16 protein-coding genes are annotated in these 42,637 nt (G+C 76.3%); 8 read left to right on the top strand and 8 right to left on the bottom strand.

The features are described 5' to 3' along the window. Window positions 1–110 precede the first annotated feature (110 nt). The 3 genes from ACWGKU_RS21825 to ACWGKU_RS21815 all read right to left on the bottom strand — a co-directional run bounded on the left by ACWGKU_RS21825 (window position 111) and on the right by ACWGKU_RS21815 (window position 3,125). Complete coding sequence (locus ACWGKU_RS21825; protein WP_452191532.1) at window positions 111–302, bottom strand: hypothetical protein; 192 nt, start codon at window positions 300–302, stop codon at window positions 111–113. A 67-nt stretch (window positions 303–369) separates the two neighbouring features. Further along, window positions 370–552, bottom strand: a complete 183-nt coding sequence (locus ACWGKU_RS21820) for a hypothetical protein (RefSeq protein WP_452181070.1) — start codon at window positions 550–552, stop codon at window positions 370–372. Between the two features lie 68 nt (window positions 553–620). Beyond that, a complete protein-coding gene (locus ACWGKU_RS21815) occupies window positions 621–3,125 on the bottom strand; it encodes a cyanobactin maturation protease PatG family protein (protein ID WP_452191530.1) in 2,505 nt (834 codons plus the stop codon). Window positions 3,126–3,629: 504 nt separating this feature from the next. Between ACWGKU_RS21815 and ACWGKU_RS21810 the strand changes: the two genes are divergently transcribed. Further along, window positions 3,630–4,340 (top strand): AfsR/SARP family transcriptional regulator, encoded by a 711-nt coding sequence (locus ACWGKU_RS21810; RefSeq protein ID WP_359915540.1) that lies wholly within the window; start codon window positions 3,630–3,632, stop codon window positions 4,338–4,340. 74 nt (window positions 4,341–4,414) lie between these two features. Here ACWGKU_RS21810 and ACWGKU_RS21805 read toward each other — a convergent pair whose 3' ends face one another. The 4 genes from ACWGKU_RS21805 to ACWGKU_RS21790 all read right to left on the bottom strand — a co-directional run bounded on the left by ACWGKU_RS21805 (window position 4,415) and on the right by ACWGKU_RS21790 (window position 9,494). Next, the gene (locus tag ACWGKU_RS21805; RefSeq protein ID WP_401049456.1) at window positions 4,415–5,605 is read right to left on the bottom strand and encodes an aminotransferase class V-fold PLP-dependent enzyme; all 1,191 of its coding nucleotides are present in this window, start codon (window positions 5,603–5,605) and stop codon (window positions 4,415–4,417) included. Between the two features lie 12 nt (window positions 5,606–5,617). Then, entirely contained in the window at window positions 5,618–6,952 is a 1,335-nt protein-coding gene (locus ACWGKU_RS21800; protein ID WP_401049455.1) for a pyridoxal-phosphate dependent enzyme, read from the bottom strand. Next, entirely contained in the window at window positions 6,949–8,442 is a 1,494-nt protein-coding gene (locus ACWGKU_RS21795) for a Y4yA family PLP-dependent enzyme (RefSeq protein ID WP_401049453.1), read from the bottom strand. Before ACWGKU_RS21795 ends, ACWGKU_RS21800 begins: the two co-directional genes overlap by 4 nt. A 293-nt stretch (window positions 8,443–8,735) precedes the next feature. Continuing rightward, the gene (locus tag ACWGKU_RS21790; RefSeq protein WP_452177557.1) at window positions 8,736–9,494 is read right to left on the bottom strand and encodes a class I SAM-dependent methyltransferase; all 759 of its coding nucleotides are present in this window, start codon (window positions 9,492–9,494) and stop codon (window positions 8,736–8,738) included. Between the two features lie 118 nt (window positions 9,495–9,612). Here ACWGKU_RS21790 and ACWGKU_RS21785 point away from each other — a divergent pair, with 118 nt between their 5' ends. Then, window positions 9,613–10,092, top strand: a complete 480-nt coding sequence (locus tag ACWGKU_RS21785; protein WP_452177558.1) for a universal stress protein — start codon at window positions 9,613–9,615, stop codon at window positions 10,090–10,092. Window positions 10,093–10,128: 36 nt separating this feature from the next. Here the strand turns inward: ACWGKU_RS21785 and ACWGKU_RS21780 are convergent, their stop codons facing one another. Continuing rightward, entirely contained in the window at window positions 10,129–11,175 is a 1,047-nt protein-coding gene (locus tag ACWGKU_RS21780; RefSeq protein ID WP_452177559.1) for a lactonase family protein, read from the bottom strand. 279 nt (window positions 11,176–11,454) lie between these two features. Here ACWGKU_RS21780 and ACWGKU_RS21775 point away from each other — a divergent pair, with 279 nt between their 5' ends. The 6 genes from ACWGKU_RS21775 to ACWGKU_RS21750 form a co-directional block, all read left to right on the top strand. Further along, a complete protein-coding gene (locus tag ACWGKU_RS21775) occupies window positions 11,455–13,284 on the top strand; it encodes a glycoside hydrolase family 15 protein (protein ID WP_452177560.1) in 1,830 nt (609 codons plus the stop codon). Next, a complete protein-coding gene (locus ACWGKU_RS21770; protein ID WP_452177561.1) occupies window positions 13,281–14,651 on the top strand; it encodes a glucose-6-phosphate dehydrogenase in 1,371 nt (456 codons plus the stop codon). Before ACWGKU_RS21775 ends, ACWGKU_RS21770 begins: the two co-directional genes overlap by 4 nt. Before the next feature lie 8 nt (window positions 14,652–14,659). Further along, entirely contained in the window at window positions 14,660–15,211 is a 552-nt protein-coding gene (locus ACWGKU_RS21765) for a gluconokinase (RefSeq protein WP_452177562.1), read from the top strand. A gap of 798 nt (window positions 15,212–16,009) precedes the next feature. Next, window positions 16,010–17,377, top strand: coding sequence for a serine hydrolase domain-containing protein (locus ACWGKU_RS21760; RefSeq protein WP_452177563.1), 1,368 nt, complete (start codon window positions 16,010–16,012; stop codon window positions 17,375–17,377). 159 nt (window positions 17,378–17,536) lie between these two features. Continuing rightward, window positions 17,537–35,200, top strand: coding sequence for a non-ribosomal peptide synthase/polyketide synthase (locus ACWGKU_RS21755; RefSeq protein ID WP_452177564.1), 17,664 nt, complete (start codon window positions 17,537–17,539; stop codon window positions 35,198–35,200). 10 nt (window positions 35,201–35,210) lie between these two features. Then, the coding region (locus tag ACWGKU_RS21750) for an amino acid adenylation domain-containing protein (protein ID WP_452191528.1) at window positions 35,211–42,637 on the top strand (7,427 nt) is incomplete at its 3' end.

Genomic DNA, 42,637 nt, shown 5'->3' with positions numbered 1-42,637 from the left:
CCCCACACACCCGGGTGGGGTGCCCGGGTGGGCGCCCCTCGGGGGGGGCGCCCCGGGGGGGGGGCCCGGCCCCGCCCCCTCGGGCCCGGCCCCCGGCGCGGGGTGCCTCATCAGAAGATGCTGGAGGCCACGTTCGCCAGGGTGCCTGCGAGCCTGCCCCAGTCGAAGTCGGCTTCGACGCCGGGGGTATTGCCCAGGGCGCCGCCGGTGCGGCGGGTGCGGTCCACCGGCTCCGCCAGCTTCGGGAGCTGCGGCGTGGGGGTCCACGTCCGGCGCTCCTCACGGAATTCTTCGTTGGTCATTTCTGCTCATCCCTTCTCGTCGTGCTGGTTGCACTCCGTCCTCGGCGGGGCCCGTCGGGGCGGGGCGTCAGAGGGCCGCGTAGCACATGCCCCGGGCCGGGCCGGTGAGGCCGGCGCAGGCCGACCGGGCCGGTACGACGCCCGGGCTGCCGGACAGCGTTCCGGCCTCGTCCCGGCCGTCCCGGCGGACCGGTGGTGCGAGGACCGGCAGTCTCGGCGTGGGCTTGGGGAGCCCTGCGGGGGTTTTCATGATCCGTCTCCTCCTGACGGGTGGTGTGGGGGCGTGCGGTCGGCGTGGACACCGACGGTGCCGGGTGCTCAGGACTCCAGGAACTGGTGGGCCGGCGCCAGGGTGACGGGGAACTCGTCGCTGACGTCGATCGTGAACAGCATGGAGACCCGCGCGTGCCGGTCGTCCTCGGGGTCGAAGAAGGTCACCTTCACGTCCTGGCAGTCCGATCCCATGCGGCAGTACGGGCTCTTCGCGACGGAGATGGTGTCGATGCAGTACAGGGAGATCGGCTTGCCGGACTCCGTCACGGTGCTGGGGACGCTCTGGCCCAGCAGCATGGCCTTGCTGATCGGGCCGGCGATCGAGAACGCGTTCGTCCCGGCGGAGTTCAGCGCCCGGTCGGCGGAGGTCTGCCCGAGGTTGCGGAACTGGTAGTAGACCTTGTCGAGGAACGCGTCCATGGTCTTGCGGACGTAGGTCTCGTCGACCGTCAGCGAATCGTGGTGCGCCTGGTGCATGACGGCCTTCACCACGGCGTCCACCAACTGCTTCTGGTACCAGATGTAGACGCCACGGCTCTTGACCTCGACGACCGGTACGACCTGTCCGGAGAACAGCCGTACGGTCCGGTCGGTCAGCCGGCCGGGTATCGAGATCCGGGAGATGTAGCCGTCCTCGTCCTGGGTGAACTTGTGCTGGCCGAGGTACGCGTCCCGGAAGGACCGGTAGATCGTGGACACCGGGGCGGCGGGCGCGGCGAGTGCCAGCAGGGCGTCCGCGAGCTTTCTGCGGTCGTTGACGATCGCCTCCACCTCCGCCCTCGACCCGAGCTGCACCAGGGGGTTGCTGGTCCAGTCCATGCCCGCCGCGGGTTCGGCCTCCATCGCGTAGACGGGTGTGCTCTCCAGGTTCAGCGTCCAGGTGACCTTGTCGGAGGCCCACGGGTTGGCGGTCAGGTACCTGTGCAGCTGGTCGGCGTCGTAGGGATTGGCGGGCAGTTCCTTCGTCACATCGGGCTTGCCTTCGACCGGCACCTCGACGGGGTCCATCAGCTGGCGGAAGCTGTCCCGGCGGGCCTCGGTCAGGAAGTCCACGCCGACCTGGCCGATCGCGAACACCAGCGGGCGGTTGTTGGTGGAGGCACAGGAGGGCCGGACGCCGCCGCCCGAGGGTGCGCCACCCGACGGCACGGATCCCGACGGCACGGCCCCTGGCAGCACGGCCCCCGAGGGCCCGCCGCCCTGGCACGCGCAGGGGGCCGCCGGGGCCTGGCCGGACACCGTCGCGCCGGTGGACGGCGGGGGCGCGGCCACGGTGGGCGCGGTCAGTGGCATGGGCGGCGGGACGGCGGGAGCGCCCGCGGGCTGGGCGCCCGAGGCGGTGGCGCCCGTCACCCCGGCGGCTGCGGCCGGGGAGAGGGCTTCGTACGGTGCGGTCTGCGCGGCGGGTGCGGCCTGGAAGGCCTGGACGGCCTCCGGGCCCGGTACGGCCTGCGCGGCCGGTGCGACCTGGGGGGCTTGAACGGCCTCGGCGGTGGCGACGGGAACGCTCTGGGTGTCCATGGTGCTGGCTCCCTCGTGCGAGTCGTAAGGGGAGGCCCCGAGCAGCGAGGGTGCGCCGGCCGCGGCGGCCCCGACCTCGGGGGGGAGGGTGGTGCGGCGGGTGCCGTCCGCCGTGGTCCCGGCAGTGGCCGGCCGGTCCGTCAGGTCTCCTCGGGTGATCAGCTCGTAGGCCCGGGCCGCGTCCAGGTGGCCGACCAGCCGGCGCCGGCACTCCGGTGCGTCGGCGGGTGCGCAGGGCACGGACCGCGCGCCCCGCAACAGGGCCCGGCGGGCCGCCCGCGGGTCGGGCGGGCGCCCCGCGCGTACCTGCGCGGCGACCAGCAGGGCGGCGACCCCGGCCACCAGCGGTGTGGCGAAGCTGCGGCCGGTCAGGGCGGCGCCGCCCCCGCCCGGGGCGGCGCCCTCGATGTCGCTCCCGGGGGCGAGCACGCCGTGGGTGGCGTACGCGGAGCCCCAGTTGCTGATGTCCAGCGGCTCGCCGTCGGGTCCGGCCGCGCCGACGGCGAGCACCGTCGGGACGGAGGCCGGCACCTGGGCGCAGTCGCAGCCGTCGTTGCCGACGGCCGCGACCACCAGGACCCCGTTCTCGTCGCACAGCCGCAGCGCCCGCTCCAGCATGGGGTCCGGCTGGGCGTCCGTGCCGGCTTCGCCGCCGCTGATGTTGATGATGTGCGCCCCCTCCTGCACGGCGCGTTCGACGGCCCGGGCCAGGTCGAGCTGCGGCACCCGGCCTTCGCCCGCGTCCGTGAAGACCGGCAGGACCAGTCCGCGGCAGCGCGGGGCGATCCCGGCGTACGGACCGTCGGGCCGGCCGAAGAGCAGGCTCGCGACGTGGGTGCCGTGCAGCGACATCGGGCCGTTGCCGGCCGGTTCGGCGACGAGCGTGTCCAGCCGGGTGAGGTCCGCGCCCTCGAAACAGGGGTGCGACAGGTCGACGGGACCGTCCAGGACGGCGATGCACACGGCCGGGTCGCCGAGGAGTCCGTCCTCGGGGGTGCGGACGTCGTGCAGCACCGATCTGGCTTTCATGGGAATCGCCTTCCGGTGTCGGGCGGGGCTTCGGGTGCGCTCCGCCGGGCAGCAGGTGGTGCCAGTCAACGGGGCGGCCGTCGCACGGGTGTGCCCGGGAGCGTCACGGCCGGCGCGGGAGCGCCGTCACGGACGCGTCGCGTCCTCGTGACGGATCCGCCGCGGCCGTTCGCCGCGTCACGGCCCGGTCGGTGCACGCGCCGTGACCGCCGGCGGTCCCGCGGACCGGGCCGGGTGCCCACGGCGGAGCGGCGGCTTCTCCAACACCCGTTCGGGGGCGGCCCATTAGGGTGTCGGCCGGTCGACTGCGGAGCGTCGCCGTCACGGTCGGCGACGACGGCCGTGACGCCCGGGCGGCGTCACCGTGACGCCGTCACAACGTCCGTGCGACGCACGCGCGACGGTGGTCCGGGGCCGGACGGACACGGCCGTGACGGGCCTCGGCCGCAACCGGGGCATGTCCGAACGGGTGCGGGCGACGGACTGTCGGGACAGAGTGGGGGTGTGTTGTGGGACGGTCCGGGCATCGAGCTGCTGCGGGGCTTCGAGGCCACCGACGCGGGACGCTGTGTCTCCCTTCCGGTGAGTGCTCAGCACCTGCTGGCGTTCCTCGCCCTGCACGACGGCGGCGTCCAGCGCGGGGCGGTCGCCGAACGGCTCTGGCCGGACTGCACCCAGCACCGCTCGGCCGCGAACCTGCGCACCGCCCTCTACCACGTGCGGCGCGGCCGGGCCATACCGGTCGAGAGCCCGGGGCAGTGGCTGCGCCTCGCCCCGGCGGTCCGGGTGGACCTGCGGTCGGCGCGCTGCTCCGCACGGCAGGTCGTGTCCGGGCTCGACCGGTTGCCGGTCAGCTGCGACGACATCGTGGACGACCTCGCCGCCGAGCTGCTGCCGGGCTGGGAGGAGGAGTGGCTGACGCTGGAGCGGGAGCGGTGGGACCAGCTGCGGCTGTACGCCCTGGAGGGTCTGGCGCACCAACTGTGCGACGCGGAGCGCTATCTGTCGGCGCTGCAGACCGCGTTGGCGGCGATCGCCATCGACCCGGTCCGTGAGACGGCCCACCGGATCGTGGTCGAGGTGCACCTCGCCGAGGGCAACCTCGCCAGCGCGCTGCGCTCGTACCAGCACTACCGCTCGTTCCTGCAGCGGGAGCTGAACGTCGCCCCCTCGCCGAAGATGACCGGACTGGTGCGGAACCTCCAGCGGATGTGACGGCCCGCCGGCGGCGCCCGACTCCACGCCGGCGAAGCGGCCCGGGCGCGGAACGCCGCGCCCGGGCCGGGCCGCTACCGCAGCCCGCGCAGCACGGAGAGCAGCCGGTCGATCTCCTCCGGGCCGTTGTACACGTGCAGGCTCACCCGCACCGAGCTCTCGCGCTCCCCGGCCCTCGCCTGGCAGTGGCCGTCGGCGCGCACCATCAGGCCGTGGCTGTCGAGGACGAAGCCCAGGTCGTTGGAGCCGATCCCGCGGTGCCGGAAGGTGACGATGCCCTCGCGCTGCTGGACCGCGGAATCGGCGGCCAGGCTCGACCGGCAGCCGAGGACCTCGTACGGGGCCAGGGTGCGCAGCCCGTCGGTGAGCCGGGCGGCCAGGGCGGTGTTCCACCGCCGGACGCGGTCCGGCCCGGCGGCGTCGAGCCAGTCCAGGGCGGCCTCCAGAGCGGCGATCCCGCAGGTGTTGGGCGTGCCGTTCCAGCCGCCGGGGGTGAAGACCGGGCCCCGGGTGTTGCGGGCCCACACCGCGCCGGTGCCGGGCAGGGCCATGGCCTTGTGTCCGGAGAAGACCACGAAGTCGACGTCCAGCGTGCCGACGTCCACCGGCAGGTGGCCGACGCTCTGCGCGGCGTCCAGGCAGATCGGCACGTGCGGGCCGACCGCGGCCCGGATGCGGTGGACGTTCATGTCGCCGCCGTACACGTGGTGCACATGGGTGGCGGCGACGAACGCCGTGCGGTCGGTGACGAGTCCGGCCAGCGCGCGGTGGTCGTAGTCGTGCGAGGCCGGGTCGTACGGCAGTTCGCGCACCGTGATGCGCACGCCCTGGCCGGCCAGCAGCCGCTGGGCCTCCAGCCAGGGCAGCGCGTTCGCCTGGTGGTCGGCGAACGGCACGATGATCTCGTCGCCGTCCCGCAGGTGGTGGGGGAGCCAGTCCCGGGCCACCGTGCGCAGCCCCTCGGTCGTGCCGCTGACGAAGTGGACGCCGGAGTGCTGCTGCGGTGCCGGGTCGCCGAGGAAGCGGGCGACCCGGGTGCGGGTGCGGTCGACCAGCGCGGTGGTGGCGTTGGCCCAGGTGTAGGTGCCGCGGCCGGCGTTGGCGTTGGCGGTGGTCAGGTAGCGCTGGACGGCGTCGAGCACCGCCCGGGGCTTCTGCGAGGTGGCCGCGCTGTCCAGGTAGGCCCGGTCCGGGTTGCCGGTGACGATGGGGAACTGTGCCCGCAGGTCGCGGTGCCAGTCGTGGAGCTCGGTGAGGGTGGTCATGGCCGGCTCCGCTCAGTCCCGGACCAGTGGGGCGCCCGCGTCGCGCCAGGCGATGATGCCGCCGGTGAGGCTGCGCGCGTCCCGGTGTCCCATCCGGCCGAGCAGCGCGGCGTACCGGGCGGACTTCTCGCCGACCGGGCAGGCCAGCAGCACCGGCTGGTGGGTTCCGAACGGCAGTCCGCCGTGCAGGAGTTCGTCGAACAGCTCGTCGACGATGTTGATCGAGCCCTCGATGTGCAGGGCCGCGAAGGCGAACGGACCGCGCAGGTCGACCACGAGCGGCCGGTCCTCGGCGATCCACTTCCGGGCGGCGTCGACCTCGACGGTCCGGGCGGCGGCCAGTTCGGCCGGGGTCACGGCCTCCACCGGGTTCGGCCGGGCGGGCTGGTTGAACAGCTCGGGCCGGCGGCGGCGGACGTAGCTGAGGTAGCTCTCGACCCGGTCGCAGACGATGAAGACGGCGGTGTGCCGTTCGCCGCTCGCCCGTCGCGCCAACTCGGCGTCCACGGTGCGCAGGTGGCGCAGGGCGCCGAAGAGGGCGCCGCCGCCGGTCGGGCCGGCCGGCAGGCCGCAGCGGCGCAGCAGGGTGAGCATGCCCTCGATGGCCTGGTCGGAGGTGACCGACGCGATGGCGTCGTAGGTGGCGGGGTCGAACAGCCCGACCTCGTGCACCTCGTCGATGGTGCGGATGCCGGGGATGAAGTCGGACTTGTGGGCGACCAGTCCGAGCACCTCGACGGCCGGGTTGTGGGCGCGCAGCACGGCCGCGACGCCGGTGGACGAACCGGCGGTGCCGACGCAGGCGATGAAGTGGTCGGGGGCGCGGCCGTCGAGGTCCCGGACGATCTCCGGCCCGGTGCCGGTGAGGTGGGCGTCGAGGTTGAGCGGGCTGTAGTACTGGTCGGTGTGCAGGTAGCCGGAGTCCGCCTCGGAGAGCATCCGGTGGATGCGGGTGAGCGGGTCGTCGGTGTCGGTCGGGTCGAGGCACTCGGTGCGGCCGGGCAGTTCCTCGATCTCCGCGCCCAGCAGCAGGAGGAGGTCCTTGACCTCGGGGACCCTCATCCGGTTGGTGACGCTCTTGAAGGGCAGTCCGTGCAGGCCGGCGATCAGTGCGAGCGCCTTGGCGGTGTTGCCGCTCGACAGTTCCACGACGGTGTCGCCGCGTTCGACGGCGCCGGGCAGGGCCTCGCGGGTCATGTTCCAGGCGGCGCGGTCCTTGACGGATCCGAACGGGTTGAGCATCTCCAGCTTGGCGTACAGGTCGATGTGCGTCAGGCCGGTGACCGCCGGGTCGATCCGGACCAGCGGGGTGTTGCCGATCGCGTCGGTGATGCTGTCGTACCTCATGCCTGTCCGTCCCCCCGGTGTCCTGCGGCGGCCGTCACGTCGACGGGCCAGTACTGCTCGTCCAGGCGCCAGCGCCAGGCGCCGTCCTGCCGGTACGCGGCGACCTTGCGCGCCACGGGCTGGCGCAGCGCGCGGCCGGCGCTGAAGTCCATGAGGTAGCCCGCGGTGTTGGCGAAGGCGAGCAGGTCGCCGGGGGCGGGGAGGCGGGGCAGGAAGACCGTCCGGCGGGTGATCAGGTCGGTCTCCAGGCAGAGGTTGCCGATCAGGTGGACGCCGACCGGTTCGTCCGGCGGGTGGGGAGTGGCCGGCGCACCGGGCCGGGGGATCAGCAGAGGGTCCATCAGCACCCCGTGCTCCTCCAGGCCGACGTCCCGCGCGTTCATCTCCAGCCGCACCAGGTGCTCGCCGGCCGCCGTGTGCCGGACCTCCAGGACGCGGGCGAGGGTGGCCCCGCACTGGTCGGCCAGCGCCCGGCCGGGCTCCACCGCCAGGTCGTACAGGTTCTCCAGCAGCAGGGTGCCGAGCGGCCGTCCGAGCGTGGGCGCCGGGTAGGAGAGCAGTTCGTCCAGGTAGGCCTCGGCGGCCACCGGGCGGTGCGCCGGGTACAGTCCGAGGGTGCCGCGCAGTCTGCCGGACTCGTTGCGCAGCCCGTAGCCGTGGCCCTGCCAGGTCAGCGCGGGCCGCTTGCCCAGGACGGCACGGGTCAGTTCGGTGGTGTACCGCTCCCACTGGCCGGCGTCGGCGAGGTAGTCGACCCCGAACCCGCCGCCGATGTCGACGGTGCGGGGCCGCAGCCCCCGGCGCCGGCACTCGTTCAGCACCGTGATGCAGGTTTCCAGGGCGACGGCCTTCTCCGGTACGCCGGTGGTGTCCAGGTGGTAGGCGACGCCGGTCGTCTCCACGGCGTCCCGGTGGCGTTCGAGCGCGTCGAGCAGCTCCGTCAGCTCGCCGACGTCGGTGCCGAACCGGCTCGGCCGGGTGAGCACGGTGGTCCCCGGTGCCCGGAAGCCCGACAGCCGGGGCATGACGCGCACCGGGGGCAGGGCCTGCTTGCGCACCAGGTCGGCCAGGTCGTCGAGTTCGGCGCGGGAGTCCAGGTGGACGGTGACGCCGGTGCGGGCCGCCAGCCAGAGGTACTCGCGGTTCTTCGGCCCGGTCGCCATGATCCGCTCGGGCGGGCAGCCGGCTCCGAGCACGTGCTGGAGCTCGGCGAGCGAGGCGACGTCCAGTCCGGCCTCGGTGGCGGCGAGCCGGCGGACGAGGGCGCTGGAGCGGTTCGCCTTGTGGGCGAAGTGGATCCGGCCGGTGAGGTGGTGCTTGCGGTAGACGGCCTGGAAGCGTGCCAGGTTCTCGGCGATCTGTTCGGGCAGGAGCAGGTTGAGGGGCGATCCCAGGGCGTCGGTGAGGGTGTGGAGGAGGTCGCGTTCCTCCAGGAGGGATCGGAGCGGGGGCTCCAGCCGTGGTTCGAGATACAGCGGTAAGGGCCGCATGCGAAACCAGCTCTCCGTGAGAAGTCGGCGGAGGGGGCCGCAGCCGCCGACAGGCTGCCCCGTGTCGGCCCGCGTCCCCCGGCGGTCCGCGCGTCGGCGTGGCGCGCGCGGTCGGACGCCGCGTGCGGCTCCCACCGCGGCGGGCGTCGGCGACCGAGGGAAACGCTAACCGTTTCCCTGGGTGATCAACAGGGCGCGTGTGTCACGCGCTCGCAAAGACTGTGCCGGTACGGAAGTCGGCGCTCCGGATCGTTTCCCGGACGGGTCGCTCCGGATCGCTTTCCGGGCCGGGGTCAGCGCAGGGCGACGAGGACGGAGCTGGTGCCGTACTGCCACACCGGTCCGGCCTGCCGGAAGCCGGCCTCCCGCAGCAGTTCGCCGTGCCGGGCGGCCGACAGGCCGTTGCCGGCGCCGTCCGTCGGGGGCAGCTGCCGCTCGCGGGCCGTCAGCAGGTCGGCGAACTCGGGGACCCGCCCGGCCGCGGCCCACCACTGGGACCAGTCCTCGGCGGCGTCGGCGCCCCGGCGCCGGGCGCGGCGCCGGCCGATCGCGAGGGCGAGCTCGGCGAGCGGCCGGTCCTCGGGGATCAGGTGGTCGCCGTTGACCAGGACGCCGCCGGGCCGCAGCACGCCCGCGAGGTCGCGGTAGATCCCGAGCAGCGCGTCCGGCGGTGGGTAGTGCAGCGCGGTGGTGGACACCACGGCGTCCAGCGGACGGTCGAGCCCGAGGTCCCCGACCCAGCCCGGGCGGCCGATCAGGGTCTCGATCCAGCGGGCGACCTCGGGGTGCCGGGCGCGGCCGAGGGCGAGCAGCAGCGGGTCGATGTCGACGGCGAGGATCTCGGCGTGCGGCAGGCGGGCGGCGACGCGCGCCGACAGCGAGCCGGGGCCGCTGCCGAGATCGGCGACGAGCGGCCGCTCGCGGTGTCCGACGGTCTGTTCCAGTACGTCGGCGATGACGGTGAAGCGCTCCTCACGCTCCACCGCGTACCGCTCCTGCTGGCGCTCCCAGCGGTCCACCCAGGTCCCGGCCAGCGCGGCGTCCACTCGCATTCCGACTCCCGCCGTGTCCGTGCGCATTCGAGGCTTCGCCTTCTGCCAGTGTTGTCATGTTCATATGGCCCCGCAACCGGTCCGGCACGGGGGATCCGGCGAAACGATATCCGTTTTCATGTGCAGGTTTCCACTCGGTCCGCCCGCGCCGCCGACCCGGGGCCCGCCCGTCGTCGGCCGCGGCCCACCCACCCGCCCGGACCAGCCGCGCTGCGCGCCCGGTGCGGTCGGTACCAGGCTGGACACCGAGCCCGGTGACGGGGACCACCGACCGGAGTACCCGACGTACCACGGCGCGCGCGGCTGGTTCCCCCCGGGGATCACCGACGAGGCGGCGCTGGAGGGCCGGGCGCGGCAGGAGGCCGACCGGGCCGTCCGGCAGGCCGTGGGGGAGCGGCCGCCGGTCGAGGTGCGCACCGAGGCGCGCCACGGCACCCCGGCGGGGGCGCTGGTCGAGGCGGCCCGGGGGGCGGACCTGCTGGTGGTGGGCAGCCGCGGCCTCGGCGGCTTCACCGGGATGCTGCTGGGATCGGTGGCGCAGCACTGCACCCGGCACGCCACCGTCCCGGTCGTGGTGGTCCGCGCCGAGGACGCGTGACCGGCCGGGCGCCCGGAGGCGGGCCGGGCGCCGCGGTCAGCCGAAGAGCACGGTGGACGCCGACGGGACGGCCAGCGAGCCCGCCCGGCGGGGGACGCCCGTCGCGCCGTCCACCTCGAACCAGGTGACGTCGCCGGAATGCTCGTTCGCCGCGTACAGGCGGGTGCCCGTGGGGCCCAGCACCAGGTCCCGCGGCCAGCGGCCGCCGCAGGGCACGGAGGTGACCACCCGGGCCCGCTCGCCCGTCCCGTCGAGGGCGAGCACCACGATGGTGTCGGTGCCGCGCTCCGCCGCCCACAGGAACCGGCCGTCGGGGGAGACCACCGGGGCCGACGGGGAGACCGGGCCTTCGACACCCTCGGGGAACAGCGGGACCTCCGCGACCGGTTCGAGGGCCCCGGCCGCCGCGTCCCAGCGGCAGACCGTCACCACGGGGCGCAGCTCGCCGAGCACGTACGCGTGGCGGCCGGAGGGGTGGAAGGCCAGGTGCCGAGGACCGGTGCCGGGCGGCAGCGCGGTCTCCGAGTGCGGGGCCGGCCCTCCCGTCGCCGGGTCCAGGGCGCAGATCCGCACCGAGTCGGTGCCGAGGTCGACCGCGAGCACCCAGCGCCCCGACGGGTCGGGGAGCACCTGGTGGGCGTGCGGGGCCCGTTGGCGGTCCGGGTGCGGGCCGCTGCCCCGGTGACGCAGCACGGTGCTCGGGGGCCGCGGGGTGCCGTCGGCGGCGAGCGGCAGCACACTGACGCTGCCGGAGCCGTAGTTGGCGGTCAGCAGATGGCCCTGGACGAGGCTCAGGTGGGTGGGGTGGTCCCCGTCCACCGGGACCGGGGCGCCGAGCGGGCGGGGAACCGGACCGGCGATGTCGTAGGCGGTGACGGCGCCCGGCGCCGTCTCGGACACGGCGTAGAGCACGGGGCCGCCCGTGGCGAGCCCGAGGGCGAGGTAGGACGGGTCCACGCCGTCGACGGCCCCGGTGGCGGTCAGCGCCCCGGTGTCCGGGTCCAGCGCGGCCAGGACGATCCCGCGCCCGCCCGTCGAGGTGAACGACCCGATGAAGGCCCGCTCCGCGCCCCTGTCCACCACAGCAACCTCCGCCGTCCGCCGTCCATCGTCCGCGATCAGACGCTAGCAGCTGCCCCACGTGCCCGGCAGGGCCGCGTGGGCAGCGGCGGGCCACGGGGGCCGCGTTCTTTTCACCGGAATGCACCGCAGCCGGCAGCGGCCGGATCGCGGACCGGCCCGATCCCCGGGAAGGTGGGAGCCGTCGGCCGCGCGGCCGGTCACCGGCCGCCGGCGGAGCGGGAGCCGCACCGGGGCGCCCCCTTCGACCGACTCCCCCCGGCACTGCGGAAGCGAGGCGGCATGCACGACCCCGACCCACCGTTCCGGCCGGTGCGCCGGCGCCAGGGCTACCTGCCGCTGGAGGACCTCGGCCTGATCGGGAACGGCGCGACCGCCGCCCTGGTCGGCCTGGACGGTGCCATCCCGTGGCTGTGCCTGCCCCGGTTCGACTCCGAACCGCTGTTCTGCGGCCTGCTGGACCACGCGCGCGGCGGGCACTTCACCCTCGCCCCGGAGGACCTCATCGAGGCCAGGCAGCGCTACGAACCGGACACCGGCGTCCTGATCACCGAACTGCGCGGCCCCACCGGCCTGGTGCGCGTCACCGACGCGCTGACCCTGCGCTCCGGCGCCGACCTCACCGACGACGTACCGGCCGACCGGGGCGAACTCGTGCGCTCCGCCGTGGTGCTGGACGGGACCGTCCGGCTGCGCGCCGAACTGGAGCCGCGCGGCGGCGCGCAGACCCGGGCCCTGTTCAGCGGACTGGAGGTGCGGCCCCACCGGCGCCCGGACCTGCGCCTGCACCTGCGCTCCAACCGTCCGCTGACCGGCCTGCACAGCACCCACAAGCTGCGGCAGGGCGAGCGCCTGGACCTCGTGCTGTCCTGGGGCCGCTTCCACCGCCACCACCGCTTCGACACCGACGCGACCCTGAAAGGCACCGCCGAGGCCTGGCGCCGCTGGATGGGGCACTTCTCGTACGACGGCCCCCAGGAGCCCCTGGTCCGGCGGGCCGCGATCACCCTGAAGCTCTGCGACGACTGGGCCAACGGCTCGCTGGTCGCGGCGCCCACCTCCTCGCTGCCCGCGCCGATCGGCGGGATCCGCAACTGGGACTACCGCTACAGCTGGATCCGCGACGCGGCGTTCGCCGTGTTCGCGCTGCGCCGGATCGGTTTCCGGGGCGAGGCCGACGCCTTCCTCGGCTGGGTCCTGGACGCCTTCGAGGCCAGCCGGGGGCCCCGGATCATGTACGACCTGCGGGGCGGCCCGGTGCCGGACGAGATCGAGGACGGCGAACTGGAGGGCTACCGGCGTTCCGCCCCGGTGCGCTGGGGCAACGGCGCGACCGACCAGCGCCAGCACGACGTGTACGGCGAGATCCTGGACTGCGCCGAGCAGTGGCTGCGCGCCGGCGGCGAGATCCAGCCCGCGCTCTGGGCCGGCCTGGCCAAGCTGGCCGACACCGCCGGGCAGGCCTGGCGGCAGCCGGACCAGGGCATCTGGGAGGTGCGCAGCGAGGGCCGGGTGTTCACCTACTCGGCGGGCCTGTGCCAGGTGGCGCTGGACCGGGCCGCGCGGATCGGCGAGCGGCTCGGCCGGCCCGCCGGGACGGACCGCTGGCGCGCCTCGGCCGAGGAGCTGCGCCGGCTCATCCTGGAGCAGTCCTGGGACGAGGACGCCGGGACCCTCAGCGCCCACCTGGACGGCGGCGGCGCCCTGGACGCGAGCCTGCTCGCGCTCCCGCTGCGCCAGGTGGTGCCGGCCGACCACCCGCGGATGGTGGCGACCGCCGCGGCCGTGGCCGAGCGCCTGTCGGCGGGCGGCGGGCTGCTCTACCGCTACCTCCACGAGGAGTCCCCGGACGGCCTGCCGGGCGACGAGGGCGCCTTCGTCCTGTGCAGCTTCTGGCTGGTCGAGAACCTGGTCGGCCAGGGCCGGATCGAGGAGGCGGAGGAGCTGTACGACTCGCTGTGCTCCCGGGCGAGTCCGCTGGGGCTGATGTCCGAGCAGATCAACCCGTCCACAGGGGAGTTCATGGGCAACTTCCCCCAGGCGTTCAGCCACATCGGGATCATCGCCGGCGGCGTGAGCCTCGGCCGGGCGAGGGCCGGAGGGCGGGGATGATCGACCGGCTCGCGATCCTCGGCGCGACCGGGGACCTCAGCGCCCGCTTCCTGCTGCCGGCGCTGGCCGCGCTGCGGGCGGCGGGACACGTCGGCGACTCGCTGCGGGTGACGGGCGCGAGCAGGGAGGACTGGGACACCGAGCGGTACCGCGGCTGGGCCGCGGCCCGGCTCGACCGGCACGCCGGCGACCTCCCGGCCGGGGCCAGGGAGGCGGTGGCGGCCGCCGTCCGCTACCGGCGGGCCGACGTCACCGACCCCGCGGACGTGGCCGCGGTCGTCGCCGGCGAGGGGCCGGTGGCCGTCTACCTCGCCCTCCCGCCGGCCCTCTTCCCCGCCGTGATCACCGCCCTGCACGCGGCGGGCCTGCCGGCCGGCAGCCGGATCGTGCTGGAGAAGCCGTTCGGCGAGGACCTGGCCGGTGCCCAGGAGCTGAACCGGCTGCTCGCCGACCTGCTGCCGGAGCGGGCGGTGTTCCGGGTCGACCACTTCCTGGCCATGACGACCGTCCAGAACGTCCTCGGCAGCCGGCTGGCCAACCGGGTGCTGGAGCCGATCTGGAACAGCACCCACATCTCCGAGGTGGACATCGTCTGGGACGAGACGCTGGCGCTGGAGGGCCGGGCCGGGTACTACGACCAGGTCGGGGCGCTCAAGGACATGATCCAGAACCACCTGCTGCAGCTGCTCTGCCTGGTGGCCATGGAGCCGCCGATCACGCTCGGCGAACGGGACCTGCGCGACCGCAAGGTGGACGTGCTGCGCTCCGTACGGCCGTTGACCGAGCACGACGTGGTGCACCGCACCCGCCGGGCCCGCTACCTGCCCGGCCGGATCGGGGAGCGCGACGTCCCCGCCTACGCCGAGGAGGAGGGCGTCGACCCGGAGCGCCGCACCGAGACCTTCGCCGAGGTGGAACTGGAGCTGACCAGCTGGCGGTGGGCCGGGACCAGGTTCCGGCTGCGCAGCGGCAAGGCCCTGGGCGAGGACCGCAAGGAGGTCGCGGTGCACTTCCGCCCGGTGCCCCACCTGCCGTTCGGCCAGGGTGAGGAGGCCCGGCCCAACGTGCTGCGCTTCGAACTGGAGCCGGAGGGGCTGACCCTGGACCTGACCGGCATCGGCGCCCACGCCCACGGGCTGGCCCCGTTCTCGATGACCGCGCGGATGGACCCGCAGGAGCTGCCCGCCTACGGCCGGCTGCTGCTGGACGTCCTGAACGGGGACCCGGCGCTGTCCATCCGCGGCGACGAGGCGGAGGAGGCCTGGCGGGTGCTCGAACCGGTGCTGACCGGCTGGGAGCGGGGCCTGGTGCCGCTGGAGGAGTACCCGGCCGGCTCGCAGGGCCCGCCACCGCAGTTCTGGGGGTAGGGGCGCCGATGGCCCCGGGCAACGAGCGCCGCGCCCCGTGCGTCGTGGTCATGGGGGTGGCCGGCACCGGCAAGTCGACGGTGGGCCGGCTGCTCGCGGAGCGCCTGGAGGTGCCCTTCGCGGACGGGGACGACTTCCACCGGCCGGACTCCATCGCCCGGATGGCGGCCGGCATCCCGCTCGACGACGGGCGGCGCCGGCCCTGGCTGGAGGCCGTCGGGCGGTGGCTGCGCGAACGGGAGGCGGCGGGCACCGGCGGTGTGGTCAGCTGCTCCGCGCTGAAGCGGCGCTACCGGGACGTCCTGCGGGAGGCCGGCCCGGACGCCTTCTTCCTGCATCTGACGGGGAGCCGCGAGCTGCTGGCGGAGCGGATCGGCGGGCGCACCGGCCACTTCATGCCGGGGTCGCTGCTCGGTTCGCAGCTCGCCGCGCTCGAACCGCTCCAGCCGGACGAGCGGGGTGCGGTGCTGGACGTCGGCCCGGCCCCCGGGGTGCTCGTCGACGCCGCGCTGGACCTGTTGCCGCGTCCGGGCGGTTTCACTCACGGCTCACCCGATTGATTCCGTTGCGTTCCGGCACTTCCGTCACAGTCGTCCGGGAAATCACTCGAATATTGCTGCGAATAGCTGTTCGAGTGGCTGGTGAGATCTGAACCTCATATTTTCGGCCAAAGAATTCGAGCCCGTTCTCGGGTGCTCCGGGCGCGGCCGGGAGTCGCACCAGGGATTTTGGCGTTCCGATTACCGACGGAGCCGCTTTCCGTTCAATCGGAAGGGGTTGCGAGCGGCTGACCCGCCGTGAAGACTGTTGCGCGTTCGTCGTCCGGGCGTTCGGGACGGCAGGGATTCTGCGGCTCCCCGGCCGCGTCGGCGCGTTCCGCGCGACGGGTGCGCGGACGGATCGCAAACAGGGGGGATGGACATGCCGGGTACGGCCATTGCGCAGGTGGGGGCCGGGAGAGCGGCTGGTCGCCGGGGGACGGGATTCTGTCCGACCGTTCCGGCGGGGTAAGGGTATTCGGCCGTTCGCGGTTCACCGCGCGCCGGCCCGCCGTTCATCGTGCGGCGGGAAATTCGGGTCGCATTCGCACCGTCCGTCCCGGGCACGTCGATGCGCCCTCGGAACGGCTCCGCGAGGGCGGGTGCGGCGCTCGGCCGCGGGTGTCCCGGGGATTCCCGATGCCGGGCCGGCCGGTCGTGGGCGACGGGGCTTCCCGCGATTCCCCCCGTTCCCGCGCGTCCGGAAGCGGGCGGCGCCGACGGCCGGAAATTCCCCGCTGTGCCGCACTCCCATCCGCAATTCCCTTGCGGGCGCCCGGCGCGCCCGCACCCGAGAACCAGTCAACGGGAGCTTCCGCCATGCCCTACGCCAGTCCGGCGCCCGTACGAGAACGGGTGCCGCAGGTCCTGCGCAGCGAGCTGCAGCACCGGCTCGACACGCTCGCGCGCGCCCACCGGGTGCCCGGTGCCCAGCTGGTGCTGGACACCGGCGCGGAGACCGTCGCCCTGCACACCGGGGTGGCCGACACCGCCACCGCGGAGCCCTTCACCGAGGACACCGCCGTTCCGGTGGGATCGCTCACCAAGCCCTACACGGCCGCCCTGGTGATGCTGCTCGCCGACGACGGCGACCTCGACCTCGACGAGCCGGCCGCCGAGCACCTTCCGGAGCTCCGGCAGCTGCCTGAAGTAACGATTCGTCACCTCCTGGGCCACACCGGCGGACTGCCCACCGGGCCGGACTCCGACGCCGCCGCCCGCACCACCGCCACCCGCTACCTGTCCGCCGTGTGCACCGCCCGGGACGCGCTGTTCCGGCCCGGGACGGACTTCTCCTACTCCAACGCCGGCTACGTCGCCGCCGGGCGCCTGGTCGAGACGGTGACCGGGATGCCCTGGCAGGAGGCGGTGCGCGCCCTGCTGCTCGAACCCTTCGGCACCGGGCCGGTCTTCGTCGACACGGCCGCGCCCGGGCGACCGGTCGCCGCCGGCCACGCGCTCAACGCCGCGACCGGCCGGCCCCGGGCGGTCCGGCAGAACCTGGCCCCGCTGGAAGCCCCGGCCGGCGCCCTGCTGGCCGGCGCCGCGGACCTCGCCGCCCTCGGCGCCGCCCTGGTCGGCCGGTCCAAGACGCTGCCCCCGGACGTCGCCGAGCTGATGCGCCGCCCGCAGCCCGCCGCCCGGCCGGGAGCGCTCGCGGACGGCTGGGGCGCCGGCGTGGCGCTCTACCGCCAGGACGGGCGGTTCTGGTGCGGCCACGACGGCAACGCCATGGGCACCTCCTGCCACCTGCGGGCCGACCCGGACAGCGGAGTGGTGGTCGCCTTCACCGGCAACGCCGGCGCCGCCACCGCGCTCTGGCGCGAACTCGCGGCCGAACTGGAGAAGTCGGCCGGGCTGCGGGTGCCCGCGGCGATCGAACCGGTGGACGCGCGCGGGCCCGTGCCGCTCGCCGAACCCGGGACCCTGGCCGGATGCGCGGGCGACTACCGCAACGGCTCGGTCCGCTACCGGATCGAGGCGGCCGGCGACGGAACGGCCACCCTCTCGGTCGACGGCGACCCGCCGATCCCGCTGCGCTGCTACACCGACCTCTCCTACGACCTGCTCGCCCCCGACACCGGCCGCCCCGAGCCCGGCGGACGCTTCCACCGGGACCTGGCCACCGGCCGCGTCGACCGGGTGCAGGTCTCCGGGCGCACGGCCCGCCGGGCCGCCTCCGGCTGAGCCGGTCGGTCCCGCAGCCGTAGGCCCGATCCACGCACCGCCGCACCACCGTTCCGCCGTTCCGCCGTGTTCCCGTTCCCCTGTTCCTCCGGGCCCGAGGGCGGGCTACCGCCTGCCCCGGTGCCCTCGTCGTCGCCCCCATCGGAAGGACCTTCCGCCATGGCCGACCGGCCTGCCCAGCCCGTGCACCCGTCCGCCCCGCCGCAGGCCGGCGGCACCGCCGGAGGCACCTCCCCGAGGCCCCGGACCCTGGACGCGCTGTTCGCCGCCCAGGCGGCCCGCACCCCGCTCGCGCCCGCGGTGACCGACGGCCGGCGCAGCTGGACCTACCGGGACCTGGCGGAGCGCGTCGAGCGGCTGGCCCGTGACCTGCGCCGGCGCGGCGCCGGCCCGGAGCGGACGGTGGCGCTGGTCCTGCCGCGCTCCATGGAACTGGTCGCCGCCGAACTGGCCGTCGTCCGGGCGGGCGCCGCCTTCCTGCCCGTGGACCCGGGCTACCCCGCCGAGCGGCGGGCGCTGATGCTCGCCGACGCCGCCCCCGCGATCGTCCTGGACGACCCGGCCGACGTGAGCGGGGTCCTGGAGACCGCCCTGCCCGCAGGCCCGGACGTGCCGGGCGCCGCGGACGGCACGGGCGGCCCGGCCCCGGCCGGCACCGACCACCCGGCGTACGTGATCTACACCTCGGGCTCCACCGGCACCCCCAAGGGCGTCGTCGTCACCCACCGGGGGATCGCCGGATTCACCGCCGCGGCCGTCGAGAACTACGCGCTGCGCCCCGGCGACCGGGTGCTCCAGTTCTCCTCGCCCAGCTTCGACGCCTCCGTTCTGGAACTGTTCGTCTCCGTCCTCACCGGTGCCACCCTGGTGATCCCCCCGGACGGCCCCTGGCTGGGCGAGGAGCTCGCCGCCGTCCTGGACGGGCACCGCATCACCCACACCCTGATCCCGCCCGCCGCCCTGGCCACCGTCCCCGCCGGCGCGGGCCGCCACCTGCGCACCCTGATCGTCGGGGCCGAGGCCTGCTCCGCCGAACTGGTCGACCGCTGGGCGCCCGGCCGACGCATGATCAACTCCTACGGTCCGACCGAGGCCACCATCGTCGCCACCTGGACCGGCCCGCTCACCGCCGGCACCGGTTCACCCACCATCGGCGGCGCCCTGCCGCACGCCCGGGTGTACGTGCTCGACGAGACCATGCGGCCCCAGCCGCCCGGCACCGACGGCGAGCTGTACCTCGGCGGCGAGGGCGTCGCCCGCGGCTACCTCGGCCGACCCGGCCTGACCGCCGCGCGCTTCGTCGCCGACCCCTTCGGCGCGCCCGGCGCCCGGCTCTACCGCACCGGCGACCGGGCCCGCTGGAGGGCCGACGGGGAACTGGAGTTCCTCGGCCGGCTCGACCGGCAGGTCAAGGTCCGCGGCTTCCGGATCGAACCGGGCGAGATCGAGGCCGCGCTGCGCGCCCACCCCGCCGTCGACCAGGCCGTCGTGACGGTCCGCGAGGACGAGCCCGGCCACACCCGGCTGGTCGGCTACGCCACGCCCGCCGACCCGCGGCACGCCCCCGACCCGGCCGAGCTGCGCACCGCCCTGGCCGCCGCGCTGCCCGCCCACCTGGTGCCCGTCGTCGTCGTGCTGGCCGAGTTCCCGCTCACCCCGCAGCTCAAGATCGACCAGCGGGCGCTGCCCGCGCCCGCCCGGCGGGCCGCCGCCGGGAGCACCGCCCCGCGCACCGAGCGGGAGCGCGCCCTGGCCGCCGTCTGGGCCGAGGCGCTCGGCCACGACGCCGTGGGGGTGGAGGACGACTTCTTCGACCTCGGCGGCGACTCCGTCCTCGCCGCCCGCACCCTGGCCCGGATCACCGAACGCCTCGGCGTCCGGCTCACCCTGCGCGACGTCTTCACCGCCCGCACCGTCGCCGCCCTCGCCCCGCTGCTCGACGCGGTGCCCGCCGCCGCACCGACCGGGCCGATCCCGCCCGCCCCGCGCGGGGAGCCGCTGCCGCTGTCCAGCGCCCAGCGCCGGCTCTGGTTCCTGGACGACCTCGCCCCCGGCGGCACCGGCAACCACACCGGCGTGGCCCTGCGGCTGCACGGCGCCCTCGACCGGGACGCCCTCGACCGGGCCCTGCGGCGGCTCACCGCCCGGCACGACTCGCTGCGCACCACCGTCGCCACCCTCGACGGGCAGCTGGTGCAGCGCGTCGCCGAGCGGGCGGAGCTGCCGCTGCGCACCGAGGACCTCGGCGCCCTGCCCGAGGGGGAGCGCGCCCCGGCGGCCGAACGCCTGCTGGCCGAGGAACTGGAACGGCCCTACGACCTCGCCCGGGGCCCGCTCGCCCGGGTACTGCTGGTCCGGCTCGCCGCCGAGGAGCACCTGCTGCTGCTGGCCCAGCACCACATCGTCACCGACGGCTGGTCGGTGGGCGTCCTCACCCGCGAACTGGCCGCCCTCTACCGGGCGGAGGCCACCGGCGAACCCGACGCCCTGCCCGCCCCCGCCCTCCAGTACCCCGACTTCGCCCACTGGGAGCAGCACCGCCGAACCGGCCACGCACCCGACCTCGCCTACTGGAAGCACACCCTCGCCGACCTGCCGACCCTGCGCCTGCCCACCGACCGCCCCCGGCCCGAGCAGCGCACCACCAACGGCGCGGCGCACCGCCACCGGCTGCCGGCCGACCTGGTCGACCGGCTGCGCCACCTCGCCGCCGGCCGCGGCACCACGGTGTTCACCCTGTTCGCCGGGGCGTGCGCGCTGCTGCTCTCGCGCCACTCCGGCCAGCGGGACGTGGCCTTCGGCACCGTCACCAACGGGCGGGACCGGCGGGAACTGGAGGAGGTGACCGGCTTCTTCGTCAACACCGTGGTGCTGCGCGGCGACGTGGACGAGCGGGCCACCGTCGACGACTTCGTGGCGGGCATGCGCACCACCCTGCTGGACGCCTTCGCCCACGCCGAGGTGCCCTTCGACCGGGTGGTCGAGGAACTGGCCCCGCCCCGCGACCCCGGCCGCACCCCGCTGGTCCAGGTCGTCGTCGTCCAGCAGACCCCCGTCACCCCGGCGCCCGCCGGGGGCCTGCGCTTCGCCGAGCACCCGCTGCCCCGCCCGGCCGCCCGCTTCGACCTGGTGCTGGAGTTCACCCCCGACGCCGACGGCGGCTGCACGCTGACGGCGGAGTACAACACCGACCTGTTCGACCGGCGGACCGTGACCGCGCTGGCGGACCACCTGCACCGCCTGCTGGCCGGGATGGCGGACGGCCCCCAGCGCACCCTCGCCGAGCTGCCGCTGATCCCCGAGGAGGAGCAGCGGGCGCTGCTCGACGCCTGGAAGCCGGACACCGCGCTGCCCGGGGCGCTCACCGCGTCCGGCCTGCCCGGCTGGACCCGCGGCTACGTCCTCGACCGCGCGATGCGCCCCCAACCCCAGGGCGTGCCGGGCGAGTTGTACCTCGCGGGCGACTTCCCCGAGCAGCCGGAAGGCGCCGCCGGGCAGTTCGTCGCCGACCCGTACGGCGCGCCGGGGGAACTGCTCCACCGCACCGGGGAGCTGGTGCGGTGGACCGCCGACGGCGAACTGGAGCACCTCGGACGGGTCGAGCAGTGGGCGAAGCCCCGCGGGCTGCGCACCGACCCGGACGAGGTGGCGCGGGCGCTGCGGCGCTGCGCCGGGGTGGCCGAGGCCGCCGCCGTCCTCACCGACGACCCCCGGCGGCTGGTCGGCTACGTGGTGCCCGTCCCCGGCGGCCGGGTCGAGCCCGAGGCGGTGCGCCGCACCCTCGCCCTGACCCTGCCCGACCACCTGGTCCCCACCGTCGTGATGCCGCTGCCCGCCCTGCCGCTGGGCCCCGACGGCACCCTCGACCGCGGCCGGCTGCCCGACCCCGGGCCTGCCGCCACCGCCGTCCGCCACGTCGCCCCCCGCACCCCCGCCGAACGGGCGCTCGCCGGGATCTGGGCCGAGGTGCTGCGGCTGGAGCGGGTCGGCGCCGACGACAACTTCTTCGACCTCGGCGGCGACTCCATCCTCGGCATCCAGGTGGTGGCCCGCTCCCGGCAGGCCGGGCTGGCGCTCACCTCCCGGGACCTCTACCGCCACCAGACGGTCGCCGCGCTCGCCCTGGCCGCGCAGGACGCCGAGGCACCGCCCGCGCCCGCCCCGGCGGCCGCCACCGGGGAGGCCGTGCCGACCCCGATCCAGCGCTGGTGGCTCGGCCGGGCCGCCGACCGGGCCGGCCACTTCGGCCAGGCGCTCTCCCTGCTGCTGCCCGACGACCTGGACCGGGCGGCCCTGGAGGAGGCCCTGAACGACCTGGTCGCCCACCACGACGCGCTGCGCTCGGCCTTCACCGCCCCGGACGGCGCCGCGCGGTGGCACATCCGGGAGCCGGTCGCCCGGCTCACCCTGGCCCGGCACACCGGCCCGGACCGGGACACCCCGCACTTCGGCCCCCACGACCTGGGCGGCGGCGGGCCGCTGCTGCGCGCCGTCCTGCACGAGCGCGCCGGGGGCCGGCCCCCGGTCCTGCACCTGGCCGTCCACCACCTGGTGGTCGACGGGGTCTCCTGGCGGGTGCTGCTGGAGGACCTCGACACCGCCTACCGCGCCCGCCGCGAGGGCCGGGACGGGGCGGCCGCCCTGCCGGTCAAGTCCTCGCCGCTGCGGCAGTGGGCCGAGCGGCTGAGCGCCTTCGCCGCCGAGGGCGGCTTCGAGGACGAGACGGAGTACTGGGCGCGGGCCGTGCCCGGGCAGCCCGACGAACCGTTCCCCGCCGAGCTCGACGGCCCCGACACCTACGCCACCGAACGCTCCGTCACCGTCCGGCTGAGCCCCGCCGACACCGCCGCCCTGCTGCGCACCCTGCCCGACACCTACCGCACCCAGGCCAACGACGTGCTGCTGAGCGCGCTCGGCCGGGCGCTGTGCGGAGCGAGCGGGCTGGAACGGGTCGTGGTGGACGTCGAGGGGCACGGGCGCGAGGAACTGTTCGCCGAGCTCGACCTCGGCCGTACGGTCGGCTGGTTCACCACCCGCCACCCCGTCGCCCTGGCCGTGCCCGCCGGGGCCGACTGGGACACCGTCCTCAAGCAGGTGAAGGAACAGCTGCGCGCCGTCCCCCGGCGCGGCCTCGGATTCGAGGCGCTGCGGTACCTCGGGCGCCCCGGCACGGCGCCGGAGGTCCCGGCCGCCCGGATCGGCTTCAACTACCTGGGCCGCATCGCCCTGCCGGACGACCCGGACGGGCTGTTCCGCGGCACCTTCCGGCCGCTGGAGCTGGACGCCGACCCGGGCGTGGCGCGCCCCCACCCGCTGGAGGTGGTCGGCCGCCTCGACGGCGACGCGCTGGAGTTCACCTGGTTCCACTCCGCCGCCGTCCACCGGAGCGGGACCGTCGAGGCGCTGGCCCGGCGCTTCGCCGAGGAACTGGCCGACCTCGCCCGCCACGCGGCCCGCCCCGGCGCCGCCGGGCGCACCCCGTCCGACTTCCCGCTGGCCCGGCTCGACCAGGCGGCCGTGGACCGGATCACCGGCGCCGACCCGGGCGCGGTGGAGGACGTGCTGCCGCTCACCCCGACCCAGTCCGGCATGCTCTTCCACGGCCTCGCCGAGGAGGACAGCGGCGCCTACTTCCAGCAGCTGGACTTCGTCCTGGACGGCGTGCCCGACCCGGCCCGCCTCGCCGCCGCCTGGCAGTGGGTCACCGACCGCACCGCGGTGCTGCGCGCCCACGTCCGCTGGCAGGAGGTGCCCGAGCCGCTGCTGGTGGTGCACCGCCGGGTGGCCGTCCCGGTCACCCACCTGGACTGGCGCGAACTGCCCGAGCGGGAGCGCCGCGACCGGCTCGCCGAACTGCTGGACCGCGACCGGGCCCGCGGCCTCGACCTGGCGCGGGCCCCGCTCCAGCGGCTGCTGCTGATCCGGCTCCCGGACGACCGGGTGCGGGTGCTCTGGTCCTTCCACCACCTGGTCCTGGACGGCTGGAGCCTGTTCCAGGTGCTCTCGGACGTCTTCGCGGTGCACGCAGCCCTGGCCGGACCGGGACGGGACGGCGAGGTCCCGTACGGCACCGTGCCGGAGCGCCGGCCCTACCGCGACTACCTGGCCTGGCTGGGCGGGCGCGACCACGCCGAGGCCGAACGGCACTGGCGCACCCGCCTCGCCGGGCTCGCCGAGGCGACACCGCTGCCCTACGACCGCGAGCCGGTGCAGAGCCACCGCGCCGAGTCCACCCGGGCCGTGCCGTTCACCCTGCCCGCCGCCGCGACCAGGGCGCTGGAGGACCTCGCCCGCGGCTCCGGGCTGACCTTCAACACCCTGGTCCAGGGCGCCTGGGCGGTGCTGCTGGGCCGCCGGGCAGGGCGGGCCGAGGTGGTGTTCGGCACCACCTCCTCCGGGCGGCCGCCCGAGCTGCCCGGCGTCGAGACCATGACCGGCCTGTTCATCACCACCCTGCCGGCCCGCACCACGGTGCCCGCGGACGGCACCCTGGTCGACTGGCTCCGGACCCTGCAACGGGAGCAGAGCGAGGACCGGCGGCACGGCTTCGTCCCGCTCACCCGGATGCGGGCCGGCACCGAACTGCCCGAGCGGACCGGCCTGTTCGACAGCCTGGTGGTCTTCGAGAACTACCCCGTCGACGAGGACGCGGCCGACGCCCACGGCCTGCGGCTGCGCGACCTGGACGGGATCGAGACCACCAACTACCCGCTCACCCTGCTGGCCTACCCGGGCCCGGAGCTGTCCCTGCGGCTCTGCTACGACCCGCGGCTGTTCGACGAGTCCACGGTGCGGCGGCTGGCCGGACAGCTCACCGCCGTCCTGACCGCCCTGCCCGGCGGCGCCCACCGCCCGCCGGCCCGGCTGCCGCTGCTGACCGGCGAGGAGCGCCGGCGCGTCCTGGCCGACTGGAACGCCACCGCCGTCGAGGAACCCGCCGCCGACATCGCCGAGCTGTTCGCCGCGCAGGTGCTCCGCACCCCCGCGGCCGTCGCCCTGGAGGCCGGCGACCGGCGCCTGACCTACCGCGAACTCGACGCCCGCGCCGCCGAGCTGGCCGGACGGCTGACCGCGCACGGGGTCCGGGTGGAGCAGCCGGTCGGGGTGCTGATGGAACGCTCCGTCGAGCTGGTCGTCACCCAGCTGGCGCTGGTGCGCACCGGCGCGGTCTACGTGCCGCTGGACGGCCGGGCGCCGCGCGAGCGGCTGCACCGGATGCTGGCCGAGGCCGGTGCCGACCTGCTGCTCACCGACGCCCACCGGGCCGGCACGGCCGCCGAGCTGCGCCCCGCCGGGCAGGTGCTGCGGGTGGACCTTCCCGACGACCGGACGGCGGCCCCGGCCCCGGCCCCGGCGGCCGTCCACCCCGACAACGTCCAGTACCTGATGTTCACCTCCGGCTCCACCGGCACCCCCAAGGGCGTCGCGGTGCGCCGCCGGGACGTCGCCGCGCTCGCCCTGGACCGCGCCTTCGCCGGCCACGACCGGGTGCTGGTGCACTCCCCGCACGCCTTCGACGCCGCCACCTACGAACTGTGGGTGCCGCTGCTGCGCGGCGGCACCGCCGTGCTCGCCCCGCCGCAGGACCTGGACGCCGCCGCCGTCCGGCACGCCGTCACCGAGCAGGGCGTGCGCTGCCTGTGGCTGACCGCCGGCCTGTTCCGGCTGCTCGCCCAGGAGGACCCGGGCTGCCTGCGCGGCGCCCACGAGGTGTGGACCGGCGGCGAGGCGGTGCCCGGCGCCGCCGTCCGCAAGGTCCTGGCGGCCTGCCCCGGCCTCACCGTGGTCGACGGCTACGGGCCCACCGAGACCACCACCTTCGCCACCCGCCGGGCCTTCCGGGCCGGCGACGAACTGCCCGCCGTCCTGCCCATCGGCCGCCCGCTGGACAACACCCGGGTGTACGTCCTGGACGGCGCGCTCCAGCCGCAGCCGCCCGGCGTCACCGGCGAGCTGTACATCGCCGGGGCCGGCCTCGCCCGCGGCTACGCGGGCCGCCCCGGCGAGACCGCCGCCCGCTACCTCGCCGACCCCTTCGGCCCGCCCGGCGAGCGGATGTACCGCACCGGCGACACCGTCCGGTGGAGCGAGGACGGCGAACTGCACTTCGTCGGCCGCGCCGACGACCAGATCAAGATCCGCGGCTTCCGGATCGAACCCGCCGAGATCGAGGCCCGGCTCACCGCCCACCCGGCCGTCGCCGAGGCCGTCGTCTCGCTGTACCAGGACGCCGGACGCAAGAGCCTCGCCGCCCACCTGGTGCCGGCCGAGGGCGCCGAGCCGCCCGGCGCCGCCGAACTGCGCGCCCACCTGGCCGCCGACCTCCCCGACTACATGCTGCCCGCGGCCTTCGTCACGCTGCCCGAACTCCCGCTCACCGCCAACGGCAAGGTGGACCGCCGGCGGCTGCCCGCCCCCGACCGGTCGGCGGGCGGCGACCGCCCCCACCGCGCCCCCGGCACCGACCGCGAGCGGCTGCTCGCCGCGATCTGGGCCGAGCTGCTCGGGGTCGAACGGGTCGGGCTGGACGACGACTTCTTCCTGCTCGGCGGCGACTCCATCCTGAGCATCCAGGTCGTCTCCCGGGCTCGCGCCGCCGGACTCGCGCTCTCCCCGCGCGACCTGTTCCGCCACCCCACCGTCGCCGCGCTGGCCGCGGCCGCCGGCAGCGCCGTCACCGTCGCCGGGACCGAACCGGTCAGCGGCGAGGTCGGCCTGACGCCGATCCAGCACTGGTTCCTCGACCCGAACCCGCCGCACGCCGAGCACTTCGACCAGTGCGTCGTGGTGGAGGCCCCCGGGGCCGTCGACCCGCAGGCCCTGCGCCGCGCGCTCGCCGCCCTGTGGGCCCACCACGACGCGCTGCGCTCCCGCTTCACCCGTGCCGGGGACGGCACCTGGCAGCAGCACTGCGCCCCCGCCGAGGAGAGCGCCCCCGAGCTGCTGGAGGTCCACGACCACGGCGCGGAAGCGGCGGTGACCGAGGCCGCCCACGCCTCCTTCCGGCTGGACGGCGGCCCGCTGCTCACCGCCCGCCTGTTCACCGCCCCGTCGGCCACCGCGTCGGCCGGCGCGGCCGGCGCCCGGCCCGACCGGCTGCTGCTGGCCGTCCACCACCTGGCGGTCGACGGCGTCTCCTGGCGGGTGCTGCTGGAGGACCTGGAGACCGCCTACCGGCAGGCGGTCGAGGGCCGCCCGCTGCGGCTGCCCGCCCGCACCAGCTCCGTCCGGGAGTGGGCCCGCCGGCTGGCCGGGCACACCGCGGCCGGCGGCTTCGCCGACCAGCGCGCCCACTGGGCGGCCGCCGCCCGGGCCTGCGCCACCCCGCTGCCGGTGGACGGCGACGGCGGCAACACCGCCGCCGACCTGCGCGAGGTGACCGTCCGGCTGGACCGCGAACGCACCGACGCCCTGCTGCGGGAGGTCCCCGGGGTCTACCGCACCCGGATCGACGACGTGCTGCTCACCGCGCTCGGCCGGGTGCTCGCCGAGTGGACCGGGCGCGGCACCGTCGCCGTCGGCCTGGAGGGCCACGGCCGCGAGGACCGGCTGTTCGACGGCCTCGACCTGTCCCGCACGGTCGGCTGGTTCACCTCCCTCTTCCCGGTCGCCCTCGACATCCCGGCGGGGGACTGGGGCACCGCCCTGAAGGCCGTCAAGGAACAGCTGCGGGCCGTGCCGGACCGCGGCCTCGGGTACGGCGCGCTGCGCCACCTGGCCCGGGACGAGGCGCTCGCCGACACCCCCGCCCCCGGCGTGAGCTTCAACTACCTGGGCCGCTTCGACTGGTCCACCGACGGCGCCGCCCTCGTCCGCGCCGTCCCCGGCGGCCTCGGCGGCGCGGAGGCGCCCGGCACCGAGCGCCCCCACCTGCTGGACGTGGTCGCCCGGGTCGAGGACGGCGAGCTGGAGATCGGCTGGTACTACAGCGCCGGCCGGCACCGCGCCGACACCGTCACCGCACTGGCCGAGGCCATGCTCGACGCACTGGAGCGGATCGTCGCCCACTGCGCCGAACCCGGCGCCGGCGGCCGCACCCCCTCCGACTTCCCGCTCGCCCGCCTCGACCAGGCGGCGGTGGACCGCATCGCCGGGGACGGCCGCACCGTCGCCGACGTCCACCCGCTGACACCGATGCAGGCCGGGATGCTCTTCCACAGCCTGCTCGACCCGGACGGCGACACCTACGTCAACCAGGTCCAGCTGGTGCTGACCGGGGTCACCGACCCGCACGCGCTGGCCGAGGCCTGGCAGCGGACCGCCGACGCCAACGCCGTCCTGCGCACCCGGCTCAGCTGGCAGGACGGCGCCGAACCGCTCCAGGTCGTCCAGCACCGGGCCGCCGTCCCGGTGACCCACCACGACTGGACCGGCCGCCCCGCCGAACAGGTCGAGCGGGACACCGCCCGGCTGCTCGCCGAGGACCGGGCGGCCGGGATCGACCTGGGCGGCGCGCCGCTGCTGCGGCTGGCCCTGATCCGGCTGACCCCGAGCCGGGTGCGGGTGGTGTGGACCTTCCACCACGTGCTGCTCGACGGCTGGAGCGCCGCCCAGGTCTTCGACGAGGTCTGCGAGCGCTACGCCGCCCTGACCGCCGGACGCCGGCCCGCCCCGGTCGAGCGCGCGCCCTACGCCGACTACCTGCGCTGGCTGGCCGGCCAGGACCGGGCGGCGGTCGAGCGGTACTGGCGCGACACCCTGGCCGGCTTCCCCGCCCCCACCGAACTGCCCCGGGACCGCCGCCCGGCCGGCGCCCACCGCGCCTCCTCCTCGGCCTCGGTGAAGGTCGCCCTCGGCCCCGAGCTTTCCGAGCGGCTGCGGGCCACCGCCCGGCAGGCCGGGCTCACCGTCAACACCGTGCTCCAGGGCGCCTGGGCGCTGCTGCTCTCCCGCTACGGCGGCGGCGAGGACGTGGTGTTCGGCACCATCGTCTCCGGCCGGCCCGCCGAACTCCCCGGCGTCACCTCGATGGTGGGGCTGTTCATCAACGCCCTGCCCACCCGGGTGCGGATCGACGACCGGCGCCCGCTGCTGGACTGGCTGCGGGAGGTCCAGGACCACCAGTCCGAGGCCCGCCGGCACGACGCCGTCTCGCTGGCCCAGCTCCAGGGCTGGAGCGAACTGCCCGGCGGCACCGCCCTGTTCGACAGCATCGTGGTCTTCGAGAACTACCCCTTCGACGCGCAGTCGCTGACCCGGCACGGCCTGGGCGTGGAGACCGAGCACGTGCTGGAGCCGACCAGCTACCCGCTCGGCGTGGTGGTGGCGCCCGGCGAGTCCATCGAGGTCAGCCTCGACCACGACCCGGCCGCCTTCGACGCCGCCACCGTCGAGCGGCTCGGGGCGAGCCTGCGCACCCTGCTCGCCGGGATGGCGGCCGGCCTCGACCGGCCGGCCGGCGAACTGCCGCTGCTGGACCCGGCCGAGGGACGCGAGCTGCTGGAACGCCTCGGCGGCCCGGTGCGCCGGGCGCCCCGGCGCACCCTGCCCGAGGCCTTCGCCCGGCAGGCCGCCCGCACCCCCGACGCCCCGGCCGTGCGCTCCGGCGACGGCCTGCTGACCTACCGGGAGCTGGACGAACGCTCCAACCGGCTGGCCCGGCTGCTGATCGGGGCCGGGGCCGGACCCGAGCGCTTCGTCGCGCTCGCGCTGCCCCGCACCGTCGAACTGGCCGTGGCGCTGCTCGCGGTGCTCAAGAGCGGTGCCGCGTACCTGCCGGTCGACCCCGGCTACCCGGCCGAGCGGATCGCCTACCTCTTCGAGGACGTCCGGCCCGACGCCGTGATCACCGATGCCGCGACCGAGGGACGGCTCCCCGACGGCCCGTACGCCCGGATCGTGCCGGACGACCCGGCCTGCCGAGAACGGCTGGCCGCCGCCCGCACCGACGCCGTCGGCGACCCGGAACGGCACGGCGCCCTGCTGCCGGAGCACCCCGCGTACGTCATCCACACCTCCGGCTCCACCGGCCGCCCCAAGGGCGTGGTGGTCGCCCACGCCTCGGTGCTCGCCCTGACCGACTGGGCCGCCGCCGAGTTCGCCGGCCGAGGCCTGGAGCACGTGCTCGCCGCCACCTCGCTCAACTTCGACGTGTCGGTGTTCGAGATCTTCGCGCCGCTGCTCTCCGGCGGCTGCGTGGAACTCCTGCGCGACCTGCTGGCCCTGGCCGAGAACCCCGGCCCCCGGAGGGCCGGCCTGCTCAGCGCCGTGCCCTCGGCCCTCGGCGGACTGCTCGCCGACGGCGCCCTGCGACTCGGCGCGGACACCGTGGTGCTGGCCGGCGAAGGACTGCCCGCCCGCACCGTCCGCACCCTGCGCGAGGCCGTCCCCGGCTGCCGGGTGCTGAACATCTACGGCCCCACCGAGGCCACCGTCTACGCCACCGCCCACACCTGCGACCCCGCCGACCCCGACCGCGACCCGCCGATCGGCCGACCGGTCGGCGGCGCCCGGGCCTACGTCCTGGACGCGCGGCTGCGCCCGGTGCCCGTCGGCGCGCCCGGGGAGCTGTACCTGGCCGGCACCGGCGTGGCGCGCGGCTACCTGCGCCGCCCCGGCCTGACCGCCGGGCGCTTCCTGCCCGACCCCTACGGCCCGCCCGGCAGCCGGATGTACCGCACCGGCGACCGGGTGCGCTGGAGCGCCGACGGCGAACTGGACTACCTCGGCCGCGCCGACGACCAGGTCAAGGTGCGCGGCTTCCGGATCGAACTCGGCGAGGTCGAGGCCGCGCTGGCCCGCCACCCGCAGGTGGCGGCGGCCGCCGCCCGGGTGGTCGACCAGGACGGCCACAAGCGGCTGGTGGGCTACGCGGTGCCCCGCGACGGCGCCCTGCCCGACCCGGCCGAGTGGCGGACCTTCCTCGGCCGCACCCTCCCCGACCACCTGGTGCCCGCCGTGGTGGTGCCGCTGGAGCGGCTGCCGCTCGGCGCCACCGGCAAGCTGGACCGGCGCGCCCTGCCCGAACCGGTCCCGGCCACCCGGGCCACCGGCGGCGACCGGCCGCCGCGCACCGAAACCGAGCAGGCCCTCGCCGCGATCTGGCGCGAGGTGCTGGGCGTGCCCGAGGTGAACGCGGACGACAACTACTTCGCCCTCGGCGGGGACTCCATCCTCGGCATCCAGATCGTCTCGGCGGCCCGCCGGGCCGGCCTCGCGCTGACCCCCCGGCACCTGTTCGCCCACCAGACCCTCGCGGAACTCGCCGGTGCCGCCGAACGCGCGCCGAGCCCCGGCACGGACGCCGACCAGGGCGCCGTCACCGGCGAGACCCCGCTCACCCCCGTCCAGCACTGGCTGCTGGACACCCTCGACGGCGACCCCGCCCGGCTCACCCAGTCCGTCTCCTTCACCCTCGCCCCCGGCACCGAGGAGCCCGCCCTGCGGGCCGCCCTGGCCGCCGTCCTGGACCACCACGACGCCCTGCGGCTGCGCTGCGAGCCGCTCCCCGACGGCCGGTGGCGCCAGTACGGCACCGAGCCCGGCCAGGCCCCCGACCTGCGGGTCCACGAGCTGCCCGCCGCCGAGGGCGAGGAACGCGAGAGCGCCCTGCGCGACCTCGGCGAGCGCCTCGCCGAGGGTTTCGACCTGGCCGCCGGGCCGCTGCTGCGCGCCGCGCTCTGCCGCTTCGCCGGCGACCCCCGCCCGGTGCTGCTGCTGGCCGCGCACCACCTGGTGGTCGACGCGGTGTCCTGGCGGATCCTGCTGGAGGACCTGGAGCGCGCCCACCGCGCGGCGGCCGCGGGCGAGCGGCCCGACCTCGGCGCCAAGAGCACCTCCTTCCGGGCCTGGGCCGAACGCCTCGCCGCGCACACCGCGGCCGGCGGCTTCGACGCGGAACTCCCGTACTGGCAGCGCCTGGCGGACGGTGCGGCCACCGCGCTGCCCACCGACCTCGACGGCGCCAACACGGCCGAGGCCGAGGAGTCGCTGACCTTCGCCCTGGGCGCCGAGGACACCCGCCGGCTGCTCCAGGACGTCCCGGAGGCCTACCGCACCCGGGTCAACGACGTCCTGCTCTGCGCCCTCGGCCGGGTGCTGGCCCGCTGGACCGGACGGAACCGGGTCCTGATCACCCTGGAGGGCCACGGCCGCGAGGAACTCCTCGACGGCGTCGACCTGTCCCGCACCGTCGGCTGGTTCACCGCGATGCACCCCGTCGCCCTGGACGTGCCCCCGGACGCGGACACCGGCACCGCCCTGAAGGCCGTCAAGGAGATCCTGCGCGCCGTCCCGAACGGCGGCCTCGGCCACGGCGCCCTGCGCCACCTCAAGTCGGAGCCCGGCCTCGCGCTGCCGCAGATCGGCTTCAACTACCTGGGCCGGCAGGACCGGAGCGCCAGCCCCGGGGGCCTGCTGCACGCCCCGGCCGGCCCGCTCACCGGCGGCATGGACCGCACCGCCCGCCGCCCCCACCTGCTGGACGTGCTCGGCCTGGTCGCCGAGGGCCGGCTCTCCTTCACCTGGTCCTACTCCCGCGAGGTGCACCACAGCGGGACGGTCGCCCGGCTGGCCGCCGAACTGCTGGACGAGCTGCGGGAGATCGTCCGCCACTGCGCCGAACCCGGCGCCGGCGGCCGCACCCCCTCCGACTTCCCGCTGGCCGGCCTGGACCAGGCCGGCGTCGACCGGCTGGCCGGCACCGGCCGGGACGTGACGGAGATCCAGCCCCTCACCCCCACCCAGACCGGCATGGTGGTGCACGGCCTCGACGAGGCCGAACACGGCCTGTACGTCGAGCAGATCACCTTCGTCCTGGACGGCGCCCGCGACCCCGACCTGCTGGCCGCCGCCTGGCAGCACGTCGTCGACCGCACCCCGGTGCTGCGCACCTCCGTGGTGCTGCGCGACGTTCCCGTGCCGCTCCAGGTGGTCCACCGGCAGGCGACGCTCCCGGTCACCGAACACGACTGGAGCGCGCTGGGCGCGGCGCAGCGCGAAGCCCGGCTGGAGGACCTGCTCGCCGAACGGCGGGCCCACCCCCTGGCCCTGGACCGGGCCCCGCTGCTGCGGCTCGACCTGATCCGGCTCGGCCCGGACCGGATCCGGGTGGTCTGGGCCTTCCACCACGTGCTGCTGGACGGCTGGAGCGTCTTCCACGTCCTCGCGGACGTGCTGGCCGCCCACGCCGCCCTCGCCCGCGGCGAGCGGCCCCGACTGCCCGAGCGCCGGCCCTTCGCGGACTACGTCGGCTGGCTCGCGGAGCGCGACACCGGCGCCGCCGTCGAGCACTGGCGCGCCGTGCTGGCCGACCTCACCGCCCCCACCGCGCTGCCCTACGACCGCCGCCCCGCCCCGGGCGACACGGCCCGCTCCGGGGACTGGCTCTCGCACCGGCTGGACGAGGCGGACACCGAGCGGCTCCAGGAGTTCGCCCGCCGCCACCGCCTCACCCTCAACACCGTGGTGCAGGGCGCCTGGGCGCTGCTGCTGTCGCGCTGGAGCGGGGAACAGCGGGTCTGCTTCGGCACCACCGTCTCCGGCCGGCCCACCGACCTGGCCGGCTCCGACGGCATCGTCGGCCTGTTCATCACCACCCTGCCCGCCCGGGTCGCCGTCGACGGCCGCCGGCCCTGCGCCGACTGGCTGCGCACCCTCCAGGAGGAGCAGGCCGAGGACCGCCGCTTCGACCACCTGCCGCTGGCCCGGATGCACGCGCTCAGCCAGGTCCCGCCGGGCACCGAGCTGTTCGACAGCCTGGTCGTCTTCGAGAACTACCCGGTCGGCGACGCCACGGCCGGCGCGCACGGCCTGCTGGTGCGCGAACTGGACGCCCGGGAGGCCACCAACTACCCGCTCACCGTGGTGGTCTCGCCCGGCGAGCGGCTCGCCGTGGAACTCGGCCACGACCCGCGCTTCCTCGACCGGGAGACCGCCCGGCGCCTCGCCGACCAGCTGCTGCACACCCTGTCCGCGCTGGCCGACTCGGACGGCACCACCCCGCTGGACGGGCTCGACCTGCTGCCGCCCGGCGAACGCGAGCGGCTGCTGCGCGGCCCGGCCCGCCCGGAGACCGGCCCGGTGCCCCCGGCGACCCTGCCCGCCCTGGTCGAGGCCGCCGTGGACCGGTGGCCGCAGGCCGTCGCGCTGAGCGCGGCCGGCCTGGAGCTGACCTTCGCCGAGGCCGAGGCCCTCGCCAACCGGCTGGCCCACCGGCTGATCGCCCGCGGCGCCGGCCCCGGGCGGCTCGTCGCCCTGCTGCTGCCCCGCTCGGCCGACACCGTGCTCGCCGAACTCGCGGTGGCCAAGACCGGCGCCGCCTTCCTGCCCGTCGACCCGCACTACCCCGAGGAACGGATCGAGGCGATGCTGCGCGACGCGGCCCCCGCCCTGACCCTGGACGCCAAGGAGGTCGCCGAGCTCCTCGCCGCCGAGCCGGCCGGCGCCCCCGGCCACCGGCCCACCGACGCCGACCGGACCCGCCCGCTGGACCCGGACGACCCCGCCTACGTCATCTTCACCTCCGGCTCCACCGGCACCCCCAAGGGCGTCGTCGTCACCCACCGCGGGCTCGCGGCCTTCGCCGCCGCCGAGGCCGCGCACTACCGGGCCGCCCCGGGGGACCGGGTGCTCGCCTTCGCCACCCCCAGCTTCGACGCCTCGGTGCTCGAACTGTGCCTGGCCCTGCCGCACGGCGCCCGGCTGGTGGTGCCCGAGCCCGGCCCCCTGCTCGGCGACCGGCTGGCCGGGCTGCTGCGGGCGGAGCGGATCACCCACACCCTGCTGCCGCCCGCCGCCCTGGCCACCCTGCCGGCCGACACCCCCGGCAGCCTGCCCGACCTCAGGACGCTGATCGTCGGGGCCGAGGCCTGCGGCGCCGACCTGGTCGCCCGCTGGGCCCCGCACCACCGGATGGTCAACTCCTACGGCCCCACCGAGGCCACCGTGGTCGCCACCTGGTCCGCGCCGCTGACCGCGGACGGCGCCGCCCCGCCGATCGGCCGCCCGCTGCCCGCCACCGGCGCGTACGTCCTGGACGCCCGGCTGCGGCCGGTGCCCGACGGCGTCCCCGGCGAACTGTGGCTCAGCGGACCGGCCCTCGCCCGCGGCTACCTCGGCCGCCCCGGCCTGACCGCCGCCCGCTTCACCGCCGACCCGTACGGGCCGCCCGGCGGCCGGATGTACCGCACCGGGGACCTGGTGCGCCGCGACCGCCACGGCGAACTGCACTACCTGGGCCGCACCGACCACCAGCTCAAACTGCGCGGCCACCGGATCGAGGCGGGCGAGGTGGAGGCCGTGCTGACGCGCCACCCGGCCGTGCTGGACGCCGTGGTGAGCATCCGGGAGGACGAGCCCGGGCTGCCCCGGCTGGTCGCCCACCTGCTGGCCGCCCCCGGCGCCGAACCGCCCACCGGCGCCGAACTGCGCGCCCTGGCCGCCCGCTCGCTGCCCGGCCCCATGGTCCCCACCGCCTTCGCGGTGCTGGAGCGCTTCCCGCTCACCGCGAGCGGCAAGACCGACCGCGCCGCCCTGCCCGCCCCCGGGCCGGAGGAGGCCGGGCCGGCCGAGCGGGTCGCACCCCGCACCCCCACCGAGGAGGCGGTGGCGGAGATCTGGGCCGAGACCCTGCACACCGGCGTCGGCGCCACCGACGACTTCTTCCAGCTCGGCGGCGACTCCGTGCGCGCCCTGCTGATCGCCTCCCGGGCCAACGACGCCTTCGGCGTCACGCTCACCCCCCGCGACGTGCTGGTCTCCCGCACCGTGGCCGCCCTGGCGGACCTGGTCGAGGACCTGGTGCTCAGCGAACTCGAAGCCGCCGCCCTGGGCGGACCCGACGAAGCCGCCGCCTCCGGCCGCCCCGACGACGACGAACGGTGAGGAGCCGACCATGACGACTTCGAAGCGAGACCGCGCCGCAGCCCTGCCCGCCGACCTGCGCGAGGCCCTGCGCCGGCGGCTGGCCGGCCGGGCCGACACCGCGCAGGCCGCCGCCGACCGGGCCATCCCGCGCGCCGACCGCAGCCGGCCGCTGCCGCCCTCCTTCGTCCAGCAGCGGCTCTGGTTCCTGGACCGGCTGCGCCCCGGCGACCCGCGCTACAACAGCGCCGTCGCCCTGCGCTTCACCGGCGCGCTGGACCGCGCGGCCCTCGCCGCGGCGCTGACCGCCGTGGTGGCGCGCCACGAGGCGCTGCGCACCACCTTCGCGGAGAGCGACGGCCGGCCGGTGCAGACCGTCCTTCCGGCCGGGCCGGTCGACCTGCCGGTCCGCACACCGGCCGACGGCGAGAGCCTGGACGCCATCCTGCTCCAGGAGTACTCCCGGCCCTTCGACCTCGCCCGCGGGCCGCTGCTGCGCGCCCTGCTGGTGGCCGAGTCGCCGCACGCCCACGTGCTGCAGCTGACCGCCCACCACATCGTCACCGACGGCTGGTCCATGGGCGTCGTCCTGGACGAACTGTGCACCGCGTACGACGCCCTGGCCCGCGGCGCCGAACCCGGACTGCCCGAGGTCGCCGCCCAGTACCCCGACTTCGCGGTGTGGCAGCGCGAGCAGCTCTCCGGCGACCGGCTGGAGAAGCAACTCGCCCACTGGAAGGAGAAGCTGGCCGGCGCGGTGCCGCCGGAACTGCCGCTGGACCACCCCCGGCGCGGCGAGGAGGCCGGCCCCGGCGCCCTGCACACCTTCACCGTCCCCGCGCCGCTCACCGCCCGGCTGCGCGAACTCGCCGCCGAACGGCAGGGCACCCTCAACACCGCGCTGGTGGCCGGCACCCAGGCGCTGCTGGCCCGCTGGTCCGGCCAGGAGGACGTCACCGTCGGCTCCCTGATGGCCGGCCGCACCCGCACCGAGCTGGAACGGGCCGTCGGCTGCTTCGTCAACACGGTGGTCCTGCGCACCCGGGTGGCGCCCGACGCCTCCTTCCGCGAGCTGCTCGCGGCCGCCACCGGGACCGGCAACGACGCCCTCGCCCACGGCGACACGCCGTTCGAGCGGATCGTCGAGGCGGTCGGCGCGCCCCGCGAGGCCGGCCGCAACCCGCTGTTCGACGTGCTGGTGCTGCTGCACCCCGCCCCGGCCGCGACCGGTGACCCGCACGGACTCGCCACCGCCCCGGTCACCGTGCCCCGGCAGGCCGCCACCTTCGACCTCAGCGTGGAGTTCGTCCCCGACGGCGAGGCGCTCACCGGCGTCCTGGAGTACCGGGCCGACCTCTTCGACGCCCCCACCGCCCGCCGGACGGCCGAGCAGCTGCTGCGGCTGCTGGAGGGCGCCGCCGCCGAACCGGACCGCCCGCTCGCCACCCTGCCGCTGCTCTCCGCGCGGGAGACCGAGCGGGTCACCCGGGACTGGAACGCCACCGCGCTGCCCGTCGAAGCCGTGAGCCACCCCGAACTGTTCCGCCGCCGGGCCGCCCTGACCCCGCACGCCCTCGCCCTGGTCGCCGGGGAGGAGCGGCTCGACTACGCGACCCTCGACGCCCGCGCCGAACGGCTCGCCCGCCACCTGATCGCCCGCGGTGCCGGCCCCGAACGGCTGGTCGCGCTGCGGCTGCCGCGCACCGCCGACCTGGTGGTGGCCGTCCTCGCGGTCTGGAAGGCCGGCGCCGGCTACCTGCCGCTGGACCCGGCGCTGCCCGAGGAGCGCGTCCAGTACCTGCTGGAGGACGCCCGCCCGGCCCTGCTGCTGGACGAGGAGACCCTGCGCGCCCTGGCGGACACCGACCCCGGTGACACGGACACCGGCGACGACACCGGCGGCACCGGCCCGCTCGCCCCGCCGGACCTCTCGACCACCGCGTACGTGCTCTACACCTCCGGCTCCACCGGCCGCCCCAAGGGCGTCACCGTCCCGCACCGCGCCCTGGCCCACCTGCTCGCCGCCCACCGGGCCGGCTTCGTCGCCGACGCCGGCGGCGGGCCGCTGAACGTCGCGCTGACCGCCTCCCTCTCCTTCGACACCTCGCTGGAGGGCCTGCTGCTGCTGGCCGACGGCCACCCGCTGCACCTGGTCGACGAGACCACCCGGATGGACCCGGCCGCCCTGGTCGAGTACGTCGTGCGCCACCGGATCGACTTCCTCGACCTCACCCCCTCCTACCTGCGCCAACTGCTGCCCGCCGGGCTGCTCGACGACCCCCGCCACCGCCCCCGGGTGCTGATGCTCGGTGGCGAGGCGGTCGCCCCCCGGCTCTGGCGCGAACTCGCCGCCCGCCCCGGGACGGCCGCCTACAACTACTACGGCCCCACCGAGTGCACCGTCGACGCGCTCGCCTGCCGGATCGACGGCGGGGACAGGCCGCTGGTGGGCCGCCCGCTGCCCAACGTCCGCGCCTACGTCCTGGACGGGCGGCTCCGGCCGGTGCCGCCCGGGGTGAGCGGCGAACTCCACCTGGCCGGCGAGCAGGTCGCCCGCGGCTACGCCGGCCGCCCCGGCCTGACCGCCGCCCGCTTCACCGCCGACCCGTACGGGCCGCCCGGCAGCCGGATGTACCGCACCGGCGACCTCGCCCGCTGGACCGCCGACGGGCGCCTGGAGTACCTCGGGCGCGCCGACGACCAGGTCAAGGTGCGCGGCCACCGGATCGAACCCGGCGAGATCGAGGGCGCCCTGCTCGACCTGCCGGAGGTCGCCGCGGCCGCCGTGGTCGCCGTCCCCGACGCCCACGGACAGAACCGGCTGGCCGCCTACCTGGTGTTCGCCGACGGCGCCGCCCGCCCCTTCGCCGAACTGCGCGCCGCCCTGCGCCGGGTGCTGCCCGACCACCTGGTGCCGTCCTCCTTCACCGTGCTCGACGCGCTGCCGCTCGGCACCAGCGGCAAGCTCGACCGCCGCGCCCTGCCCGCCCCCGAAACCGAGGCCCGGGAAGGGGAGTTCGTCGCCCCGCGGACCCCGGAGGAGGAGACCCTCGCCGCCATCTGGGCCGAGGTGCTCGGCGTGCCCAGGGTCGGCGTCACCGACAACTTCTTCGAACTCGGCGGCGACTCGATCCTGAGCATCCAGGCCGTCTCCCGGGCCCGCGCCGAAGGCCTGCGGATCGGCTCCCAGGACGTCTTCCGCCACCAGACCGTCGCCGACCTGGCCGCCGCCGCCCGCACCGCCGGCGCCGGGGCCGCCGTCGAGCGGCACCGGGAGGAGGGGCCCGCCCCGCTCACCCCCGTCCAGGAGTGGTTCTTCGCCGCCCACGGGCCGCTGCGCCACTTCACCATGTCGATGCTGCTCGACCTGCCGCACGACCTGGACGAACCGGCCCTGGAACGGGCACTGACCGCCCTGGTGGCCGCCCACCCCGCGCTGCGCACCCGCTTCACCCGCACCGGGGCCGGCTGGCGCCAGGAACCGGTCGCCGACGCCGCACGGCCACTGACCGTCCTCGACCCGGGCGCGGACCGGACCGGAGCCGCCGAGACCGCCCGGCTGGAGGCCGCCGAGACCGCCCGCGCCCAACTGGACCCGGCCACCGGCGCCCTGCTGCGCGCCGTCCTGTTCCGCCCCGCCGACGGGGAGCGGCCCCAGCTCTTCCTGACCGCCCACCACCTCGCCGTGGACAGCGTCTCCTGGCGGGTGCTGCTCGCCGAGCTGCCCGAGGCCTACCGGCGGGCCGCCGCGGGCGCCACCCCCGAGCCCGCGCCCGAGCCCACCGCGTTCACCGACTGGGCCCACCGGCTCGCCGCACTCGTCCGGGCCGGCGGCCTGGACGCCGACCTGCCGTACTGGAGCGCCGAGACCGCCGCCCCCGCCGATCCGCTGCCCGTCGACCTGCCCGGCACCCCCACGGCCGGCTCGGTGCGCACCCTGCGCAGCCGGCTCGACCGGGCCACCACCGGGGCGCTGCTGCGCAAGGTCCCCGAGGTCTACCGCACCCAGGTCAACGACGTGCTGCTCAGCGCCCTGGGCCGGGCCCTCGCCGACTGGACCGGCACCGGACGGGTCACGGTCGCCCTGGAGGGCCACGGCCGCGAGGACCTCTTCGACGACCTCGACCTGTCCCGCACCGTCGGCTGGTTCACCACCCAGTACCCCGTCACCCTCGCCCCGGCCGGCCCCGCCGACGCCCCCGACTGGGCCGCCACCCTCAAGCAGGTCAAGGAGCGGCTGCGCGCCGTGCCCCGCCGCGGCCTGGGCTACGAGGCCCTCGCCCGGCTCGGCTCGCCCGCCGAGGGCGCCGGGGCCCTGCGGGACGTCCCGCTGCCGCAGGTCTGCTTCAACTACCACGGCCAGTGGACCGCCCCCGAGGTCGGCGACTTCGCCCCCGCCGGGCCGGCCCCCGGCCCGGACCTCGCCCCGGACGAGCGGCCGGCCCACCTGCTCGACGTCTCCGCCGTGGTCGCCGACGGCGAACTCGAACTCACCTGGCACTACAGCGACGTGGTCCACGAGGCCGACACCGTCCGGCGGCTGGCCGAGGCCGTGACCACCGCCCTGGGCGCCATCGTCGAGCACTGCGCGAGCCCCGGCGCCGGCGGCCGCACCCCCTCCGACTTCCCGCTCGCCGGGCTCGACCAGGAGACGCTGGACCGGCTGGTCGGCGACGGCCGGGACGTGACGGACCTGCTGCCGCTCACCCCGCTCCAGGAGGGCATGCTCTTCCACCGCCTGGTCGGCGGCGAGGACGACGTCTACCTGGACCAGGCCTCCCTGCTGCTGGAGGGCGTCGCCGACCCGCACGCCCTCGCCCTGGCCTGGCAGCGGGTCGCCGACCGCACGCCCGCGCTGCGCACCTCGGTGGTCTGGGAGGGCGTCCCCGCCCCGCTCCAGGTGGTGCGCCGGGGCGTCCGGCTGCCGGTGACCCACCTGGACCTGCGGGCCGCCGACCCGGCCGCGCGCGCCGAACGGCTGGCCCGGCTGCGCGCCGAGGACCTCGCCCTCGGCCTGGACATCGCCACCGCGCCGCTCACCCGGCTCACCCTGGTCCGGCTGCCCGAGGCCCGGGTCCAGCTGCTGTGGACCTCCCACCACCTGATCCTGGACGGCTGGAGCCTCGCCCAGGTGCTCACCGACGTGTTCGCCGAGTACGCGGCGCTCACCACCGGCGCGGCGCCCGCCCCGGCGGTGCGCCGGCCCTTCGCCGACTACGTCCACTGGCTCGCCGGGCAGGACACCGGGGCCGCCCGGTCCCACTGGCGGTCCGTCCTGGACGGCTTCGCCACCGCCACCCCGCTGCCCGCCGACCGGGTGCGGCACGAGGCCCACCGGGCCCGCTCGGCCGGCAGCCACAGCGCCGCCCTGTCCGAGGAGGTCTCCGAGCGGCTCGCCCGTACCGCCCGCCACGCCGGGCTGACCCTGGGCACCGTGGTCCAGGGCGCCTGGGCGCTGCTGCTCTCCCGCTACAGCGGCGAACCGGACGTGCTGTTCGGCACCACCGTCTCCGGCCGGCCCGAGGAACTGCCCGGCGTCGAGTCGATGATCGGCATGTTCATCAACACCCTGCCCACCCGGGTCCGGGTGGACGGCGCCCGCACCGCCGCCCACTGGCTGCGGGAACTCCAGGACGACCAGGCCGAGGCCCGCCGGCACTCGGCGGTCTCGCTCGCCGAACTCACCGGCTACAGCGACGTCCCGTCCGGCAGCGCGCTGTTCGACAGCATCGTCGCCTTCGAGAACTACCCCTTCGACGACGCCCGGGCCGCCGGCACCGGGGTGCGCCTGGCCGAGGTCTCCTCCCGGGACGCCACCAGCTTCCCGCTGGTGCTGCGCGCCTACCAGGGCGGGCAGGTCGGCTTCGACCTCGCCTACGACCCCGGCCTGTTCGACGCGGCGACCGTGCGCGCCCTCGCCGAGCGGCTCTGCCTGCTGCTCACCGAGCTGGCCGCCGGACTGGACCGCCCGCTGCGCGCGCTGGCCTGGACCACCGCCGAGGAGCGGCGCCGGCTGCTGGTCGACTGGAACGGCACCGCGCAGGGCCGGCCCGGGCGCAGCCTGGTCGAGCTCTTCGAGGAGCAGGCCGCCCGCACCCCGGACGCCGAGGCCGTCACCTGCGGCGAGGAACACCTCGACTACGCCGACCTGGACGCCCGGGCCGACCGGCTCGCCCACCGGCTGGCCGAGTTCGGCGCCGGCCCCGAGCGGTACGTCGCCCTCGCGCTGCCCCGCACCGCCGAGCTGGTGGTGGCCGTCCTCGCCGTCCTCAAGACCGGCGCGGCCTACCTGCCGCTCGACCCGGGCCTGCCCGCCGAACGCAGAGCCGAACTGCTGCGCGACGCCGCCCCGGTGGCCCTGGTGACCCTGGAGACCCCGGAGGCCCCGGACGGGCCGACCGGCGTCGACGTCCCCGTCCTCGCCCTGGCCGACCCCGGGGTGCGCGCCGACCTGGCCCGGCGCCCGGCCGGCCCGCTCGGCCCGCGAGGAGGCCCCGGCCACCGCCCGCTGCCCGACAGCCCCGCCTACGCCATCTTCACCTCCGGCTCCACCGGCCGCCCCAAGGGCGTCGTGGTGCCGCACGCCAACGTGGTGCGGCTCTTCGAGCGGACCCGGGAGCTGTTCGGCTTCGGCGCCGACGACGTCTGGACGCTCTTCCACTCCTACACCTTCGACTTCTCGGTCTGGGAGCTGTGGGGCCCGCTGCTGCACGGCGGCCGGCTCGTGGTGGTGCCCGAGGACACCGCCCGCTCCCCGGAGGACTTCCTGCGGCTGCTCGCCGAGGAACGGGTCACCGTCCTCAACCAGACCCCGTCCGCCTTCCACCAGCTGGGCCGCGCCGACGCCCGGCTCCCGGAGGTCTCCGCCCGGCTGGCGCTGCGCACGGTGGTCTTCGGCGGCGAGGCGCTGGACGTCACCCGGCTCGCCGACTGGTACCGGCGCCACCCCGAGGACGCGCCGCGGCTGGTGAACATGTACGGCATCACCGAGACCACCGTGCACGTCACCCACACCGCGCTGGACCGCGCCACCGCCACCGCCGGCGGCCCCGGCCCGATCGGCACCGGCATCGCCGACCTGCGGCTGTACGTGCTCGACGACGACCTGGCCCCGCTGCCCCCGGGCGCGGTCGGCGAACTGTACGTGGCGGGCGAGGGGTTGGCCCGCGGCTACCTCAACCGGCCCGGCCTGACCGCCACCCGCTTCCTCGCCGACCCGTTCGGCGCCCCCGGCACCCGGATGTACCGCACCGGCGACCGGGCCCGCCGGCAGGCCGACGGCACCCTGCGCTACCTGGGCCGCGCCGACCAGCAGGTCAAGATCCGCGGCTACCGGATCGAACCCGGCGAGATCGAGGCCGCCCTCCAGACCCACCCCGGCGTGGGCCTGGCCACCGTCGGCGTCCACGAGGACGCCGCCGGCACCCGCCGGCTGGTCGCACCACGACCCCGCAACAG

The organism is Kitasatospora sp. NPDC054768, assembly GCF_053612025.1.
Note: the sequence above shows the minus strand (reverse complement) of the source record. Positions and strands in the feature narration are given on the sequence as shown.

What these genes read in the sequence shown, in the direction of transcription:
- ACWGKU_RS21825 (WP_452191532.1), bottom strand. Translation starts at nt 302, where the DNA reads ATGACCAACGAAGAATTCCGTGAGGAGCGCCGGACGTGGACCCCCACG.
- ACWGKU_RS21820 (WP_452181070.1), bottom strand. Translation starts at nt 552, where the DNA reads ATGAAAACCCCCGCAGGGCTCCCCAAGCCCACGCCGAGACTGCCGGTC.
- ACWGKU_RS21815 (WP_452191530.1), bottom strand. Translation starts at nt 3,125, where the DNA reads ATGAAAGCCAGATCGGTGCTGCACGACGTCCGCACCCCCGAGGACGGA.
- ACWGKU_RS21805 (WP_401049456.1), bottom strand. Translation starts at nt 5,605, where the DNA reads ATGACCACCCTCACCGAGCTCCACGACTGGCACCGCGACCTGCGGGCA.
- ACWGKU_RS21800 (WP_401049455.1), bottom strand. Translation starts at nt 6,952, where the DNA reads ATGAGGTACGACAGCATCACCGACGCGATCGGCAACACCCCGCTGGTC.
- ACWGKU_RS21795 (WP_401049453.1), bottom strand. Translation starts at nt 8,442, where the DNA reads ATGCGGCCCTTACCGCTGTATCTCGAACCACGGCTGGAGCCCCCGCTC.
- ACWGKU_RS21790 (WP_452177557.1), bottom strand. Translation starts at nt 9,494, where the DNA reads ATGCGAGTGGACGCCGCGCTGGCCGGGACCTGGGTGGACCGCTGGGAG.
- ACWGKU_RS21785 (WP_452177558.1), top strand. Translation starts at nt 9,613, where the DNA reads ATGTGCAGGTTTCCACTCGGTCCGCCCGCGCCGCCGACCCGGGGCCCG.
- ACWGKU_RS21775 (WP_452177560.1), top strand. Translation starts at nt 11,455, where the DNA reads ATGCACGACCCCGACCCACCGTTCCGGCCGGTGCGCCGGCGCCAGGGC.
- ACWGKU_RS21770 (WP_452177561.1), top strand. Translation starts at nt 13,281, where the DNA reads ATGATCGACCGGCTCGCGATCCTCGGCGCGACCGGGGACCTCAGCGCC.
- ACWGKU_RS21765 (WP_452177562.1), top strand. Translation starts at nt 14,660, where the DNA reads ATGGCCCCGGGCAACGAGCGCCGCGCCCCGTGCGTCGTGGTCATGGGG.
- ACWGKU_RS21760 (WP_452177563.1), top strand. Translation starts at nt 16,010, where the DNA reads ATGCCCTACGCCAGTCCGGCGCCCGTACGAGAACGGGTGCCGCAGGTC.
- ACWGKU_RS21755 (WP_452177564.1), top strand. Translation starts at nt 17,537, where the DNA reads ATGGCCGACCGGCCTGCCCAGCCCGTGCACCCGTCCGCCCCGCCGCAG.